General features: G+C 67.6%; 55 protein-coding genes, 2 tRNA genes and 1 pseudogene (1 of these 58 cut by a window edge). 43 read left to right on the forward strand and 15 right to left on the reverse strand.

What is annotated here, in order from left to right; genetic code table 11:
- Nucleotides 1-359, reverse strand: the beginning of a protein-coding gene (locus ABQE44_RS07175; protein ID WP_448429233.1) for an MFS transporter. The gene continues 808 nt to the left of window position 1, outside the view; the window shows 359 of its 1,167 coding nt (coding positions 1-359); the start codon lies at nt 357-359; the stop codon falls past the left edge of the window.
- 153 nt (nt 360-512) lie between these two features.
- Between ABQE44_RS07175 and ABQE44_RS07180 the strand changes: the two genes are divergently transcribed.
- From ABQE44_RS07180 to ABQE44_RS07195, 4 genes are all read left to right on the forward strand, one after another.
- Nucleotides 513-1,328, forward strand: a complete 816-nt coding sequence (locus ABQE44_RS07180) for a fumarylacetoacetate hydrolase family protein (protein ID WP_448390754.1) — start codon at nt 513-515, stop codon at nt 1,326-1,328.
- Nucleotides 1,325-2,785 (forward strand): glutamate--tRNA ligase, encoded by a 1,461-nt coding sequence (gene gltX / locus ABQE44_RS07185; protein ID WP_448390755.1) that lies wholly within the window; start codon nt 1,325-1,327, stop codon nt 2,783-2,785. Before ABQE44_RS07180 ends, gltX begins: the two co-directional genes overlap by 4 nt.
- 119 nt (nt 2,786-2,904) lie before the next feature.
- Nucleotides 2,905-2,979: transfer RNA gene (locus tag ABQE44_RS07190), tRNA-Gln, on the forward strand.
- 63 nt (nt 2,980-3,042) lie between these two features.
- A tRNA-Glu gene (locus ABQE44_RS07195) sits at nt 3,043-3,115 on the forward strand.
- 47 nt (nt 3,116-3,162) lie between these two features.
- Here ABQE44_RS07195 and ABQE44_RS07200 read toward each other — a convergent pair.
- Nucleotides 3,163-3,864: an IclR family transcriptional regulator gene (locus tag ABQE44_RS07200; protein WP_448390756.1), complete on the reverse strand. Its 702-nt coding sequence runs from the start codon at nt 3,862-3,864 to the stop codon at nt 3,163-3,165.
- Nucleotides 3,865-3,901: 37 nt separating this feature from the next.
- Here ABQE44_RS07200 and leuC point away from each other — a divergent pair, with 37 nt between their 5' ends.
- The 3 genes from leuC (at nt 3,902) to ABQE44_RS07215 (ending at nt 6,758) form a co-directional block, all read left to right on the forward strand.
- Nucleotides 3,902-5,347 (forward strand): 3-isopropylmalate dehydratase large subunit, encoded by a 1,446-nt coding sequence (leuC, locus tag ABQE44_RS07205; RefSeq protein WP_448390757.1) that lies wholly within the window; start codon nt 3,902-3,904, stop codon nt 5,345-5,347.
- Between the two features lie 11 nt (nt 5,348-5,358).
- The gene (gene leuD, locus ABQE44_RS07210; protein WP_448390758.1) at nt 5,359-5,952 is read left to right on the forward strand and encodes a 3-isopropylmalate dehydratase small subunit; all 594 of its coding nucleotides are present in this window, start codon (nt 5,359-5,361) and stop codon (nt 5,950-5,952) included.
- A 191-nt stretch (nt 5,953-6,143) separates the two neighbouring features.
- On the forward strand, nt 6,144-6,758 hold the full coding sequence (locus ABQE44_RS07215) for an HU family DNA-binding protein (protein ID WP_448390759.1): 615 nt from the start codon (nt 6,144-6,146) through the stop codon (nt 6,756-6,758).
- Nucleotides 6,759-6,812: 54 nt separating this feature from the next.
- Here the strand turns inward: ABQE44_RS07215 and mutT1 are convergent, their stop codons facing one another.
- Genes mutT1 through cofC form a run of 3 tightly spaced genes read right to left on the reverse strand, consistent with a single transcriptional unit; the run spans nt 6,813 to nt 10,681 of the window.
- Nucleotides 6,813-7,739, reverse strand: coding sequence for an 8-oxo-(d)GTP phosphatase MutT1 (mutT1, locus tag ABQE44_RS07220; protein ID WP_448390760.1), 927 nt, complete (start codon nt 7,737-7,739; stop codon nt 6,813-6,815).
- Between the two features lie 37 nt (nt 7,740-7,776).
- A complete protein-coding gene (locus ABQE44_RS07225) occupies nt 7,777-9,996 on the reverse strand; it encodes an RNA degradosome polyphosphate kinase (RefSeq protein ID WP_448428938.1) in 2,220 nt (739 codons plus the stop codon).
- 40 nt (nt 9,997-10,036) lie between these two features.
- Nucleotides 10,037-10,681 carry a 2-phospho-L-lactate guanylyltransferase gene (cofC, locus tag ABQE44_RS07230; protein ID WP_448390762.1) on the reverse strand — a complete coding sequence of 215 codons (645 nt, stop codon included), beginning with the start codon at nt 10,679-10,681 and terminating at the stop codon, nt 10,037-10,039.
- A 44-nt stretch (nt 10,682-10,725) separates the two neighbouring features.
- Between cofC and ABQE44_RS07235 the strand changes: the two genes are divergently transcribed.
- The 3 genes from ABQE44_RS07235 (at nt 10,726) to ABQE44_RS07245 (ending at nt 14,019) form a co-directional block, all read left to right on the forward strand.
- Nucleotides 10,726-11,724, forward strand: coding sequence for an NAD(P)H-dependent glycerol-3-phosphate dehydrogenase (locus ABQE44_RS07235; RefSeq protein ID WP_448390763.1), 999 nt, complete (start codon nt 10,726-10,728; stop codon nt 11,722-11,724).
- A 4-nt stretch (nt 11,725-11,728) separates the two neighbouring features.
- On the forward strand, nt 11,729-12,832 hold the full coding sequence (locus tag ABQE44_RS07240) for a cystathionine gamma-lyase (RefSeq protein WP_448428940.1): 1,104 nt from the start codon (nt 11,729-11,731) through the stop codon (nt 12,830-12,832).
- A gap of 62 nt (nt 12,833-12,894) precedes the next feature.
- Nucleotides 12,895-14,019 (forward strand): D-alanine--D-alanine ligase family protein, encoded by a 1,125-nt coding sequence (locus tag ABQE44_RS07245; RefSeq protein WP_448390765.1) that lies wholly within the window; start codon nt 12,895-12,897, stop codon nt 14,017-14,019.
- Here the strand turns inward: ABQE44_RS07245 and ABQE44_RS07250 are convergent.
- Nucleotides 14,016-14,555, reverse strand: a complete 540-nt coding sequence (locus ABQE44_RS07250) for a DUF3515 domain-containing protein (protein ID WP_448390766.1) — start codon at nt 14,553-14,555, stop codon at nt 14,016-14,018. The two genes, ABQE44_RS07245 and ABQE44_RS07250, sit on opposite strands and share 4 nt — an antisense overlap.
- A 70-nt stretch (nt 14,556-14,625) precedes the next feature.
- Here ABQE44_RS07250 and ABQE44_RS07255 point away from each other — a divergent pair, with 70 nt between their 5' ends.
- The 3 genes from ABQE44_RS07255 to ABQE44_RS07265 are packed head-to-tail and all read left to right on the forward strand — an operon-like array spanning nt 14,626 to nt 16,571.
- A complete protein-coding gene (locus ABQE44_RS07255) occupies nt 14,626-15,594 on the forward strand; it encodes a thiamine-phosphate kinase (RefSeq protein ID WP_448428942.1) in 969 nt (322 codons plus the stop codon).
- 6 nt (nt 15,595-15,600) lie between these two features.
- Entirely contained in the window at nt 15,601-15,891 is a 291-nt protein-coding gene (locus ABQE44_RS07260; protein WP_448390768.1) for a DUF1330 domain-containing protein, read from the forward strand.
- On the forward strand, nt 15,888-16,571 hold the full coding sequence (locus tag ABQE44_RS07265; protein WP_448428944.1) for a uracil-DNA glycosylase: 684 nt from the start codon (nt 15,888-15,890) through the stop codon (nt 16,569-16,571). The genes ABQE44_RS07260 and ABQE44_RS07265 overlap by 4 nt, the downstream gene beginning before the upstream one ends.
- Before the next feature lie 108 nt (nt 16,572-16,679).
- Here ABQE44_RS07265 and ABQE44_RS07270 read toward each other — a convergent pair whose 3' ends face one another.
- The 3 genes from ABQE44_RS07270 to rpmB form a co-directional block, all read right to left on the reverse strand.
- On the reverse strand, nt 16,680-17,009 hold the full coding sequence (locus ABQE44_RS07270; protein WP_448428946.1) for a hypothetical protein: 330 nt from the start codon (nt 17,007-17,009) through the stop codon (nt 16,680-16,682).
- Between the two features lie 180 nt (nt 17,010-17,189).
- Nucleotides 17,190-17,432, reverse strand: a complete 243-nt coding sequence (locus tag ABQE44_RS07275; RefSeq protein ID WP_448390771.1) for a hypothetical protein — start codon at nt 17,430-17,432, stop codon at nt 17,190-17,192.
- Between the two features lie 95 nt (nt 17,433-17,527).
- Nucleotides 17,528-17,719: a 50S ribosomal protein L28 gene (gene rpmB, locus ABQE44_RS07280; RefSeq protein ID WP_448390772.1), complete on the reverse strand. Its 192-nt coding sequence runs from the start codon at nt 17,717-17,719 to the stop codon at nt 17,528-17,530.
- A gap of 300 nt (nt 17,720-18,019) precedes the next feature.
- Here rpmB and ABQE44_RS07285 point away from each other — a divergent pair, with 300 nt between their 5' ends.
- The 4 genes and pseudogenes from ABQE44_RS07285 to ABQE44_RS07300 all read left to right on the forward strand — a co-directional run.
- Nucleotides 18,020-19,657: a fatty acid kinase ATP-binding subunit FakA gene (locus tag ABQE44_RS07285; protein WP_448428948.1), complete on the forward strand. Its 1,638-nt coding sequence runs from the start codon at nt 18,020-18,022 to the stop codon at nt 19,655-19,657.
- Nucleotides 19,658-19,659: 2 nt separating this feature from the next.
- The gene (gene recG, locus ABQE44_RS07290) at nt 19,660-21,909 is read left to right on the forward strand and encodes an ATP-dependent DNA helicase RecG (protein ID WP_448390774.1); all 2,250 of its coding nucleotides are present in this window, start codon (nt 19,660-19,662) and stop codon (nt 21,907-21,909) included.
- Nucleotides 21,906-22,613 (forward strand): HNH endonuclease family protein, encoded by a 708-nt coding sequence (locus ABQE44_RS07295; protein ID WP_448390775.1) that lies wholly within the window; start codon nt 21,906-21,908, stop codon nt 22,611-22,613. Before recG ends, ABQE44_RS07295 begins: the two co-directional genes overlap by 4 nt.
- 54 nt (nt 22,614-22,667) lie before the next feature.
- Nucleotides 22,668-22,778 (forward strand): annotated as a pseudogene (locus tag ABQE44_RS07300) (oxidoreductase); the annotation flags it as partial.
- Between the two features lie 237 nt (nt 22,779-23,015).
- On the opposite strand, the gene ABQE44_RS07305 reads toward ABQE44_RS07300, so the two are convergent.
- Nucleotides 23,016-23,846 carry an aldo/keto reductase gene (locus ABQE44_RS07305; RefSeq protein WP_448390776.1) on the reverse strand — a complete coding sequence of 277 codons (831 nt, stop codon included), beginning with the start codon at nt 23,844-23,846 and terminating at the stop codon, nt 23,016-23,018.
- Nucleotides 23,847-23,851: 5 nt separating this feature from the next.
- The gene (locus tag ABQE44_RS07310) at nt 23,852-24,691 is read right to left on the reverse strand and encodes an aldo/keto reductase (protein WP_448428950.1); all 840 of its coding nucleotides are present in this window, start codon (nt 24,689-24,691) and stop codon (nt 23,852-23,854) included.
- On the opposite strand from ABQE44_RS07310, the gene ABQE44_RS07315 reads away from it, so the two are divergent.
- From ABQE44_RS07315 to ABQE44_RS07400, 18 genes are all read left to right on the forward strand, one after another.
- Nucleotides 24,690-25,784 (forward strand): alpha/beta hydrolase, encoded by a 1,095-nt coding sequence (locus ABQE44_RS07315; RefSeq protein WP_448428952.1) that lies wholly within the window; start codon nt 24,690-24,692, stop codon nt 25,782-25,784. The two genes, ABQE44_RS07310 and ABQE44_RS07315, sit on opposite strands and share 2 nt — an antisense overlap.
- A gap of 34 nt (nt 25,785-25,818) precedes the next feature.
- The gene (locus tag ABQE44_RS07320; protein ID WP_448390779.1) at nt 25,819-26,598 is read left to right on the forward strand and encodes a DsbA family protein; all 780 of its coding nucleotides are present in this window, start codon (nt 25,819-25,821) and stop codon (nt 26,596-26,598) included.
- Complete coding sequence (locus ABQE44_RS07325) at nt 26,595-27,224, forward strand: vitamin K epoxide reductase family protein (protein ID WP_448390780.1); 630 nt, start codon at nt 26,595-26,597, stop codon at nt 27,222-27,224. Before ABQE44_RS07320 ends, ABQE44_RS07325 begins: the two co-directional genes overlap by 4 nt.
- A gap of 33 nt (nt 27,225-27,257) precedes the next feature.
- On the forward strand, nt 27,258-30,650 hold the full coding sequence (locus tag ABQE44_RS07330; protein ID WP_448428954.1) for a pyruvate carboxylase: 3,393 nt from the start codon (nt 27,258-27,260) through the stop codon (nt 30,648-30,650).
- Entirely contained in the window at nt 30,647-31,201 is a 555-nt protein-coding gene (gene rsmD / locus ABQE44_RS07335) for a 16S rRNA (guanine(966)-N(2))-methyltransferase RsmD (protein WP_448391362.1), read from the forward strand. The genes ABQE44_RS07330 and rsmD overlap by 4 nt, the downstream gene beginning before the upstream one ends.
- A gap of 22 nt (nt 31,202-31,223) precedes the next feature.
- On the forward strand, nt 31,224-31,700 hold the full coding sequence (gene coaD, locus ABQE44_RS07340) for a pantetheine-phosphate adenylyltransferase (protein WP_448390782.1): 477 nt from the start codon (nt 31,224-31,226) through the stop codon (nt 31,698-31,700).
- An 81-nt stretch (nt 31,701-31,781) separates the two neighbouring features.
- Nucleotides 31,782-32,348: a hemerythrin domain-containing protein gene (locus ABQE44_RS07345; protein ID WP_448390783.1), complete on the forward strand. Its 567-nt coding sequence runs from the start codon at nt 31,782-31,784 to the stop codon at nt 32,346-32,348.
- Nucleotides 32,349-32,562: 214 nt separating this feature from the next.
- Nucleotides 32,563-33,300, forward strand: coding sequence for a cell division protein SepIVA (gene sepIVA / locus ABQE44_RS07350; RefSeq protein ID WP_448390784.1), 738 nt, complete (start codon nt 32,563-32,565; stop codon nt 33,298-33,300).
- A 30-nt stretch (nt 33,301-33,330) separates the two neighbouring features.
- Nucleotides 33,331-33,918, forward strand: coding sequence for a YceD family protein (locus ABQE44_RS07355; protein WP_448428956.1), 588 nt, complete (start codon nt 33,331-33,333; stop codon nt 33,916-33,918).
- Nucleotides 33,911-34,615 carry a ribonuclease III gene (rnc, locus tag ABQE44_RS07360; RefSeq protein ID WP_448390786.1) on the forward strand — a complete coding sequence of 235 codons (705 nt, stop codon included), beginning with the start codon at nt 33,911-33,913 and terminating at the stop codon, nt 34,613-34,615. Before ABQE44_RS07355 ends, rnc begins: the two co-directional genes overlap by 8 nt.
- Nucleotides 34,608-35,465 (forward strand): DNA-formamidopyrimidine glycosylase, encoded by an 858-nt coding sequence (gene mutM / locus ABQE44_RS07365; RefSeq protein ID WP_448390788.1) that lies wholly within the window; start codon nt 34,608-34,610, stop codon nt 35,463-35,465. Before rnc ends, mutM begins: the two co-directional genes overlap by 8 nt.
- A gap of 59 nt (nt 35,466-35,524) precedes the next feature.
- Complete coding sequence (locus ABQE44_RS07370; protein ID WP_448390789.1) at nt 35,525-35,941, forward strand: OsmC family protein; 417 nt, start codon at nt 35,525-35,527, stop codon at nt 35,939-35,941.
- On the forward strand, nt 35,925-36,209 hold the full coding sequence (locus ABQE44_RS07375; protein ID WP_448408492.1) for an acylphosphatase: 285 nt from the start codon (nt 35,925-35,927) through the stop codon (nt 36,207-36,209). Before ABQE44_RS07370 ends, ABQE44_RS07375 begins: the two co-directional genes overlap by 17 nt.
- 26 nt (nt 36,210-36,235) lie before the next feature.
- Entirely contained in the window at nt 36,236-39,823 is a 3,588-nt protein-coding gene (smc, locus tag ABQE44_RS07380) for a chromosome segregation protein SMC (RefSeq protein WP_448428958.1), read from the forward strand.
- A 124-nt stretch (nt 39,824-39,947) separates the two neighbouring features.
- Entirely contained in the window at nt 39,948-41,303 is a 1,356-nt protein-coding gene (gene ftsY, locus ABQE44_RS07385) for a signal recognition particle-docking protein FtsY (RefSeq protein WP_448428961.1), read from the forward strand.
- Between the two features lie 164 nt (nt 41,304-41,467).
- The gene (locus ABQE44_RS07390) at nt 41,468-42,823 is read left to right on the forward strand and encodes an ammonium transporter (RefSeq protein ID WP_448390794.1); all 1,356 of its coding nucleotides are present in this window, start codon (nt 41,468-41,470) and stop codon (nt 42,821-42,823) included.
- Between the two features lie 33 nt (nt 42,824-42,856).
- Nucleotides 42,857-43,195, forward strand: coding sequence for a P-II family nitrogen regulator (locus ABQE44_RS07395; RefSeq protein WP_448390795.1), 339 nt, complete (start codon nt 42,857-42,859; stop codon nt 43,193-43,195).
- Between the two features lie 79 nt (nt 43,196-43,274).
- Nucleotides 43,275-45,740: a [protein-PII] uridylyltransferase gene (locus tag ABQE44_RS07400; protein ID WP_448428963.1), complete on the forward strand. Its 2,466-nt coding sequence runs from the start codon at nt 43,275-43,277 to the stop codon at nt 45,738-45,740.
- Nucleotides 45,741-45,753: 13 nt separating this feature from the next.
- On the opposite strand, the gene ABQE44_RS07405 is transcribed toward ABQE44_RS07400, so the two are convergent.
- Nucleotides 45,754-46,857 (reverse strand): agmatinase family protein, encoded by a 1,104-nt coding sequence (locus ABQE44_RS07405; protein WP_448390798.1) that lies wholly within the window; start codon nt 46,855-46,857, stop codon nt 45,754-45,756.
- Nucleotides 46,858-47,004: 147 nt separating this feature from the next.
- On the opposite strand from ABQE44_RS07405, the gene ffh reads away from it, so the two are divergent.
- Both ffh and ABQE44_RS07415 read left to right on the forward strand, forming a co-directional pair.
- Nucleotides 47,005-48,561 carry a signal recognition particle protein gene (ffh, locus tag ABQE44_RS07410; RefSeq protein WP_448428965.1) on the forward strand — a complete coding sequence of 519 codons (1,557 nt, stop codon included), beginning with the start codon at nt 47,005-47,007 and terminating at the stop codon, nt 48,559-48,561.
- Entirely contained in the window at nt 48,558-49,631 is a 1,074-nt protein-coding gene (locus ABQE44_RS07415; RefSeq protein WP_448428967.1) for a metal-dependent hydrolase family protein, read from the forward strand. The genes ffh and ABQE44_RS07415 overlap by 4 nt, the downstream gene beginning before the upstream one ends.
- A gap of 73 nt (nt 49,632-49,704) precedes the next feature.
- Here the strand turns inward: ABQE44_RS07415 and ABQE44_RS07420 are convergent, their stop codons facing one another.
- On the reverse strand, nt 49,705-50,541 hold the full coding sequence (locus ABQE44_RS07420; RefSeq protein ID WP_448428969.1) for a D-alanyl-D-alanine carboxypeptidase family protein: 837 nt from the start codon (nt 50,539-50,541) through the stop codon (nt 49,705-49,707).
- A gap of 80 nt (nt 50,542-50,621) precedes the next feature.
- The gene (locus tag ABQE44_RS07425) at nt 50,622-51,500 is read right to left on the reverse strand and encodes a D-alanyl-D-alanine carboxypeptidase family protein (protein WP_448428971.1); all 879 of its coding nucleotides are present in this window, start codon (nt 51,498-51,500) and stop codon (nt 50,622-50,624) included.
- Between the two features lie 32 nt (nt 51,501-51,532).
- Here ABQE44_RS07425 and ABQE44_RS07430 point away from each other — a divergent pair, with 32 nt between their 5' ends.
- From ABQE44_RS07430 to trmD, 6 genes are all read left to right on the forward strand, one after another.
- On the forward strand, nt 51,533-51,952 hold the full coding sequence (locus ABQE44_RS07430; protein ID WP_448429235.1) for a nuclear transport factor 2 family protein: 420 nt from the start codon (nt 51,533-51,535) through the stop codon (nt 51,950-51,952).
- 4 nt (nt 51,953-51,956) lie between these two features.
- Nucleotides 51,957-53,297: a magnesium transporter gene (gene mgtE, locus ABQE44_RS07435; protein ID WP_448428973.1), complete on the forward strand. Its 1,341-nt coding sequence runs from the start codon at nt 51,957-51,959 to the stop codon at nt 53,295-53,297.
- 160 nt (nt 53,298-53,457) lie between these two features.
- Nucleotides 53,458-54,030, forward strand: a complete 573-nt coding sequence (gene rpsP / locus ABQE44_RS07440) for a 30S ribosomal protein S16 (RefSeq protein ID WP_448428975.1) — start codon at nt 53,458-53,460, stop codon at nt 54,028-54,030.
- Nucleotides 54,031-54,038: 8 nt separating this feature from the next.
- Entirely contained in the window at nt 54,039-54,281 is a 243-nt protein-coding gene (locus ABQE44_RS07445; protein ID WP_003881089.1) for an RNA-binding protein, read from the forward strand.
- An 8-nt stretch (nt 54,282-54,289) separates the two neighbouring features.
- A complete protein-coding gene (gene rimM / locus ABQE44_RS07450) occupies nt 54,290-54,808 on the forward strand; it encodes a ribosome maturation factor RimM (RefSeq protein ID WP_448428977.1) in 519 nt (172 codons plus the stop codon).
- Nucleotides 54,808-55,485 carry a tRNA (guanosine(37)-N1)-methyltransferase TrmD gene (gene trmD, locus ABQE44_RS07455; RefSeq protein ID WP_448428979.1) on the forward strand — a complete coding sequence of 226 codons (678 nt, stop codon included), beginning with the start codon at nt 54,808-54,810 and terminating at the stop codon, nt 55,483-55,485. The genes rimM and trmD overlap by 1 nt, the downstream gene beginning before the upstream one ends.
- Here the strand turns inward: trmD and ABQE44_RS07460 are convergent.
- A complete protein-coding gene (locus ABQE44_RS07460) occupies nt 55,482-56,429 on the reverse strand; it encodes a serine hydrolase (protein WP_448428981.1) in 948 nt (315 codons plus the stop codon). The two genes, trmD and ABQE44_RS07460, sit on opposite strands and share 4 nt — an antisense overlap.
- Nucleotides 56,430-56,578: the final 149 nt, after the last annotated feature.

The following is a 56,578-nucleotide window of genomic DNA, read 5'->3' on the forward strand; positions in this document are numbered from 1 at the left end:
TCGGGAGGAAACCAACCGACCACCAACCGGCCGCTGGCCGAATTGCTGCTCGCCGCAGCCATACCGCCCAGAAACAGGAACCCGCCGACCGCCCACAGCGATTCCACCGACGCCGCGCCCACCGCCGCGGCGGCGATCAAGGCCGAACCCACTGCAAGTACGAAGCGTTCACCGATCCGGTCGACCACATAGCCCCACGCGATCAGCGTGACGACAAGGCCGAAGCCGGCCATCGACGACAGCAGACCCGCCGATGCGAGGTTCAGTCCCCGTTCGGCCTGTAGCGTCGGAATCAGAAACGCCACACCGTTGATGAACACGTTGGCGCTGGTGGTCGCCGCCAGCCCGATCGCCAACATCGACCAACGCAGCGCGGTGCTGGTCGATCCGTCGGTCACCGGGCCATCGTCGCACGATGGTCTCACATCGCTGAATTCACGTTTCAAAATATGAGACACCAGGCGCGGGGAGCGGCCGCATGCGCGACGAGCGCGGCCATTAGGCTAACCGTCATGCGCCTTGGCCGAATCGCGAGTCCCGACGGGGTGGCCTTCGTCAGCATCGACGGCCCCACCGATGATCCGACACAAGCGGTCGCCCGCGAGATCGCCGAACACCCGTTCGGGACGCCTAACTTCACCGGCAGGCAGTGGCCGCTCGCCGACGTGCGCCTGCTCGCCCCGATCCTCGCCAGCAAGGTGGTGTGCGTGGGGAAGAACTACGCCGCCCACATCGAGGAGATGGCCGCGCACGCGAGGAGCAACGAGGGCCACAGCGGAAGGTTCGACGATCCGGTCATCTTCATGAAACCCAACACCGCGATCATCGGGCCCAACGTGCCGATCCAGCTGCCGCCCGACGCCGACCCGGTGCACTTCGAAGGTGAGTTGGCTGTGGTCATCGGCCGCCCGTGCAAGGACGTGCCCGCAGCCCGCGCGGCAGACAGCATCCTCGGCTACACGATCGGCAACGACGTCTCCGCGCGCGACCAGCAGAAGAAGGACGGCCAGTGGACCCGCGCCAAGGGGCACGACACCTTCTGCCCGGTCGGACCGTGGATCGTCACCGATCTCGATGCCTCCGACGTCGAAATCCGTACCGAGGTCAACGGCCAGCTCAAACAGAACAGCAGAACGTCGTTGATGATTCATGACATCGGGGAGATCGTGGAATGGGTCTCGCGCGTGATGACGCTGCTGCCCGGTGACCTGTTGTTGACCGGTACCCCCGAGGGTGTCGGCCCCATCGAGGACGGCGATACCGTCAGCATCACTGTCGGCGGTATCGGAACACTGACTAACCCCGTTGTCCGCAAAGGAAAGTCATGACCGTACGAGTACGGTTCTGCCCATCACCGACCGGCACCCCACATGTCGGGCTGATCCGCACGGCGCTATTCAACTGGGCCTACGCGCGGCATATGGGCGGCACCTTCGTGTTCCGGGTGGAGGACACCGATGCCCAACGCGACAGCGAGGAGAGCTATCTGGCGTTGCTGGATGCGTTGAACTGGCTCGGGCTGAACTACGACGAGGGCCCGGAGATCGGCGGACCCTGCGGTCCTTACCGACAGTCCGAGCGTGGCGACATCTACCGCGACGTGCTGAGTCGACTGCGCGAAGCGGGGGAGGTCTATGAGGCCTTCTCCACCGCCGAAGAAGTCGAGGCGCGGCATGTGGCCGCGGGCCGAAACCCCAAACTGGGCTACGACAACTTCGACCGCGACCTCACCGACGCGCAGCGCGCGGCGTTTCGGGACGAGGGTCGTAGGCCGGTGCTGCGGTTGCGCATGCCCGACGAGGACATCACCTGGTGCGACATGGTTCGCGGTGAGACAACCTTCTCAGCCGGCAGCATGCCCGACTTCGCATTGACCCGTGCCAGCGGAGATCCGCTGTACACCTTGGTCAATCCCGTCGACGACGCGTTGATGAAGATCACCCATGTGCTGCGCGGAGAGGACCTGCTGCCGTCCACACCACGCCAGATCGCGCTGTACCGCGCACTGATCCGAATCGGCGTGGCCGAGCGTGTTCCCGAGTTCGCGCACCTGCCAAGCGTTCTGGGCGAGGGTAACAAAAAGCTTTCCAAGCGCGACCCGCAGTCCAACCTGTTCGTCCACCGCGAGCGCGGGTTCATCCCCGAGGGGCTGCTGAACTACCTGGCGTTGTTGGGCTGGGGAATCGCCGACGACCGTGACCTTTTCACACTCGACGAGATGGTGGCTGCCTTCGACGTGGTCGACGTGAACGCCAACCCCGCCCGTTTCGACCAGAAGAAGGCCGACGCGCTCAACGCCGAACACATCCGGATGCTTAGCGCCGAAGAGTTCGCCGCGCGCTTGGCTGCCTACTTCGCCGAGCACGGCTACACCACAGGGCTCGACGAGAAGCGCTTCGCCGAGGCCGCCGATCTGGTGCAGACCCGCATCGTGGTCCTCGGCGACGCGTGGAACCTGCTGAAATTCCTCAACGAGGACGAGTACCGGCTCGACGAGAAGGCCGCGGCCAAAGAGTTGAAGCCCGATGCGGTCCCGGTGCTCGACGCGGCGCTGGGCGCGCTCGAATCAATCGGCGAATGGAACACCGCGGCGATCGAAGCGGCGCTGAAGGCCGCGCTGTTGGAGAGTTTGGAGCTCAAACCACGCAAGGCGTTCGGTCCGGTGCGGGTGGCGGCCACCGGCGCGGCGGTCAGCCCGCCGCTGTTCGAATCGCTGGAACTGCTGGGCCGCGACCGCACCTTGCAACGGCTGCGCGGCGGGCGTGATCACGCCGCGGCGGCGTGAAAGGTGCCGGTAAATCTTTGGTAGTCTGCACGTCGGCCCGACACAACATGCGGCAACGGTTCACCCGCCGCGTGAATGGTCGGAATAATAGTCTGTGACCAGCGGTTATAGGCAGCCAGTGGGGTATGGTGTAATTGGCAACACAGCTGATTCTGGTTCAGCCATTCTAGGTTCGAGTCCTGGTACCCCAGCCAATCCACCGGGATTGGGCCGACATACCTCGCTGAGCTATGCTGGCCATCCGGACAGCAGTTCTGGCCCCCGTCGTCTAGCGGCCTAGGACGCCGCCCTCTCACGGCGGTAGCGTGGGTTCGAATCCCATCGGGGGTACAAACATCTCGTCGTCGGCGCTGTGCCGGCAGGTTCGGTGAGCGATTTCACAGCCGTCGGGTGAGCGCATCAGCCGCGGCCAGCAGGTCAGCGGCCCACCGCGGACCCGGCCGTCGGCCCATCCGATCGATCGGTCCCGAGACCGACACCGCCGCGACCACCGTGCCGCGACCATCGCGCACCGGAGCCGAGACACTGGCCACCCCTGGTTCGCGTTCCGCGACGCTCTGCGCCCAGCCCCGCTTGCGAACCTCGGCCAGCGCCCGATCGGTGAACTTGGCGGCCGGGAGCACGCTCTGCTGTGTCGCGAGGTCCGCGTAGGCCAGCAGCACCTTGGCCCCCGAGCCGGCCGTCATCGGCAGCCGGGTACCGACCGGCACCGTATCGCGAAGCCCGGCAGGGGGTTCCAGAGCCGCCACACAGATTCGCGCGGTGCCTTCGCGGCGGTAGAGCTGGACGCTCTCGCCGGTGATCTCGCGCAGCCGCGGTAGCACCACCGCACCCGCAGCCAACAGCGGATCGTTGACCTGCCCGGCCAACTCGGTCAGTCCAGGACCCAACCGCCACCGTCCGTCGCCGTTGCGCGCGAGTAATCGATGGGTCTCCAGACCGGCGGCAAGCCGGTGTGCGGTGGCGCGGGGCAGCCCGGTGCGCTCGCACAGTTCGGCAAGGCCACAGGGCGACTCGGCGACCGCATGCAGGACGCCCACCGCTTTGTCGAGCACGCCGATGCCGCTATCCTGTCTCATAAGAAGATACTAGCGTCCCAGATTGTGAGATAGTCAAATGTCTAACGCGAATAAGCCACGCGCTTTGGCGCAAAAAGTGTGGGACGGCCATGTGGTCGCCAAGGGCACGGGCGAGGGTGCGGCACGCGAACCCGACCTGATCTACATCGACCTTCATCTGGTGCACGAAGTCACCAGCCCGCAGGCGTTTGACGGGCTGCGGCTCAACGGGCGCACCGTGCGACGGCCCGATCTGACGATCGCGACCGAGGACCACAACGTGCCCACGATCGACATCGACAAGCCGATCGCCGATCCGGTGTCACGCATTCAGGTCGAGACCCTTCGGCGCAACTGTGAAGAGTTCGGTATCCGGTTGCATCCGATGGGCGACTCCGAACAGGGCATCGTGCACATCATCGGACCGCAACTCGGGTTGACCCAACCCGGCATGACGGTCGTCTGTGGTGACAGCCACACTTCGACCCACGGCGCATTCGGTGCGTTGGCGATGGGCATCGGCACCTCGGAAGTCGAGCATGTCCTTGCGACGCAGACGCTGCCGTTGCGCCCGTTCAAGACCATGGCGATCAACGTCGACGGTGAATTGCCGCCAGGGGTCAGCGCCAAGGACATCATCCTCGCGGTGATCGCGAAGATCGGAACCGGCGGCGGTCAGGGGCACGTCATCGAATACCGGGGCAGCACCATCGAATCGCTGTCGATGGAAGGCCGGATGACGATCTGCAACATGAGCATCGAGGCCGGCGCGCGGGCAGGCATGGTGGCGCCCGACGAGACGACGTTTGAATTCTTACGCGGTCGCCCGCACGCGCCGCAGGGCGCGCAGTGGGAGGAGGCGGTCGAGGCGTGGCGCCAACTGCGCACTGACGACGGCGCCGAATTCGACACCGAGGTGTACATCGACGCCGCGACTCTGAGTCCGTTCGTCACGTGGGGGACCAACCCCGGGCAGGGTGTGCCGCTGGCGGGATCGGTGCCCGATCCCGAACTGATGCTCGACGACGGTGCGCGTCAGGCAGCCGAAAAGGCGTTGGCTTACATGGACCTTCGGCCCGGGATGGCCATGCGGGAGATCGCCGTCGACACGGTCTTTGTCGGCTCGTGCACCAACGGACGGATCGAGGACCTGCGCGTGGTGGCCGACGTGCTGAGGGATCGCACCGTCGCCGATGGTGTCCGGATGCTCATCGTGCCGGGTTCGATGCGGGTGCGTATGCAAGCCGAATCCGAAGGCCTCGGCGACATCTTCACCGCCGCGGGCGCCGAGTGGCGCCAGGCCGGGTGCTCGATGTGTCTGGGGATGAACCCCGACCAGCTGTCACCGGGTCAGCGCTGCGCATCGACGTCCAACCGCAACTTTGAAGGTAGGCAAGGCAAAGGCGGCCGTACCCACCTGGTGTCGCCGGCCGTCGCCGCCGCCACCGCGGTGCGGGGCACGTTGTCTTCGCCCGCCGACCTGCCCGCAGCTACGACTCGATAAGGGGAGCCGTCATGGAAGCATTTCGCACTCACACCGGAATCGGGGTGCCGCTGCGCCGGTCCAACGTGGACACCGACCAGATCATCCCGGCGGTCTATCTGAAGCGGGTCACCCGAACGGGTTTCGAAGACGGGTTGTTCGCCGCCTGGCGCAACGATCCGTCTTTCGTGCTGAACCTGCCGCCGTTCGACAGGGGTTCGGTCTTGGTCGCCGGACCCGACTTCGGCACCGGTTCCTCACGCGAGCATGCGGTCTGGGCACTGATGGACTACGGCTTCCGTGTCGTGATCTCGTCCCGCTTCGCCGACATATTTCGGGGCAATGCGGGCAAGGCCGGCCTCTTGGCGGCCGAAATTTCTCAGGATGACGTCGAAGTCTTGTGGAAGCTGATCGAACAGCAGCCCGGACTGGAAATCACTGCGAATCTTCAAGATCGGAATATCGTCGCCGGAACGGTTATGGTGCCGTTCACGATTGACGATTACACCGCCTGGCGACTGCTCGAAGGACTCGACGATATAGGCCTTACGCTGCGAAAATGCGATGACATCGAATCGTATGAAGCACGCCGGCCGCACTGGAAACCGCACACTCTGCCGGCGTGACAGTTGGCCCCGGCGAGCCGAAATCGCCATTGTCGAAGCCGCTCCCTTAGCCCCCCGGCAGGAGGCTAAGGGGGGCAAGAAAGTTCGCCAGTTTCACTTGAAATTGCGCGTGGCTCTTGGAAATCAATAGGTAATGGGTTTACCGTGTCCACTAGTCGGTCCAAGGAGGGCCACTAGTTTCGGAGGTTTGCATGAATAAAGCGGAGCTCATCGACGTACTCACGGAGAAGCTGGGCACCGATCGTCGGCAGGCAACCGCTGCGGTGGAGAATGTCGTTGACACCATCGTGCGCGCGGTCCACAAGGGTGACAGCGTCACCATTACCGGCTTCGGCGTTTTCGAACAGCGTCGTCGTGCCGCCCGTGTCGCGCGTAACCCGCGCACAGGCGAGACCGTAAAGGTCAAGCCCACGTCGGTGCCGGCGTTCCGGCCCGGCGCGCAATTCAAGGCGGTTGTCTCTGGGGCGCAGCGCCTCCCGGCCGAAGGCCCGGCCGTGAAGCGCGGTGTGACAGGCGGTACGGCCCGCAAGGCCGCCAAGAAGACGGCGAAGAAGGCTGCCAAGAAGTCGCCGGCGAAGAAGGCCGCTACCAAGCGGACTGCTGCAAAGAAGACCGCGAAGAAGGCACCGGCCAAGAAGGCCGCGAAGAAGTCGCCGGCGAAGAAGGCCGCTACCAAGCGGACTGCTGCAAAGAAGACCGCGAAGAAGGCACCGGCCAAAAAGGCCGCTACCAAGCGGACTGCTGCCAAGAAGACCGCGAAGAAGGCACCGGCCAAGAAGGCCGCAGCCAAGCGCGGCCGCAAGTAAGTTCCTACGCACAGATACGCCGTGGGTCACTGCGACCCACGGCGTATCTACGTGCTACGACCTGGCCGCTAGCGGGCTTTCGAGATGGTCGGCAGCGATCAGTTTGCCGTCGAACATCGACATCACCCAGGTACTGCCTTTGCGGTTGCGCGACTTGTCCGGGCGCACGCCGTCGCGTTCGCACCACCATTCGATCAGCCCCGGAATCACCTTGCCCTGTGTGCAGATCGCCGGGACACCGTCGGCGGCGGCGATTTCCAGGATGCGGCGTCGCGTCGCCTTGTGGTCGTCTGAATATGCTTCCTCGGTCAACAACGGTTCGCGCTCGATGGTCGTCGCCAACTCCTCGGCCAGCGGCTCCAATGTCTGCACGCATCGCGCCCGATCGGCCGCGTAGAGGGTGTCGGCGCCGAACGCCGACAGCACACCAACCAGTGATTCGGCCTGGGCGCGGCCGCGCTTGTCCAGTGGGCGCTTTCGGTCGTCGCCCTTGTAGCGGGACTTGCTCCCCGCGGTGGCGTGCCGCACGATCAGCACCGTCTTGGTGTCGACCGGAAGCTTGATGAAGCGGCGCAGCACCTTTCGATCGTGCGGATACTCCAATTGTTTCATCGCCTCGGAAACGGGTAACCATTTCAGTTCGTCGACCTCGTCGGTCGGGCTGAAATTTCCGGCTACTGTGCGTGCCGCCCAGTAGCGGACCTTCTTGACGCCTCCTTCGACGGGATAGCTCACCGAGGCGAGCCGACGGCCCAGATGTGCGGTGTATCCGGTCTCCTCACGGACTTCACGCACTGCGGTAACCGGCTCGGTCTCGCCCGGGTCGAGCTTGCCCTTCGGTAGCGACCAATCGTCGTAGCGGGGTCGGTGAACGATCGCGACCTCCGGTGCGGCCGGGTCGCCGTTCGGGCGCCACAGCACCGCGCCCGCTGCGTATATTGGCTTATCGGCACCTGCGACGTCGGATGTCTCCTTCGGCACGTCAACTCCTGCAGCTCAATCGGGCCACCTGATCGCGTCACGGATGCCGGCGACTCTCCATCAACGACACCTGATGGTCGCGCACCGTCTCCCCGTGCTGTGGTGAGGCCGTCCATTTTCCGTCCATGTCCAGTTCCCAGCAGCGGGTGGCGGGGTCCAGCGCCGACTCGAAGATGTCGTGCAGTTGCGCCTTCAGACGCCGATCCTTCACGTGTGCCATCACTTCCACTCGCCGGTCGAGATTACGATGCATCATGTCAGCGCTGCCGATCCAGAACTCGTCGATGGCGTTGAAGTGAATAATCCGTGAGTGTTCGAGGAAACGGCCGAGTATCGAGCGCACCACGATGTTTTCGGAGTAGCCGACGGCTTGCGGCCGTAGCGCACAAATCCCGCGCACCACGACCTCCACGCGTACGCCCGCCTGCGACGCTCGGTAGAGCGCATCGATCACCTGCTCGTCGACCAACGCGTTGGCTTTCAGCCGGATCCGGCCCTCGCCGCCGTCCCGGGTGGCCGCTATTTCGCGTTCGATGCGTTCGATGATGCCCTTGCGCACGCCGTACGGGGCGACCAACAGGTTGCGGTAGGCGTCCTTGCGGGAGTAGCCCGTCAGCGAGTTGAACAGGTCGGTCAGATCCGCGCCGATGTCCGGTGCTGCGGTCAGAAGGCCGATGTCCTCATACAACCGGGCGGTCTTGCTGTTGTAGTTGCCGGTGCCGATGTGGCAGTAGCGCCGGATCGTGGAACCCTCGCGACGCACCACGAGCGCGGTCTTGCAATGGGTTTTCAGGCCGACGAGCCCGTACACCACGTGCACACCCGCTTGTTCCAGCGTGCGCGCCCACTTGATGTTGGCCTGTTCGTCGAAGCGCGCCTTGATCTCGACGAGCGCCACCACCTGCTTGCCCGCTTCGGCGGCGTCGATGAGCGAGTTGACGATCGGCGAGTCGCCCGAAGTGCGGTACAGCGTCTGCTTGATCGCCAAGACGTTGGGGTCGGCTGCGGCCTGCTCGATGAACCGTTGCACGGTCGTGGAGAACGAATCGTAGGGGTGGTGGACCAGCACATCACCGTCGCGCAGGGTCGAGAAGATGCTCTTGGGCGTCTCGCGTTCGCCGAACGCGGGCGGAGTGGCGGGTACGAACGGCCGGTCCTTGAGGGCCGGGCGGTCGAGCCGGTAAACCTGCCACAGCGCCGAGAGGTCCAAAAGGCCCGGCACCTCGATGACGTCCCCGGTGTCCACCTCGAGTTCACGCAACAGCAACTCGAGCATGCCCTCGGTCATGTCGTCGGAAACTTCCAAGCGCACCGGCGAACCGAAACGCCGCCGCGCCAATTCCCGCTCCAGCGCCTGCAGAAGATCCTCGTCGCGGTCTTCCTCCACCTCGAAATCGGCGTTGCGCGTGATGCGGAACGCGTGGTGCTCGACGATCTCCATGCCCGGAAACAGCACGGGAAGAAACGCCGCGATCAGTTCCTCCATCGGAAGAAACCGCGCGACATGGTCGGCGTCGTCGCGGGCCCCCAGTTCGACGAACCGGTCCACGTTGTCGGGCACCTTGATTCGGGCGAAATGCTGGCCGCCGTCGTCGGGGTGTTTGACAGTGATCGCCAGGTTCAGGCTCAAGCCGCTGACGAACGGAAACGGGTGGGCGGGGTCGACGGCCAACGGGGTCAGCACGGGGAACACCTGCTCGTGAAAGTAGGTGGACAACCGGGTCCGTTCGGACTCGTCGAGTTCGGACCATGTCACGATCACGATGCCTTCGTCGGCCAGTGCGGGGCGCACGGAGTCGAGGAATACGTGCGCATGTCTGTCGGCGATCTGTTGTGTGCGTTCACTGATCCGGCGCAGTTGCTCCCGCGGCGACAGGCCGTCTGCCGAACGTACCGACAGCCCCATCTCGTCGCGGCGTTTGAGACCCGCGACGCGCACCATGTAGAACTCGTCGAGGTTGGACGCGAAGATGGCCAGGAACTTGGCCCGCTCCAGCAACGGCAGCGACGTGTCGGCGGCCAGCGCGAGCACCCGCGCATTGAAATCCAGCCAACTCAATTCGCGGTTGAGGTAACGATCCTCTGGCAGCGCATCCTCGACTGCCGGCGATGTCGCCGCAGGCGGGGCTTTCGGCGCCGAATCCGCCGGGGACGGCCTCGCCTGCGGCGCCGAGCCCACGTCCGGCGCCGCCGTCGACGTGGCGGTGGACGTCGACGGGGCGTCGTCGGCGCGGATCTGGGTTTCGGCTTCCGTCATGCCTTGATGATCCCTTACCGCGGGTGGTCCTGCCACCGCCTCAGCGCGTTGAATCGATCGCTGCCGCGGTCGCCGCGCCGACGCCGAGACGGCGCGCCACCAGCAGATCATCGGGGGTGTCGATGTCACACCGCAGGCCCGGCCACGGTCCGGTCAACTCGATGGCACCCGAGTTGCGATGGCGTCGTGCAGAATCAGGACCGAATTGAGGCGTCAACGCCACACCGAAGGCCAGTAGTGCCGACGTGCCGGTGCCGTGCCGGTCGCCGACGAAACTGCGCCGGTATCGACGGCCGGCGGCGATCGCGTCGGCAAGCTCCTGCGGCTGCAATGCGGGCAGGTCACCTTGCAGCACAACGATATTGGGAGTCTCGTCGCGCACCTCGGCCTCAGCCACCGCGATGGCGTTGTTCAGCGGGTTGTGATGGCCCTCGGGGGTCGGGTCGGTGAGCACACGTGCGCCGAGTTCGCGCACGGCATCGGCGGCGTCGTCGTCGGGTGTCACAACGGTTATGCCACGCACGTCGGCGACCGCCGACGCGGCGGTGATGGTGTCGATCAGCATGGCCAGCACGACGTTTTCCCGGGTGCTCGCGGAGAACACCGGAGCCAGCCTGGTCTTGGCGGCGCCGAGTCGTTTGACGGCGATCACCAGTCCGATGTCGCTCTCGCATGACCCGCTCATACGCGTCATCCTGCCAGCAGAGTTCTGCGCGCTAGGGTGAAGGCGTGGTCAAGGCAGCGGTGATGGGTGCCGGTGCGTGGGGCACGGCGCTGGCCAAGGTGCTCGCCGACGCCGGCACCGAGGTGAGGTTGTGGGCCCGTCGTCGGCAGCTGGCCGACGAGATCAACACCACGCACCGCAACGCCACATACCTGGGAGATGTGGCGCTGCCACCGTCGATCCGCGCGACCAGCGATCCCGCCGATGCGCTTTTCGGCGCCTGCACGGTGCTGCTGGCGGTGCCGTCGCAGACCCTGCGCGCCAACCTCGAACAGTGGAAAGATGCGATCGGCGACGACGTGACGTTGGTCAGCCTGGCCAAGGGCATCGAGCTCGACACGCTGATGCGGATGAGCCAGGTAATCGTGCAAGTCACCGGCGCGGATTGGGAACGCGTCGCCGCCGTCAGCGGCCCGAACCTGGCAAGCGAGATCGCCCAGGAGCAACCCGCCGCCACCGTGGTGGCTTGTAGCGACTCCGGGCGCGCGGTCGCGCTGCAGCGTGCCATGTCCACCGGTTACCTCCGCCCGTACACCAACGCCGACGTGATCGGCGCCGAGGTTGGTGGCGCATGCAAGAACGTCATCGCGCTGGCGTGCGGGATGGCCGCCGGGGTGGGACTGGGGGAGAACACCGCGGCCGCCATCATCACCCGCGGACTCGCCGAAATCATGCGCCTGGGAATCGCGTTGGGCGCCAAGCCGGCGACGCTGGCCGGACTGGCCGGCATCGGTGACCTGGTTGCAACCTGCATGTCACCGCACTCACGCAACCGGTCCTTCGGCTACCGGCTTGGTCGCGGCGGCACGATGGAATCGGCGATGCTGGCCGCAGGCGGTCAGGTCGCCGAAGGTGTCGCATCATGCCAGTCGGTGCTGGCGCTGGCGCAGAGCTACGACGTGGAGATGCCGTTGACCGACGCCGTCGTTCGGGTATGCCACAAGGGGTTATCGGTCGACGAGGCGGTCGCGCTGCTGCTCGGTCGTAGCACGAAGCCGGAGTAGCGGGATGGACGCCCAGTACGGCGACTCCACCCGCAGCGTCAAAGCGGTGGGTACAGAACCCATTCCGGGCAGTCCGGTGATGCCCCCTCCGGTGCCCGCGGCCGCCTACCACCTCTCGCCCGACGAGACCGAGCCGGTGGATTTCTACGGCCGCAACTCCAACCCGACATGGCGTCGTCTCGAGGCAGCGCTCGCCGAACTCGAAGGTGCGGCAGCGGCGCTGACGTTCGGCTCCGGTATGGCCGCGATCACCTCCGCGCTGCGGGCGCTGGCCAAACCGGGCACGAAATTGCTCATCCCAGCCGACGGCTACTATCAGGTCCGCCGCTATGCCGCTGAATACCTTGTGCCACACGGTGTTACGGTAGTCGAAGCGGTGTGCGCCGACATGTGCGCGGCGGCCGCCGACGCCGACGTCGTCCTCGCGGAGACGCCGGTGAACCCCGGGCTCGACGTTGTCGACCTACACCGGTTGGCGATGCACTGCCGAAGCCGCGGCACCATCCTCGTCGTCGACAACACCACGGCGACGCCCCTGGGCCAGCAGCCGTTGTCGTTGGGCGCCGATCTCGTGGTCGCCAGCGCCACCAAGGGGTTGTCGGGCCACAGCGATCTGGTCGCCGGCTATGTGGCGGGCAGTCACCCCGAGTTGATGGAGGTTGTGGCGCGGGAGCGGCTGTTGGCCGGGCCGATCCTCGGGGCGTTCGACGCATGGCTGGTGTTGCGTGGCATCGGCAGCGCGGGGCTGCGGTTCGAACGGCAGTCGCAGAACGCCCAGGCGCTGGCGGTGATGTTGCGCAGCCACCCGGCGGTGCGTTCGGTGCGGTATCCGGGGCTGCCCGACGACCCGTCGCATCGGGTCGCCGCACAACAGATGAAGCGCTTCGGCGGACTCCTTGGTGTCGAACTCGAGAGCGCCGAAGCGGTGCACGCGCTGGTGGCGCGCAGCACGCTGTTGATCTCCTCGACCAGCTTCGGCGGAATCCACACCTCGGTCGACCGCCGCGCCCGCTGGGGTGACGCGGTCAGCGACGGGTTCGCGCGCATCTCGTTGGGCATCGAGGACATCGACGACCTGATCGCCGACGTCGAACAGGCGCTTGGCTGAAAACACCACGTCGCCGCGTCGACATCATCGCATTGGGCCTCGGGCGGTAGCCTCTCTAGGTTGTGACTGCCCACAGTGACTCCGGCTCGGAGCGCATCCGGGTCGCCGTTGTCTACGGCGGACGCAGCTCCGAGCACGCGATCTCATGCGTCTCTGCAGGCAGCATCCTGCGCCATCTGGATCCGGCGCGCTTCGATGTCACTGCGGTCGGCATCACGCCGCAGGGCGCATGGGTGCTCACCGACGCCCAACCCGACACCCTGGCGATCACCGACGGGCGGCTGCCCGAAGTGACCGAGGCGTCGGGCACCGAACTGGCTCTGGCCGCCGATCCCGGCCGTCGCGGCCAACTGCTGTCGCTGGAACGGGGCGCCGGTGAGCTGCTTGCCGCGGTGGACGTGGTGTTCCCCGTGCTGCACGGCCCCTACGGCGAGGACGGCACGATCCAGGGGCTGCTCGAGCTCGCCGGTGTGCCGTACGTCGGCGCCGGCGTGTTGGCCAGCGCGGCAGGTATGGACAAGGAGTTCACGAAGAAGCTGCTCACCGCGGCGGGCCTGCCGATCGGCGATCACGTGGTGCTGCGCCCGCGCGACGATACACTGGAGCTGGAGGCACGTGAACGGCTCGGTCTGCCCGTCTTCGTCAAACCGGCCCGGGGCGGCTCATCGATCGGCGTCAGCCGCGTCACCGCGTGGGATCGGCTGCCCGACGCGATCGCACAGGCCCGGCGCCACGACCCGAAAGTGATCGTCGAGGCCGCGATACCGGGACGCGAATTGGAATGCGGGGTGCTGGAATTCCCCGACGGCTGTGTCGAGGCGAGCGCGATCGGCGAGATCAGGGTGGTCGCCGCGCAGGGCCGCGAGGACGGATTCTACGACTTCGCGACCAAATATCTCGAAGAGGCCGCCGAACTCGACGTGCCCGCCAAGGTCGACGACGACACTGCGGATGCGTTGCGCAGCTTGGCTATTCGCACGTTTCACGCCATCGACTGCCAGGGGCTGGCCCGCGTCGACTTCTTTTTGACCGACGACGGCCCGGTGGTGAACGAGATCAACACCATGCCGGGCTTCACCACGATCTCGATGTATCCGCGGATGTGGGCTGCCAGCGGCGTGGACTATCCGACGTTGTTGGCCACCATGGTCGAAACGGCCGTTGCGCGCGGCACCGGCCTGCGTTAGCCCACCGGCGCTGGGTCAACGCGGGTGGTAGGCAAGGATTTAGCGATCGCTTCCGAGATCTCCTGAATCGGTGTCGGCCCGGAATCCTGCGGCAGGGTCAGCGCGATGTAGACGGGCCGGTCGACGGCATACCACGTGCTGCGCCCCGCCTCGGAGACCTGAAACCAGCTCACCGCATCGACGACCTGCAGCGGAGTGCCGACTATGAATTCGGCGGGCCGCTCTAGCCCACAGCGCAAGATGACCGCCTCACGGTCGGGGTCGGTGCGCCACGCCGCTGATCCGGGCGGTGCGGGTTCGGCCAGGCGGGCACGGTCGAAATCGCCCAGCTTGTCCGGCAGCGCGTCGACGAGCGCGTCGCACTCGGGGCTCTGCGCCTCGGGTGCGGGCACCGCCACGATCCCCACCACCTGTTGTTCGGCGGGGGTCTCGCGCAGCGCCGCGACCGCCAGGATCGCGACGACGGCACCCACCGCCACCACCACCGCCGCGATCAGCAGCGCCCGCGGCGGACCGTCTCGCTCCTCGGAGTCCACAGTCCAACTCTATGGCCGCATAGACTCCACGCCGCAGGGACCGGTGCAGCACGGGTTCCGGGGAGGTGACATGGCGACAGACGATCCCGCCGAGACCCTCGCGAGCCAGGGCGAGTTCGAGGTGATCTCGCGGTTGGTGGCCGATCGCGAACAACCCCCGGCGGTGGCACTCGGCCCCGGCGACGACGCGGCGGTGCTGTATACCCCCGACGGAAAGACGGTGGTGTCCACCGACATGCTGGTGGCCCAGCGGCACTTCCGGCTCGACTGGTCCACCCCGTATGACGTCGGGCGCAAGGCGATCGCCCAAAACGCCGCCGACATCGAGGCGATGGGGGCACGCGCCACAGCGTTCGTCGTCGCGTTCGGCGCACCGTCGGACACCGCAACGGCCCAGGCGCTCGAACTCGCCGACGGTATGTGGCACGAGGCGCTGCTGCTGGGTGGCGGCATCGTCGGGGGTGATCTGGTGAGCGCCCCACAATGGGTGATCTCGGTGACCGCGCTCGGCGACCTCGACGGCCGTGGACCGGTGCTGCGCAGCGGCGCCCAAGTGGGTGACACCGTGGCCGTGACTGGGACGCTGGGGCATTCGGCAGCCGGATATACGTTGTGGCACAACTCGATTAATGCGTTTGACGGGCTACGACGACGTCACCTGGTTCCCGAACCGCCGTATGGGCAGGGGCGGGTCGCCGCCGACGCCGGCGCTACCGCGATGACCGATGTGTCCGACGGGTTGCTGGCCGACCTCGGGCATATCGCCTCAGCCTCGGGTGTGGTCGTGGAGGTGTCAACGGACATGTTGAGGGGCGATCGCGAGGCCGTCGATGCCGCGGCGGCGGCGGTCGGCGCCGACCCGTGGGCGTGGGTGCTCGGCGGCGGTGAGGACCACGCGCTGGTCGCGGCGTTCGTGGATGCGGTGCCCGAGGGATGGCGGGTGATCGGGCGGGTGCTCGCCGGCGCGCCGCGGGTGCTGGTCGATGGCGCCGAATGGCAGGGCGATCCCGGCTGGCAGTCGTTTGACTCGTTAAGGTGACGGATCGTGACGGTGTACGCGATCGCGCAACTGAAGTTCACGGACCGTCGCGCCTATGACCGCTACCAGGCGCGCTTCATGGAGGTCTTTTCACGGTATGCCGGGACGCTGCTTGCCGCCGACGAAACTCCTCAGCTCGTGGAAGGCCAGTCGGATCGAGACAAGGTGGTGCTGATGTCGTTTCCCGACGAAGCGTCGTTTCATCGGTGGGCGCAATCACCTGAGTACCAAGAGATCTCCAAGGACCGCCAAGCCGGGGCGGATGCCGTGGTGCAGTTGATCAAGGGGCTGACGTGACGGCGCGACCGCTGGGCGAACTCGTCGAGGAAGGCTGGGCCAACGCGCTGGAACCGGTGGCGCCGCAGGTCGCCCAGATGGGGGAGTTTCTGCGTGCCGAGCTGGCTGCGGGTAACGGGTACTTGCCTGCCGGTCAGAATGTGTTGCGGGCCTTCACCTTTCCGTTCGATCAGGTCAGGGTGCTGATCGTGGGGCAGGATCCGTATCCCACGCCAGGCCACGCGGTCGGGCTGAGCTTCTCGGTGGCCGCCGACGTGCGTCCGCTGCCGCGAAGCCTGGAGAACATCTTCACCGAATACGGCAAGGACCTCGGTCATCCGCCGCCGGCCAACGGCGATCTCACGCCGTGGGCCGAGCGCGGGGTGATGCTGCTCAACCGGGTGCTCACCGTGCGGCCCGGCAGCCCGGCGTCACATAGCGGTAAGGGCTGGGAAGCGGTGACCGAATGTGCGATCAAGGCACTGGTCGCCCGCAAGCAGCCGCTGGTGGCGGTGCTGTGGGGGCGCGACGCGTCCACCTTGAAACCGATGCTCGAGGGCAACGACTGTGTGTCGATCGAGTCGCCGCACCCATCACCGCTGTCGGCCTCACGGGGCTTCTTCGGCTCGCGCCCGTTCAGCCGGGCCAACGAGCTGCTGGAGAAGATGGGCGCCGACCCGGTCGACTGGCGCCTCACCTAGGCCGTTAACCCGCCGAGCCGCCCGCACCTTCCGCCGAGATCGACGTTGCGGCGCGTTTCACTCGCACTTTGCCGCGCGTTTGTCCCTCTGGGCGCGACAAGTGCGCTTCTACGTGCCGGGGATCGGCGGCGGCGACGGAATCGGTGGCGGTGACGGGATCGGTGGCGGCGAGGGGATGTCGGGCCCCGGAATCTCGACGGTGGCGTCGGGCGGCGGACCTGCGGTGGTCTCGGCCGGCAGTTCGGGCGATGGCGTCGTCGGCGCCGGCGTCTCGACCGTCGTTTCGACCGTTGTTTCGACCGACGTCGTAGTCGTCGTCGTGGTGGTGGTCTCGGAATCGGCGGCGTCGTCGCCACCGCAGGCCGTCACCAACGACGCCACCGCAATTCCGGAGGCCAGCGCGAACAGTTTCGGTTTAGATGCTCCGCGTGAGGTCATGAAGCCACCACTTACCCGAGACGGCAGGCGTTCAAACGCCTGGCCGGGGTGACTGTCACGTCGGGAACATCGATTCGCGCGCCGGACCACCGTCGCGCCGAGATCGACGTTCTGGCGCTCTTCACTCGCACTTTCCCGCCCGTTTGTCCCTTTCGGCGCAAAGGAGGGCGCAAAAGCGGGTCAGTTCTGGGGGGTCATCGTCACTTCGGGAACATCGATATCCGGTGAGGGAATCTCGATGGTGTTGTCGCCCTCGCCTTCGCCCTCGGTGGTTTGGGGCGCCTCAGTGGTCGTCTCGGTCGTGGTGGTGGTCGTGGTTTCGGTGTCGGCGGTCTGGCTGTCGCCGCATGCCGCTAACAGCCATCCAGCGGCAAGGGCTCCGCTGATGGTGACCAGTACAGGACGAGCGTATCCAGCGTGCATTTGTGACCGTTCCTTCCGACCGGGCCGGGTGCCCGATCTCCCGGTCAGCCTTTCCCGCCCGCGGCGATGCTAAACGTCGCCGTCACCGGGCAGCGTCAGGCGCGCGCGACCTTGCCGGCCTTGATGCACGACGTGCACGCGTTGATGCGCTTCTTGTTCCCGCCGGGAACGGCGGCGTGCACGGTCTGCACGTTCGGATTCCACCGACGGCTGGACCGGCGATGGGAGTGCGACACCGACTTGCCGAAGCCGGGGCCCTTCCCGCAGATATCGCAGACGGCAGCCATATGTAGAACTCCTCGGATCAGTACTTGGGGGTCCGGACTTCGTCCGCCGCGCGTCGCGACGGGGCCGACCCAACAACCTGATCAGGATACCGGCAGCTGCATTGATCACCAAAATAGGCGCTGTAAAGCTGTCGGCGCCCTCGAACGCGAGCTTGTGCGCGACGTCCGCGTGAAATCTCGCAGACAAGCTCACATCGGGCGCAAAGGGCGACCCGAACAGTGTGTCGGCGCCGTCAGCCGGAGTCGTTAGGCTGACGCCCACGGCGGCATCGGAGCGGCGATATCTGGCGGGAGGTGGGCATGTCGGGTCGACGGCTGGACGCCTCTGCGCTGCGGGGTTGGGCGCACACCGCCGTCGGCGACCTCATCACCCACACCGACGAGATCAACCGGCTCAACGTGTTCCCCGTCGCTGACGCCGACACCGGCACGAACATGCTGTTCACCATGCGTTCGGCGTGGGCGCAGGCCGACGCCCTGCCCGACACCGATGACATCGCGCAGGTGGCAGCGGCGCTGGCCCGCGGCGCGCTGCACGGCGGCCGCGGCAACTCCGGGGTCATCCTGTCCCAGATCCTGCGCGGGCTCGCCGACGTCAGCGCCGAAGCAGCCGCGCAGCGGCGTGCGGTGCTGGTCGAGGTCGACGGCGCCCTGCTGGCCTCGGCGCTTCGCCGGGCGGTCACGCTGGTGGTCGCCTCGATCGGCCAACCTGTACCCGGCACCATCTTCACCGTGCTGAGAGAGGCGGCCAACGCCGCCGAGCAGGCGGTTGCCCACGGCTCCGAGCTGGCCGACGTGCTGCTGGCCGCCGGTGATGCCGCGGCCGTCGCCCTGGACAAGACACCCGGGCAGCTCGCCGTATTGGCCGAGGCCGGCGTGGTCGACGCCGGTGGGCGGGGCCTGCTGGTGCTGCTGGACGCGATGAGCGCCACCGTGACAGAACACGCGCCCAGCAGGCCCGAGTACGTGCCGACGCCACCGCACGCCCATGACGCCGTCGCCGCCGACACCACTGCACCGCCGCAGTTCGAGGTGATGTACCTGCTCACCGGCTGCGACGCCGGCGGGGTGGAGAAGCTGCGCGGCGAACTGGACCGGCTCGGCGATTCGGTGGCCATAGCCGCCGCCGGCGCCGGCGGGCAGTACTCGGTGCACGCGCACGTCGACGACGCCGGAGCCGCCGTCGAGGCAGGGCTGTCCGTGGGAACACCGAACCGCATCCAGATCACGTCGCTCACCGGCACCAGCGGTGCCCGCCCGTCGGGCGGATGGGCGCGGGAGCGGGCCGTCCTTGCAGTCGTCGACGGGGTAGGGGCGCAAGAACTGTTCGCGGGCGAAGGCGCACACGTGCTGCGGGTGCTACCGGATACCCCGGTCAGCGCCAAGCATCTGCTGCACGCGCTGGTCGACGCGGGCGCAGCCCAGGCCATGGTGTTGCCCAATGGCTACGTCGCCGCCGAGGAACTGGTCGCGGGGTGTACCGCAGCGATCGGCTGGGGGATCGACGTGGTGCCGGTGCCTGCGGCGTCGATGGTGCAGGGGCTGGCCGCGCTGGCCGTTCACGACGCCGAGCGCCAAGCCGTCGACGACGGCTACACAATGGCCCGCGCCGCGGCGGGCGCCCGGCACGGTTCGGTGCGGGTGGCCACCGAGGCGGCGCTGACCTGGGCAGGAACGTGCAAACCGGGGGACGGGTTGGGGATCTCGGGCGACGAGGTGCTGATCGTCGACGACGACGTGGCCGCCGCGGGTGCCGGGTTGATCGACCTGCTGCTGGCCGCGGGCGGCGAACTGGTCACCGTGCTCACCGGCGCCGGCGCCGACGGCAGCGTCGCCGCGGCGCTGCAGGAGCATGTGCACCGCCAACACCTCGGCATCGAGCTCGTCACCTACCACACCGACCACCAAGGCGATGCGCTGCTGATCGGGGTGGAGTAGCGGTGGCCTCCCTCGGCGATCGACTCGTCTACATCGTCGGCAAGAAGGCCGCAGAACCGCTGGAGGAACACTTCGGCATCCGCACCGTCGACGACCTGTTGCGGCACTATCCGCGCAAGTACAGCGACGGCATGACGGTCCTGGAAGAGGGCGAGGAACTCGAAGAAGGCGAACACGTCACGTTCGTCGACACCATCACCGACACAAAAGTCGGTGAGATGAAGCCGCAATACGACAAGAAGTCCAAGAAGGTGCGCAAACGCAAATGGCTGCGGGTAACCCTTGGCGATCGGCGCTCGCCAGTCACCGCGACGTTCTTCAACGCGGACTGGATGCTCGACGACCTGGTCGTCGGCACCCGGCTGATGTTGTCGGGAGAAGTCAAGTACTTCCGGCGCACACTGCAACTGACGCACCCCGCCTTTCTGGTGTTGGAATCGCCGAAGGGCAAGACGTTCGGCACCAAGTCGCTCAAGACCATCGCCTCGGCGTCGCGAGCAACCGGTGAGGACGTGTTGTCGGCGTTCGAACGGGAGTTCTTCCCGATCTATCCCGCCAACAAGAAGATGCAGAGTTGGGACATCTACGCGTGTGTGCGCCAGGTGCTCGACGTGCTCGATCCCATCGAGGAGCCGCTACCGAAAAGGCTTCTGCAGCAGCATGATCTGATCACCGAAGACCAGGCGCTTCGCGCCATCCACGTCGCCGAGAACAAGGTCGAACGCGAACGGGCCCAGCGCAGGCTCACCTACGACGAAGCGATAGGCCTGCAATGGGCGCTGGTGAAGCGGCGGTACAGCGATGTGAGCGAGTCCGGTCCGGTCGCCCCGCTGCGCGACGACGGCCTGGTGGCGGCGTTGCGCGGACGGCTGCCGTTCGAATTGACCGACGGTCAGACCGAAGTGCTCGACGTCATCGCTGCCGAGCTGGCGGCCAGCAGGCCGATGAACCGCATGCTGCAAGGCGAGGTGGGTTCGGGTAAGACGATCGTCAGCGTGCTGGCGATGTTGCAGATGGTCGACGCGGGCTACCAGTGCGCGCTGCTGGCGCCGACGGAAGTTCTTGCCGCCCAACATGACCGATCGGTGCGCGACGTGCTCGGACCCCTCGCAATGGCGGGCCAGCTCGGTGGCGCGGACGGTGCGACCCGGGTGGCACTGTTGACCGGGTCGATGTCGGCTGCGCAGAAGCGTGCGGTGCGTGACGAGGTCGCCAGCGGTGAGGCGGGCATCGTCATCGGTACCCATGCGCTGTTGCAGGACGCCGTCGAATTTCACCGGCTGGGCATGGTCGTCGTCGACGAACAACACCGGTTCGGCGTGGAGCAGCGAGATCGCCTGCGCAGCAAAGCCCCCGACGGAGTGACGCCGCATCTGTTGGTGATGACCGCCACGCCGATCCCGCGCACCGTCGCCCTGACCCATTACGGGGACCTGGAGACCTCGACATTGCGCGAACTGCCCCGCGGCAGGCAACCGATCGCCACCAACACCATCTTCATCGCCAAGCACCGGTCCTGGCTGGACCGGGCCTGGCAGCGCATCACCGAAGAGGTCCGCGCGGGCCGACAGGCCTATGTGGTCGCCTCGCGCATCGACGCCGACGACAAACCCAAGGGCGCGGAGGATCCCGAGCGGCAGAGGGTGCCGCCGCCGGTCACCGTCGTCGACCTGTTCGAGGGGTTGCGCCAAGGCCCGCTTTCGGGGCTGCGGCTCGGGCTGATGCACGGTCGACTGCCCGTCGACGAAAAAGACGCGGTGATGGGCGCGTTCCGGGCCGGTGAAATCGACGTGCTGGTGTGCACCACGGTCATCGAGGTCGGCGTCGACGTGCCCAACGCGACGGTGATGCTGGTGATGGACGCCGACCGGTTCGGCATCAGCCAGCTGCACCAGTTGCGGGGCCGGATCGGCCGCGGTGAGCACCCCAGCCTGTGCCTGCTGGCCACCAACCTTGCCGAGGACTCCAAGGCCGGCGCGCGCCTGAAGGCCGTCGCCTCCACGCTGGACGGCTTCGAACTCGCCGACCTCGACCTGAAGGAGCGCCATGAGGGAGATGTGCTGGGGCACACTCAATCCGGGCGGGCGATCACGCTGAGATTCCTGTCGCTGGTGGAGCACCTGGAGATCATCCTGGCCGCCAGGAAGTTCTGTGAAGAGATGTATCAGAACAACCCGACCGATGCCGGGCTGGCCATGCTGGCCGCACCGTTCACCGACACCGACCGCGTCGAGTACCTCGAGAAGTCATGAACCGCAAGCGCTTTCTGTGGCTGGCCGCGTTCGTCGCACTCTCCGTGCTCGTCGCGGTGCAGACCACCGCGTCGACCGGACAGCACGCCCCGGTTGCCTCCGACGCGGAGATACCAACCGTCGCACCGGGCGTCGACGTGCTGGCCGGTGTTCCGGTGATACCGCAGCGAATACGCACCCACGACTATCGGCGGGCGGCGTTCGGTGACAGCTGGACCGACGACACCACCGCCCCCGGCGGCCACAACGGCTGTGACACCCGCAACGACATCCTCGAGCGCGACCTCGCCGACAAAACCTACGTGCCGATCACGCGATGCCCCACCGCCGTTGCCACCGGCACGCTGCAGGATCCCTACACCAATGCCGTCGTGGCGTTCACCCGCGGCGCGGGCGTCGGGGCGTCGGTGCAGATCGATCACCTCGTGCCGCTGGCGCTAGCGTGGGATCTCGGTGCGCGCGACTGGCCAGGCCACATGCGGGTCCGGTTCGCCAACGACCCGGCCAACCTGCTCGCCGTCGCGGGGGATGCCAACCAGGACAAGGGCGATCAGGAACCCGCCGACTGGATGCCACCGAACACCGCGTTTCACTGTCAGTACGCCATGCAGTTCATCGATGTGCTGCGCGGATATGAGTTGCCGATCGACGCGTCGTCGGCGACGGTGCTGCGCGACGCAGCGGCGACGTGCCCGGCCGGCTAGCGCCACCTCGCCAGGCCTTGGCCGAAAACATTACGGGTGTAGACATATCGGCTCATGGGTTTCCTGTCCGGCAAGGTCGCCATCGTCACCGGCATCAGCCGAGGTGTTGGCGTTGGCATCGCACACGAACTGCCGAGGGAAGGCGCGACCGCCGCTCGCGCGGCCAATCTGATCGAGGCCGTGTGCCGCGCACCCAGCGGCATCCTGGCCGCACACGACCTACGTCAACGCTCGACACCGTGGCCGCACAAGCGCCCGGGATCGGCGACGAAGAACGTCGCGCGTACGCCGTGGATGCGTCGCCCACCTCGCCGAGATGGCTGAGCGCATCACCCAGGTCGGTCACCCCTTCAGCCCTGACCTCGACGCCGCGCTCGCACGGCGTCTCGGCAGCAGAGGAAGCTACTCGCCCTGATAGGTGTCGGGGTTCGGGCGGAAACGGGTGCCGTCGTCGAGCCCGTTGAGCGCGGCCATCTGCTCGTCGGTGAGCTCGAAGTCGAACACCTCGATATTCGATTTGATCCGCTCCGGCGACGAGGACCTGGCCACCACGGCGTTGCCCAGCTGCAGGTTCCAGCGCAGCAGCACCTGCGCGGGCGTCTTACCTTGCTCCTGGGCCACGGAGGTGACCGACGCGTTGTCCAGAAGCCGCCCCACGCCCAGCGGGCTGTAGGCCTGGGTGACGATGCCGTAGCCGGCGTTGACCGTGCGCAGCTCGGCCTGGTTCAGCAGCGGGTGCAGTTCGATCTGGTTGACCGCCGGGGTGAAGAACGACAGGTCGATGATGTCCGAAAGGTGTTCGGCGTGAAAGTTGGCCACCCCGATCGACTTGGTCTCGCCGTCCTCCTTGCGCTTCATCAGCCCGCCCCAGCTGTCGACGAACTTGCCGTGCTCGCCGGCGGGCCAGTGGATCAGGTACAGGTCGACGTAATCCATCGCGAGCCGTTGCAGGCTTGCCTTGAGCGCGTCCTGTGACGATTGGAAACCCAGATCGGATGCGGCCAGCTTGGTGGTGATGAAGACTTCCTCGCGCGGCACCCCCGAGGCTTTGACGGCGCGGCCGACCGCTTCCTCGTTGCCGTACGCGGCGGCGGTGTCGATCAACCGGTACCCCGACTCGAGCGCGGTGCGAACCGCTTGTTCGGTCTCGGTGTCGGACAACTCACCGACACCTAAGCCGATCACCGGCATCGCGTTGTCGTCGTTGAGCGCGACGGTCGGAATCGCGGTCATGTCACCTACCCTGTGAAGTTGAATGTACGGGGGTCGGGACCCAGGCGCGTGTCGTCGCCGAGCGAAGAGATGGACGCCATGTCCTGCTCGCTCAGCTCGAAATCGAACACGTCGAAGTTGCTCACAATTCTCTCTGGGGTCACCGATTTCGGGATGACTATATTGCCGAGTTGGATATGCCACCTAATCAGTACCTGCGCGGGCGTTTTCGAATGTGCCTCGGCGACGGCCGTCACGGTCGGATCGGTCAGCAGTGAACCCTGGCCAAGGGGACTCCACGCCTCGGTGGCAATGCCCAGCTGAGCGTGCATTTCGCGCAGCTCATGCTGTTGCAGACGCGGATGCAACTCGATCTGGTTGACCGCGGGCACGATGCCCGTGTCGTCGATCAGCCTGCGCAGATGCTCGGGGGCGAAGTTGCTGACGCCGATCGAGCGGATGCGGCCCTGGTTGCGCAGCGCGGCGAACGCCTTGAAGGTCTCGACGTATGCGTCGTTGGCCGGCACCGGCCAGTGGATCAGGTACAGATCGAGGTAGTCCAAACCGAGCCGGCCCATGCTGGCGTCGAACGCCCTGAGCGTGCTGTCGTAGCCCTGGTCGGCGTTCCACAGTTTGGTGGTCACGTAGACGTCCGCACGGGCCAGCCCGGATTTCGAGATCGCCTGGCCCACCTCGCGCTCGTTGCCATACGCTGCGGCGGTGTCGATGTGTCGATAACCGGCCTCCAACGCCGTCGCCGCCGCACGCTCGGTGTCTTCGGGCGGGGTCTGCCAAACGCCGAGCCCGACCTGGGGAATCGAGTTGTCGTCGTTCAGCCTGATCGAGGGAAACGAGGGAGTTGCCATGGTTCAAAGTCTGCCAGGTGAGGTTTCGTGGAGCCCGAGCCGTAAGGACGCCATCGTCAACGCCGCGGCGGGCCTGACCCTGCGTGCCCTGCCCCGAATCCCCGACCCGGTCAAGCGCGCACTGCTGGGCGGGCGCGCGGTCACCATCGACGGCAACACGCTGGACACGACGCTGCAGCTGATGCTCGCCGGGCAGCAGGCGGCAGGCATCGACGGCCTGGCGGGCAGCAATGACGTCACCGCCGCCCGCCAGCAGCTCGAAGCCCTATCGGCCAGTTTCAAACAGAACATCCCGGTGGCCGCAGTGACCAATCTCTCGATACCGGGCCCGGCCGGACCCATCGCGGCGCGCCATTACCGGCCCGACGCCGGCCACGCTCCGTTGCTGGTCTTCTACCACGGCGGCGGTCAGGTGATCGGCAGCATCGAGACCCACGACGACCTGTGCCGTCTGCTCTGCCGCGACGGCGGCGTGCACGTGCTGTCGGTGGACTACCGGCTGGCCCCGGAGCACAAGGCGCCCGCGGGCACCGACGACGCCTACGCCGCCTTCGTATGGACGCTCGACCACGCCGGCGAACTCGGCGCAGATCCGCGGCGGGTCGCGGTCGGCGGCGACAGCGCCGGCGCCAACCAGGCCGCGTTGGTGTCCCTGCGCGCCCGCACCGACGGGGCGCGGTTGCCTACGCTGCAGCTGCTGTTCTATCCGGTTACCGACTACAGCGCCCAGACCCGATCCAAGACGCTGTTCGCCGAGGGTTTCTTCCTGACCCAACACGACCTGGACTGGTTCAGCGGGCACTACCTCGACGGCGCGGCCGTAGCGCCGACGGATCCGCGGGTGTCGCCGCTGCTGACCGACGACCTGTCCGGTCTGCCGCCCGCCCTGGTGCTGACCGCCGGCTTCGACCCGCTGCGCGATGAGGGCAGGCAATACGCGCAGGCCATGCGTGCTGCCGGCGTCGCGGTCGACTACCGCGAGTTCGGGTCGCTGGTCCACGCCTTCGCGAACTTCTTCCCCTTGGGCGGGGACAGCGCCACCGCGATGGCCGAGAGCATCTCGGCGATGCGCGCGCACCTGGCCCGCGCCTGAACGACGGCAGAAACGTCGCCGGTACGCTTACCCCGTGGCCTCCAAACCCAAGAAGAATTCCCGCTACGACCTCAAGGCGGCGGACCGCAAGCGCAACCTGGCGATTCAGATCGGGTTGACCGCGGTCGTGGTCGTGTTCGCCGTCGGGTTGGTGCTCTACATCGTCATGTCGGCCGAGGAGAAGCCCAGGGACGGCGACGCTCAGGCGATCCGGGTGACCTCCAGCGACCTGATCACCGAGGAAGGCAGCTCGGAGCCCAAAGCGGTGGTCTCGCTCTACGAGGACTTCCTGTGCCCCGCGTGCGCGAACTTCGAGCAAATGTTCGGTCCCACGCTGAACAAGCTGATCGACAGCGGCGCCATCGCCGCTGACTACTACATGATCTCCATCCTGGACCGCCAGGGTGACGGCTATTCGACCCGCGCGGCCAACGCGGCCTACTGCGTGGCCGACGAGTCGACCGACGCGTTCCGGCGCTTCCACGCCGCGCTGTACGCCCAGCAGCCCCCCGAGGGCGTCGGCCCGTTCCCCGACAACGCCCGGCTCATCGAAGTGGCGCGGCAGGCCGGCGCGGCAGGCGGTGTCCCCGAGTGCATCAACAGCGGCCGCTACAACGACATGGTGAAGGGCATGGCCTCGGCCACCGGCGTGCGGTCCACACCGACCGTGCGCATCAACGGCGAGGACTACAAGCCCACGACGCCCGATGCGCTGATCGCCAAGATCGAGGAGATCGTCGGCAACGTGCCTGCGCTGGACGCCGGTGCGCCGCCGCCCGCACCTGATCCCACCCCCGCAGTACCGGCGCCGTGACCGTCACCGCGCCCGGCACCGACGCACCGAGCGAACCCGCGGACACACCGTCGGGCCCGCAGGTGCGGCGGCCGAGCGCGGTCTGGCTGTTGGTCGCCGGGCTCGCCGGTCTGGCGGCGTCGTTCACGCTGACCGCCGAGAAGATCCAGACGCTGATCGACCCGGACTACGTGCCGAGCTGCAGCATCAACCCGGTGCTGTCGTGCGGTTCGGTGATGATCACCCCGCAGGCGTCGCTGTTGGGCTTCCCCAACCCGCTGATCGGCATCGCCGCGTTCACCGTCGTCGTGGTGACCGGGGTGCTCGCGCTGGCCCGCGTGGAGCTGCCCCGCTGGTACTGGGCGGGCCTGGCGGCGGGCACGCTGATCGGTGCGGTGTTCGTGCACTGGTTGATCTTTCAGAGCCTGTACCGCATCGGCGCGCTGTGCCCGTACTGCATGGTGGTGTGGGCGGTGACCATACCGCTGCTGGTGGTGGTCGGCGCCATCGCCGTGCAACCCGGACGCGGCGGGGCCGTCGCCCGCGGTCTGTACACCTGGCGTTGGTCGCTGGTGACGTTGTGGTTCACCGCGCTTATTCTGCTGATCCTCGTGCGGTTCTGGAGTTACTGGTCCACGCTCGTCTAGTCCCCACTGAATCCGACCGGGTTAAGGTAGCGCGTGATCTCTAAAGTCCTGGTGGCCAATCGCGGTGAGATCGCGATTCGGGCGTTTCGTGCGGCCTACGAGTTGGGGATCGCCACGGTTGCGGTGTATCCGTATGAGGATCGTAATTCGTTGCACCGGCTCAAGGCTGATGAGTCGTATCAGATCGGTGAGACCGGCCATCCGGTGCGGGCGTATCTGTCAGTCGACGAAATCGTCCGTGTCGCACAGGGCGCCGGTGCGGACGCGGTTTATCCGGGGTACGGCTTTTTGTCGGAGAACCCCGAGTTGGCCGCCGCGTGCGCACAAGCCGGGATCACGTTCGTCGGTCCGAGCGCCGAGGTGCTGGAGCTGACGGGCAACAAGTCCCGCGCGATCGGCGCGGCCCGCGACGCCGGCCTGCCGGTGCTGGACTCCTCGGCGCCGTCGGCGTCGGCCGAGGAGCTTTTGGTCGCCGCGGAGGCCATGGAGTTCCCGCTGTTCGTCAAGGCGGTGTCGGGCGGCGGGGGACGGGGCATGCGCTATGTCGCCGACCGCGACGCGCTGCCCGAGGCGATCGATGCGGCCGGCCGTGAAGCCGAGTCCGCGTTCGGCGACCCGACGCTGTATTTAGAGCAGGCGGTGGTGAACCCGCGCCACATCGAGGTGCAGATCCTGGCCGACACCCACGGCAACGTGATCCACCTGTTCGAACGTGACTGCAGCGTGCAGCGCCGCCACCAGAAGGTCATCGAGCTGGCCCCGGCCCCCAACATTTCCGACGACCTGCGCGCGCGGATGTGCGCTGATGCCGTCGCGTTCGCCCGTCACATCAACTACAGCTACGCGGGCACCGTGGAGTTCCTGCTCGATGAGCGCGGCCACTACGTGTTCATCGAATGCAATCCGCGTATCCAGGTCGAACACACCGTGACCGAGGAGATCACCGACGTCGACCTGGTCGGCTCCCAACTGCGCATCGCCGACGGCCAGACGCTCGACGAGCTCGGGCTGAGCCAGGACTCGGTGCGGGTACGGGGCGCGGCCATGCAGTGCCGGATCACCACCGAGGATCCGGCCAACGGCTTTCGGCCCGACACGGGCCGCATCACCGCCTACCGGTCTCCGGGCGGTGCGGGGATCCGGTTGGACGGCGGTTCGCATCTGGGCGCGGAGATCAGCGCGCACTTCGACTCGATGCTGGTCAAGCTGACCTGTCGCGGCCACGATCTGTCGGCGGCGATCGCGCGGGCGCGACGGGCGTTGGCGGAGTTCCGGATTCGCGGTGTGTCGACGAACATCCCGTTTTTGATGGCGGTGGTCAACGACGCGGACTTCCGCGCCGGGCGCATCAACACGTCGTTCATCGATGAGCGCCCGTATCTGCTGACCGCCCTGACCCCGGCCGACCGCGGCACCAAGATCCTCAACTACCTCGCCGATGTCACCGTCAACCAACCGCACGGGGCGCGCAGCGCCGCGGTGTATCCGCGCGACAAGCTGCCGCACACCGACCTGCGCGCCGCACCGCCCGACGGGTCCAAACAACTGTTGGAGCAGCTGGGCCCCGACGGTTTCGCGCGGTGGCTGCGCGATTCGGCGGCGTTGGGTGTCACCGACACCACGTTCCGCGACGCCCATCAGTCCTTGCTGGCCACCAGGGTTCGCAGCACCGGACTTTTGGAGGTGGCGCCGTACGTGGCGCGCACGACGCCGCAGCTGTTGTCGGTGGAATGCTGGGGCGGGGCGACTTACGATGTGGCGCTTCGGTTCCTGAAAGAAGATCCGTGGGAGCGGCTGGCCGCGCTGCGGGAGGCCATTCCCAACATCTGCCTGCAGATGCTGCTGCGCGGACGCAACACGGTCGGCTACACGCCGTATCCGGGATCGGTCACCGATGGGTTCGTCGCGGAGGCGACGGCCGTGGGTATCGACATCTACCGGATCTTCGATGCGCTCAACAACGTCGAGTCGATGCGCCCGGCCATCGACGCGGTCCGCGAAACCGACACGGCGATCGCCGAAGTCGCGATGAGCTACACCGGGGATCTGTCCGACCCCGGCGAAAACCTCTACACCCTGGACTATTACCTCAAGCTGGCCGAGCAGATCGTCGACGCGGGCGCGCACGTGCTGGCCATCAAGGACATGGCCGGGTTGTTGCGCCCGCACGCCGCGCACACCTTGGTCTCCGCGTTGCGGTCCCGGTTCGACCTGCCGGTGCACGTGCACACCCACGACACGCCGGGCGGGCAGTTGGCGACCTATCTGGCCGCGTGGCAGGCGGGCGCCAACGCGGTCGACGGGGCGTCGGCGCCGTTGGCGGGCACTACCAGCCAGCCCGCGTTGAGCTCGATCGTGGCCGCGGCCGCGCACACCGAACACGACACCGGGCTGTCTCTTGCGGCGGTGTGCGACCTCGAACCGTACTGGGAGGCGCTACGGAAGGTCTACGCGCCCTTCGATGTTGCGGCGTCGGGTCCCTTCACGTCGACGGGGCGGGTCTATCACCACGAGATCCCCGGCGGTCAGTTGTCGAACCTGCGTCAACAGGCCATCGCGCTGGGCTTCGGTGACCGGTTCGAGGAGATCGAGGCCAATTACGCTGCGGCCGATAAGATCCTGGGTCGGCTGGTGAAAGTGACCCCGTCGAGCAAGGTGGTAGGCGACCTGGCGCTGGCCCTGTTGGGTGCGGGGATCACCGCTGACGAGTTCGCCGAGGACCCTTCGCGGTTGGACATCCCCGACTCGGTGATCGGTTTCTTTCGCGGGGAACTCGGCGACCCGCCCGGCGGGTGGCCCGAACCGCTGCGCACCAAGGCGCTTGCCGACCGGGCGCCGGCCAAACCCCAAGCTGAGCTCAGCGCCCACGATGAGGCCGCGCTGGGCCAGCCGGGACCCAACCGGCAGGCGACGTTGAACCGGCTACTTTTCCCCGGCCCGACAAAGGAATTCGAGGAGCACCGGGAACTCTACGGTGACACCTCGAGCCTGTCGGCCAACCAGTTCTTCTACGGGCTGCGCTCCGGCGAGGAACACCGGGTCAAGCTCGAACGCGGCGTCGAACTGCTGATCGGGCTCGAGGCGGTCTCCGAGGCCGACGAACGCGGCATGCGCACCGTGATGTGCATCATCAACGGCCAGTTGCGCCCCGTCGTCGTGCGCGACCGCAGCATCGCCAGCGACGTCCCCGTCGCCGAGAAGGCCGACCGGTCCAACCCCGATCACGTCGCGGCCCCGTTCGCCGGTGTGGTCAACGTCAACATCGCCGTCGACGACGAAGTGCAAGCCGGCCAAACCATCGCCACGATCGAGGCGATGAAAATGGAAGCCGCGATCACCGCACCCAAGGCCGGCAAGATCAGCAGGATCGCGGTGTCGACCACCGCACAAGTCGAAGGCGGCGACCTGCTGGTGGTGGTCAGCTGACCCGCATCATCGCCGGAACACTCGGTGGACGCCGAATCACGGTGCCGCGCACCGGGACCCGACCGACTACCGACCGGGTGCGCGAGTCGTTGTTCAACGTGCTGGCTGCGCGGGTCGACCTGGCCGGCGCGTCGGTGCTCGACCTGTACGCGGGCTCGGGCGCGCTCGGACTGGAGGCGCTGTCGCGGGGTGCAGCCACCGCGCTGTTCGTGGAGTCCGATCCGCGCGCGGCCGCCGTCATCGCCAAAAACGTCGCCGCGCTTGGCGTGACGGGTGCCACGGTGCGCCGCGGCACCGTCGTCTCGGTGCTGACGGCGGGTGCGCAGCGACCGGTGGACCTGGTCCTGGCCGACCCGCCCTACGGCGTCGACGCCGCCGAAATGCGGCGCATACTGGACGCTTTGAGCCGGCACGGATGGAGCGCGTCCGGCACCGTCGTCGCCGTCGAACGCCCAACGGCGACGCCAGCGCTGGACTGGCCGGACGGTTGGGCGCCGTGGGAACCGCGGCGCTACGGCGATACCCGCGTGGAGTTGGGGGAGCGGCGCTGACCCCCTGATAGCGTCATCACCCATGAGTGGCGTGGTATGCCCGGGCTCCTTCGACCCGGTGACCCTCGGCCATGTCGACGTCTTCGAACGCGCGGCGGCCCAGTTCGACGAAGTCATCATCGCGGTGTTGGTGAACCCCAACAAGAAGGGCATGTTCGATCTCGACGAGCGCCTCGCGATGCTCGAGGAATCCACCGCACACCTGCCCAACGTGCGCGCCGAGGCCGGTGAGGGCCTGGTGGTCGACTTCGTCACGAACCACGGGCTGAGCGCCATCGTCAAGGGACTGCGCTCCAGCACCGACTTCGAATACGAGTTGCAGATGGCGCAGATGAACAAACACGTCGCCGGCGTCGACACGTTCTTCCTCGCCAGCGCGCCGCGCTACTCGTTCGTGTCGTCGTCGCTGGCCAAGGAGGTCGCATCGCTGGGCGGCGACGTGACCGAGCTGCTGCCCGAACCGGTCAACCGGCGGCTGCAGGCAAAGCTCAAGGATTAGCTCGCTCACATCACGGGTAATCGCTGGTAGGCGCACAGCCCCTCGTGCCCCGCCCAACCCATTGAGTATGGAGTTCTTGCCATGGTGCAGACGTTCGTTCAGTCGACCGATGATGTTGTGAACTTTTTGACCGATCAGCACAACCTGATCAAGGACCTGTTCGAAGAGGTGCTCAGCGCTTCCGACGACAAAGCCCGCGAGACCGCCTTCGTCGAATTGCGCCAACTGCTCGCGGTGCATGAAACCGCCGAGGAGATGGTGGTGCATCCGCGCGCGCGCCGTGAGATCGCCGACGGTGAGGCGATCGTCGACGCCCGCCTCCAAGAGGAGCACGACGCCAAGGAAGAGTTGACGGCGCTGGAGCAGATGGACATCGGGTCCACGGAGTTCATCGACGCGCTCAAGCGGTTCCGTGAGGACATCCTGCACCACGCCCAGGCTGAGGAGCGCGAGGAGTTCAGCAAGCTGCAACGCGAACTCGACGCCGACGACCTCGAGCGGATGGTCAAGGCGGTGCAGGCCGCGCAGGCCATCGCGCCGACCCGCCCGCACGCCGGTGTGGAGTCGGCCACCGCCAACTTCGCCGTGGGCCCGTTCGCGTCGATGCTCGACCGCGCCCGGGACATCATCTCCGGCGTCCTGCGGTAGTCCGGCTGCTGGTGGCGCCGCAGCACCGCACGTCCGCGGTGGGCTTTCCGATTGACATAATGTAGGAGTGAGCAATTTCACACGGGAGTTGCAGCCTGGGGAAGCGGCGACACAGCAAGACGCCCGAAATGCGACACACCGGCGTCGGTAGCTGAGTCACAGGCGTAACACCAGGCACACTGGTAACTGTCAACTACGCCTGGAGGGTGTTGCCGTGTACCGAGTTTTTGAAGCGCTCGACGAGTTGGGCGCGATTGTCGAAGAAGCCCGCGGTGTGCCGATGACGGCCGGCTGCGTGGTGCCCCGCGGTGATGTCCTCGAGTTGATCGACGACATCAAGGATGCGATCCCCGGCGAACTCGACGACGCCCAAGACGTGCTGGACGCGCGCGACGGGTTGCTGCGCGAGGCCAAGGAGCATTCCGACTCGATGGTCGCGACCGCGTCCGCCGAGGCCGACTCCATGATCAACCACTCCCGCGCCGAGGCCGACCGGCTGCTCGCCGACGCCAAGGCCCAGGCCGACCGAATGGTCGCCGAGGCCCGTCAGCACAGCGAACGTATGGTCACCGAGGCCCGCGACGAGGCCAGCCGGGTCGCGGCGACCGCCAAGCGGGAGTACGAGGCCAGCACGGGGCGGGCCAAGACCGAGGCCGACCGCCTGATCGAGAACGGCAACCTCGCCTACGAGAAGGCCGTGCAGGAAGGCATCAAGGAACAGCAGCGGCTGGTGTCGCAGACCGAGATCGTGCAGACCGCGACGGCCGAGGCGACCCGCCTCATCGACTCGGCGCACGCCGAGGCCGACCGGCTGCGCGGCGAGTGTGACATCTACGTCGACAGCAAACTCGCCGAGTTCGAGGACTTCCTCAACGGCACGCTGCGCTCGGTGGGACGGGGCCGCCACCAGCTGCGCACCGCCGCCGGGACGCACGACTACGCAGCCCGTTAGCGCTGGGCGGGGTCGCCGTAGGATTGAACTATGGCGACGCATGCGAACGCGGCGGCGCACCAAGGGTCGCGAACGCCGCTTGTCATCGATATTTCCCGGCTCGGCAGGCGGCCCGGCTCCATGTTGACGGTTTCCGAGACGGTTTCTGCCCCATCGCGCATCGGGCTGGACCTGATCGGAATCGCCGAAGGTGCACCGCTGGAACTGGACCTTCGGATCGAATCCGTCTCGGAGGGGGCGTTGGTGACCGGCACGGTGGCCGCGGAGACCTCGGGCGAATGCGCGCGCTGCCTGACCGGTGTCACCGGCCACGTGGAGATCGAGCTCACCGAGCTGTTCGCGTATCCGGACAGCGCGACCGACGAGACCACCGACGCCGACGAGGTCGCGCGGGTCTCCCACGAGGGAGGGGCCGACACCATCGACCTGGAGCAGCCGATCATCGACGCGGTGGGCCTGGAGCTGCCGTTCGTGCCGCTGTGCGAACCGGACTGTCCGGGCCTGTGCCCGGAGTGCGGTGTGGCGCTGGCGACCGCAGAGCCCGGACACCACCACGAGCAGATCGATCCACGGTGGGCCAAGCTGGCAGGCATGTTCGACGAGGGCGTCGGTGACTGACCGCGAGCCGCTGCTGGCGGCGCTCGGCGTGAAGCTGCCCGACGACCTGCTCACCATGGCGTTGACGCACCGCAGTTACTCATACGAGCACGGCGGGCTGCCCACCAACGAGCGCCTGGAGTTTCTCGGCGACGCGGTGCTGGGGCTGACCATCACCGAAGAGCTCTACCACCGCCACCCCGATCGCACCGAGGGCGATCTGGCCAAGCTACGGGCCAGCATCGTCAACACCCAGGCGCTGGCCGACGTCGGGCGCAACCTCTCCGGCGCCGGGCTGGGCAGCTATCTGCTGCTGGGTAAGGGCGAGGAGAACTCCGGCGGCGCGGACAAAGCCAGCATCCTGGCCGACGGTATCGAATCCTTGCTTGGCGCAATCTATATCGAGCACGGCATCGACATCGCCCGCGAGGTGATCCTGCGGCTGTTCGGTGAATTGCTCGACACCGCACCGACGTTGGGTGCCGGCCTGGACTGGAAGAGCAGCCTGCAGGAGCTGACCGCGGCGCGGGGGATGGGTGCGCCCTCGTACGTGGTGACCTCGACGGGACCAGACCACGACAAGGAATTCACCGCGACGGTGATCGTCACCGAGATCGAGTACGGAAAAGGTGTGGGCCGCACCAAGAAGGAGGCCGAACTCAAGGCGGCCTCGGCGGCGTGGAACACGCTGTCCGCGGCATCTGATGTAGATGCCTGAGCTTCCCGAAGTCGAGGTCGTTCGACGGGGATTGCACGCGCACGTGGTCGACAAGACCGTCACCGCGGTGCGGGTGCACCATCCGCGCGCGGTGCGTCGGCACGAGGCGGGTCCTGCCGATTTGACCGCGCGGCTGCTGGGGTCGCGCATCGTCGGCACGGGACGCCGCGGCAAGTACATGTGGCTGACGCTGGACGACGGCTCAGCGCTGGTGGTGCACCTGGGCATGAGTGGGCAGATGCTGCTGGGCGCGGTGCCCAACGAGCGACATCTACGGATCGCGGCGCTGCTCGACGACGGCACCGCGCTGAGCTTTGTCGATCAGCGCACCTTCGGTGGGTGGCTGCTCACCGACATGGTCACCGTCGACGGCAGCGATGTGCCGCTGCCCGTCGCTCACCTCGCCCGTGACCCCCTGGACCCGAGATTCAACCGCGACGGTGTCGTTACGGTGTTGCGGCGCAAGCACTCCGAGATCAAGCGTCAGCTGCTGGACCAGACGGTGGTGTCGGGTATCGGCAACATCTACGCCGACGAGGCGCTGTGGCGGGCCCGGATCAACGGCGCCCGGTTGGCCTCAGCGCTGACCCGCCGTCAGCTCGGCGAGGTGCTCGATGCGGCGGCCGAGGTGATGGCCGAGGCGCTGTATCAGGGCGGTACGTCGTTTGACTCGCTGTATGTCAACGTCAACGGCGAGTCCGGCTACTTCGAGCGCTCGCTGGACGCCTACGGCCGCGAGGGTGAACCGTGTCGGCGCTGCGGCGCGGTGATGCGGCGGGAGAAGTTCATGAACCGCTCGTCGTTCTACTGTCCGAGATGCCAGCCGCGCCCGCGGGTGCGCCGCGCGTAACCGCGAGATGCACGTTAGCGATATCTCTACTCGCACTTTCCCGCGCTAACGTGCATCTCGTGACGGAACTTTGGGTGGAGCGCACCGGCGTGCGCCAATACGTCGGGCGCAGCTCACGCGGCGCGCAGGTGCTCGTCGGCAACGAGGACGTCGACGGCGTCTTTACTCCGGGCGAGCTGATGAAGATCGCGCTGGCGGCCTGCAGCGGGATGGCCAGCGACTCGCCGCTACGGCGCCGGCTCGGCGACGACTATCCGGCCACGATCCGGGTGTTCGGCGCCGCCGACCGCGACCAGGAGCGGTACCCGCTGTTGGAAGAATGCATGGAACTGGACTTGTCCGGGCTCTCCGAGGACGAGCGGACCCGCGTGCTCACGGTCGTCGAACGCGCCATCGACCAGGTCTGCACGGTCGGCCGCACGCTCAAAGCCGGGACTAAAGTGACGTTTGAGGTAAATGATGCAGGAGTTAGCTGAGGTACGCCTGACGGCATGGGTGCACGGGCACGTCCAAGGTGTCGGCTTCCGGTGGTGGACCAGATCGCGCGCGCTGGAGTTGGGGCTGACCGGCTACGCCTCCAACCGGCCCGACGGCCGCGTCCAGGTGGTCGCCCAAGGCCCGCGCGACGCCTGCGAAAAGCTCCTTGAACTGCTGCGAAGCGGTAACACACCCGGCCGCGTGGACAATGTGGTCGCCGAGTTCTCCGAAGTTCGCGACTCACTTGTCGGCTTCATCGAGCGATAGCCCGCGCGGCGGTAGGGTTGCACGTCGTGCACCTCAAGAGTCTGACGCTGAAGGGCTTCAAGTCCTTTGCTTCGCCCACGACTCTGCGTTTCGAACCGGGCATCACCTGTGTGGTCGGCCCCAACGGGTCGGGCAAGTCCAACGTGGTCGACGCGCTCACCTGGGTGATGGGCGAACAGGGCGCCAAGACGTTGCGTGGCGGCAAGATGGAAGACGTCATCTTCGCGGGCACGTCCTCACGGCCACCGCTGGGCCGCGCCGAGGTGACCGTGACGATCGACAACTCCGACAACTCGCTGCCGATCGAGTACTCCGAGGTGTCGATCACCCGGCGGATGTTCCGCGACGGCGGAAGCGAATACGAAATCAACGGCAGCAGTTGCCGTTTGATGGATGTGCAGGAGCTGCTGTCGGATTCGGGCATCGGTCGCGAAATGCACGTCATCGTCGGCCAGGGCAAGCTCTCCGAGATCCTCGAATCGCGGCCGGAGGACCGGCGCGCGTTCATCGAGGAGGCCGCCGGTGTGCTCAAGCACCGCAAGCGCAAGGAGAAGGCGGTCCGCAAGCTCGACGCGATGTCGGCCAACCTGGACCGGTTGACCGATCTGACCACCGAACTGCGCAGACAGCTCAAACCGCTCGGCAGGCAAGCGGAAATGGCCCGGCGCGCCCAGACGATCCAGGCCGATCTGCGCGACGCTCGCCTGCGGCTGGCCGCCGACGACCTCGTCACCCGCCGCACCGAGTTCGACAACACCAACCAGGCCGAGACGACGCTGCGGCGCGAGCACGACGAGTTGAGCACCCGGCTCGAGGCCAAGACCGTCGAACTGGCCAACCACGAGTCGGCCGTCAACAGCCTGTCCGAGCGGGCCGACGCCGCACAGCAGACGTGGTTTTCGTTGTCGGCGCTGGCCGAGCGGGTCAGCGCGACGGTGCGCATCGCCAACGAGCGTGCGCAGTACCTCGACACCGAGCCCGACGGGTCCACCGGCCCCGACCCCGACGAACTGGACGCCCAGGCCGACCAGGTCGCCGCCGAGGAACGCCACCTGCTCAAGGAGCTCGAGGAGGCCCGGGCCACGCTCGAGGCGGCCCGCAGCGAACTCGCCGAGCGCGAAGAGGTGGCCGCCGAGGCCGAACAGGCGCACATGGCGGCCGCGCGCGCCGAGGCCGACCGTCGCGAGGGGGTGGCCCGGCTGGCCGGCCAGGTCGACACGATGCGCACCCGTGTGGAGTCGATCGACGAAACCGTGGCCCGGCTGAGCGCAGGAATCGACGAGGCGGCGGCGCGCGCCCAGCAGACGCAGGCCGAGTTCGAGACCGTGCAGGGCCGCGTCGGCGAACTCGACGCCGGCGAGGTGGGGCTGGACGAACACCACGACCGCACCGTGACCGCGCTGCGGCTCGCCGACGAACGGGTCACCGAACTGCAGGCCGCCGAGCGCGGCGCCGAACGCCAGGTCGCGTCGCTGCTGGCGCGCATCGAGGCGCTCTCGGTGGGTCTGGACCGCAAGGACGGGGCTGCTTGGCTGCAGGAAAACCGAAGCGGCGCAGGGCTGCTCGGGACAGTCGCGAACCTGCTCAAGGTGCGCGACGGTTATCAGGCGGCGGTGGCCGCCGCGCTGGGCGCCGCTGCGGACGCCGTGGCCGCTGAAGACGCCGGGGCGGCCCGTTCGGCCGTCGCCGCACTCAAGGAGTCGGACGCCGGGCGCGCGGCGATCGTGCTCAGCGATTGGGGTGCCCACACCCCGCCGCAGCGCGGGCAGCTGCCCGACGGCGTCGTGTGGGCGGTCGAGCTCGTCGAGGCGCCGCCGCGGCTTCAGGGCGCGGTCACCGCGATGCTGGCCGACGTCGCCGTGGTGGCCGATCTATCCGCGGCGCTCGATGTGGTCGGCTCCCGGCCGGAGCTGCGGGCAGTCACCACCGACGGCGACCTCGTCGGCGCCGGCTGGATCAGCGGCGGCTCCGATCGCAAGCCCAGTACGCTGGAGATCGCCTCGGAGGTGGACAAGGCCCGCGCTGAACTGGCCGCGGCCGAGAAGCAGGCAGGTGAGCTGTCGGCGGCGTTGGCCGGTGCGCTGGCCGAACAAGCGGCGCGCCGCGACGCCAGCGAGCAGGCGCTGGCCGCGCTCAACGAGTCCGACGCGGCGATCTCGGCGATCTACGAGCAGCTGGGCCGCCTCGGGCAGGACGCCCGCAGCGCCGACGACGAGTGGCAGCGGCTGATCAAGCAGCGCGACGAGCTGGAAGCCAACCGGTCGCGCACCGTCGAGGAACTCGTCGGGCTCGAGCAGCGACTGCACAACGCGCAGCAGGAGCCGACGTTTGAATCCGAACCGGTGAACCGCCAGGAGACCATGGCCGCCGCCGAAGCTGCTCGCGCCGTCGAGGTTGAGGCGCGGCTCACGGTGCGGACGGCCGAAGAACGCGCCAACGCCGTTCGGGGCAAGGCGGATTCGCTGCGACGCGCTGCGGCCGCGGAGCGGGAGGCGCGGGTGCGCGCGCAGCGGGCCCGGGAAGCGCGCGCCCACGCCGCCAAGGTGGCCGCGGCTGTCGCAGAATCGGCACGCCTTGTCGCACAACGGCTCGGCGCGGTGGTGGCGGTGGCCTCGCGCGCCCGCGACGCGGTCGCCGAGGAACGTCAGCACCGCTCGGCCGCATTGACCAAGACCCGTGACGACGTCAACGAACTCACCGCCAAGATCAACGGCCTCACTGACGCACTGCACCGTGACGAGGTCGCCAAAGCCCAAGCGGCACTGCGGATCGAACAACTCGAAGAACACATCCTCGAACAGTTCGGGATGGCCACCGCCGACCTCATCGCCGAGTACGGGCCCGATGTGCCGTTGCCGCCGTCGGAGCTGGAGATGGCCGAGTACGAGCAGGCCCGCGAACGCGGGGAGCAGGTCACCGCACCGGCGCCGATGCCGTTCGACCGGCCCACCCAGGAGCGGCGCGCCAAGAAGGCCGAACGTGAGCTGGGCGAGTTGGGCCGGGTCAACCCGTTGGCGTTGGAGGAGTTCGCGGCGCTCGAGGAGCGCTACAACTTCCTGTCCACCCAACTCGAGGATGTCAAGGCGGCGCGCAAGGACCTGCTCGACGTCATCGAGGACGTCGACGACCGGATCCTTCAGGTGTTCACCGAGGCTTACACCGACGTGGAACGCGAGTTCCAGCAAGTGTTTTCGGCGTTGTTCCCCGGTGGCGAGGGCCGGCTGCTGCTCACCAACCCCGACGACATGCTCACCACCGGCATCGAGGTCGAGGCGCGCCCGCCGGGCAAGAAGATCAAGCGGCTGTCGCTGCTGTCGGGCGGGGAGAAGTCGTTGACCGCCGTGGCGATGCTGGTCGCGATCTTCCGGGCCCGGCCGTCACCGTTCTATGTGATGGACGAGGTGGAGGCGGCGCTCGACGACGTGAACCTGCGCCGGCTGCTCGGGCTGTTCGAGCAGCTTCGGGCGCAGTCGCAGCTCATCGTGATCACCCACCAGAAGCCGACGATGGAGGTCGCCGACGCGCTGTACGGCGTCACCATGCGCGACGACGGCATCACCCAGGTGATCAGCCAGCGGATGCGCGGCCAGGAGCTGGTGGCCGCGACGAACTGACACACGAACCCGTCGTCGAGACGGACGTTTTGGTGGATTCCGCTCGCACCTTTCGACCAAAGCGTGCGTCTCGGCGCAACCAGGGGGCGGGCGGCACCCGCATCCGCCCTGAGACAATGGCGGCGTGACAGAAGGTTTGTGGATCGCGATCGCGGTCATCGTTGTTCTGCTGGTCGCCGCGCTGGTCGTTGGATTGGTGCGCTACCGGCGGCGACGGATCAGCTTGTCGTCCGCAGACACCGCCCCGCCGCTGGACCGCTCGGGCGGCTACACCGCGTCATCGGGGTTCACGTTCTCCACCGGTTCGGCAACTGCTGAGCCCGTCGAACGGATCGACACCACCGGGCTGCCCGCCGTCGGCGACGACGCCACCATTCCGCGGGATGCGCCGAAACGCTCGATCGCCGACGTGCCACTGCCCGAGCCCGAGCCCGAGGCTCCGGTTGAGGAGCCTGCGCCGCCCGTCGAGGAGCCCGTCGAAGAGCCCGCGCCGGCCATTGAAGAGCCTGAAGTGGCCGTCGAGGAGCCCGCGCCGGCCGCCCCAGTTGTCGAGGAGATCGCCCCGCCGGAAGGCCGCCTGGAGCGGCTGCGCGGACGGCTGGCCAAATCGCAGAACACGCTGGGCCGCAGCATGCTCGGCCTGCTCGGCGGCGGCGACCTCGACGAGGATTCCTGGGAGGAGGTCGAGGACACGCTGCTGATCGCCGACCTCGGCCCCACCGTCACCGAGTCGGTCATCACCGCTTTGCGTTCGCGGATGGCCGCGGCTCGCATCCGCACCGAAGACGATGCCCGCGCCGTGCTGCGCGAGGTGCTCATCGAACAACTTCAGCCCGACCTCGACCGTTCGATCAAGGCGCTGCCGCACGCCGACAAACCGTCGGTGCTGCTGGTCGTCGGGGTCAACGGCACCGGAAAGACCACGACGGTCGGCAAGCTCGCCCGCGTTCTGGTCGCCGACGGACGCCGCGTTGTGCTCGGCGCGGCCGACACCTTCCGTGCCGCGGCGGCCGACCAGCTGCAGTCGTGGGCGTCGCGGGTGGGTGCGCAGGTGGTCCGCGGTGCCGAGGGCGCCGACCCCGCGTCGGTGGCGTTTGACGCCGTCGACGCCGGCATCGAGTCGGGCGCCGACGTCGTCGTCATCGACACCGCCGGACGGCTGCACACCAAGACCGGCCTGATGGACGAGCTCGGCAAGGTCAAACGTGTGGTGAGCCGCCGCACCCAGGTCGACGAGGTACTGCTGGTTCTCGACGCCACGATCGGTCAGAACGGGCTGCCGCAGGCGCGGGTGTTCGCCGAGGTCGTCGACATCACCGGGGTGGCGCTGACCAAGCTCGACGGCACCGCCAAGGGTGGCATCGTCTTCCGCGTCCAGCAGGAACTCGGTGTTCCGGTCAAGCTCGTCGGCCTGGGCGAAGGCCCCGACGACCTCGCGCCGTTCGAGCCCGCGGCGTTCGTCGACGCGCTCTTGGGCTGACGGCGCACCTGCCGGTGCCCGCCGGCGAAACATGAGCGTAACGATGTCCGCGGATGCGTTCACATCAACGAAACGCACACGCATCACCGGTGAAACGCCGGGCGCAGAGTCTCTTCGGGAGGCCCGATCTCTATCGGCCCACGTCCCAAGGAGGTTCACACAAAGTGCTTCTAGCCTTACCAGACGACGCGTTCGCGCCTTTCGGGCCCGGCGGGCTGAGTTCCGGCGATACCGCATGGGTGCTCACCGCTGCCGCGCTGGTGTTGTTCATGACACCGGGCCTGGCGTTTTTCTACGGCGGCCTATCCCGGCAGAAGTCCGTTCTCAACATGATGATGATGTCGTTCGGTTCCATCGGCGTCGTCAGCGTCATCTATGTGCTGTGGGGCTACTCGATGTCGTTCGCCTCGGCGCACACGGGTCAAAGTGACATCCTGGGCGTCTTCGACAACCCGTTTGCATTGTTCGGGTTGAGCCCCCTGCTCCAGACCCAAGAACTGGGCGCCGACACCCTTTATGTGGTCGGTGGGTTCGGCAGCGTGCCTGCGATCGTGTGGGCGGGTTTCCAGCTCACGTTCGCCGTGATCACCGTCGCCCTGATCAGCGGCGCGGTGGCCGAGCGGATGAAGTTCGAAACGTGGCTGGTGTTCGGCGCGATCTGGGTCACGCTGGTGTACTTCCCGCTGGCGCACATGGTTTGGGGTGGAGGACTGTTGTCGGGTACTGAAAACAGCATTGCCTCATGGCTATTCGGCTACGACGCGGATGCGGGTGCGGCCAACGTGGCGCCGATCGACTTCGCCGGCGGCACCGTGGTGCACATCAACGCCGGGATGGCTGCCCTGGTGTTGGCCCTGCTGCTGGGCAAACGACGGGGCTTCGGCAAGATGGCCTACCGCCCGCACAACATCCCATTCGTGATGCTCGGCGCCGCGATCCTGTGGTTCGGGTGGTTCGGCTTCAACGTGGGCTCAGAGGGTGCGGCCGACATGATCGCCGGCCAGGTCTGGGTGAACACCACGGCCGCAACAGCCGCCGCGATGCTCGGCTGGTTGCTGGTCGAACGTATCCGCGACGGCAAGCTGACGAGCGTGGGCGCGGCCTCCGGCATTGTCGCGGGACTCGTGGCGGTCACCCCGGCCTGCGGTGCACTGTCGCCGATCGGAGCGCTCATCCTCGGTGTGTTCGCCGGTGCGTTGTCGTCGCTGGCGGTCAGCCTGAAGTACAAGCTGGGTTACGACGATTCGCTCGACGTCGTCGGCGTGCACCTCGTCGCCGGCCTGTGGGGCACCATCGGCATCGGCCTGCTGGCCACCGAAACCGGCCTGTTCTACGGCGGCGGTATCCAACAGTTGGTGGTGCAGGCGGTAATCGCACTGGCCGCAGTGGTGTTCACTGGCATCATGACGGCGATCATCGCGTTCATCGTCAAGCCCATGGGGTGGCGGGTGAGTGCGGAGAACGAGGAAACTGGTATCGATGAGACCGAACACGCTGAAACGGCTTACGAGCTCGCCTGAGCGGCGACAATTTCATTGGAAGGGAACACCTACATGAGGCTGATTACGGCGATCGTCAAGCCGTTCACGCTCGAAGACGTCAAGACCGGGCTCGAGCAGACGGGCATTCTCGGGATGACCGTCAGCGAGGTTCAGGGGTATGGACGCCAGAAGGGTCACACCGAGGTGTACCGCGGCGCCGAATACTCCGTCGATTTCGTGCCGAAGGTGCGCGTCGAGGTCGTGGTCGAGGACTCGGCGGTGGACAAGGTGGTCGATGTCATCGTGCAGGCCGCACGCACCGGAAAGATCGGCGACGGGAAGGTGTGGGTCAGCCCCGTGGACACCGTGGTGCGGGTGCGCACCGGTGAGCGGGGGGCCGACGCCCTTTGAGCCGCATCTGAACTCACGAGGTCGTCGTCCGGCCACACACCGTAGGCATCGATTTGGTTGAGGCCGGAGAAGGACACCGATGACAGCGCAGACACCCGATCCCGCTCTCGGCGAGCCCACATGGGCGGCGCCGGGGGCGGGATCGGCTCGTCCGGCCACCGACCTCGTCGCCGCGTGCAAGCAGCTGCTCTCGGGTCCGACGCGCCAACTGGATTCGACCGCGCTGCGGGATGCGCTGCTGGAGCTGCACGAATTCTGGCTCAACGCAAAGGCAACCGAAATCGGGGTCACGCCATCCAGTGGCTTCGCCATCGTCGCGACCGGCGGGCTCGGACGCGGTGAGCTGGTGCCCTACTCCGACCTCGACCTGATGCTGCTGCACGACGACATGCCAGCCGACATCGTCGGAAAGGTCGCAGAGCTGTTGTGGTATCCGTTCTGGGACGCCAACATTCGTATCGACCACAGCGTGCGCACCGTCCGTGAGGCGTTGCGGGTCGCCGACACGGACATCTCGGCGGGTCTGGCGATGCTGGAAGCCCGCCACATCGCCGGGAATTCGGAGTTGGCGTCGGCGCTGGTCAGCGGCGCGCGCCGGCAGTGGCGCACCGGAATCGCCTCGCGGTTCGACGAACTCGTCGAACATACCCAGGCGCGATGGCAGCGCAGCGGTGAGATCGCGCACCGCGCTGAACCCGATCTCAAATGCGGCCGCGGCGGGTTACGCGACGTGCAACTGCTCAACGCGCTGGCCATCGCGCAATTGGCCGACGGCTACCCCAACCGGTCGTCGGCCTCACCGAGCGCGACGCTGGGCGAGGCGCACCTGGCGTTGCTCAACGTGCGCACCGAACTTCACCGGGCCGCAGGCCGTGGACGCCAGGTGCTGCTGGCCCAGCACGCCGACGAGATCGGCGCCGCGTTGCAGATCGGGGACCGGTTCGATTTGGCGCGGATGCTGTCCGACGCCGCACGCACCATCAGCTTCTATGTGGAGACCGGGCTGCGCACCGCAGCCAACGCGCTGCCGCGCCGTGGTCTCGCGGCGTTCCGCAGGCCTGCGCGTCGTCCCCTCGACGAAGGCGTCATCGAGTTCGCCGGCGAGGTGATCCTGGCCCGCGACGCCCGTCCGCAGCGCGACCCCGGCCTGGTGCTGCGGGTGGCGGCCGCCTCGGCCACCACCGGCCTGCCGATGGCGGCGTCCACGCTGGGGCGGCTGGCCGAGACGGCGCCTGAACTGCGCGCGCCCTGGCCGCGCCAGGCGCTCAAAGACCTGCTGGTGATCCTGGGCGCAGGGTCGGCCACCGTGACGACCATCGAGGCGCTGGACCGCACCGGCCTGTGGGGCCGGCTGTTCCCGGAGTGGGGTGCGGTGCGCGACCTTCCGCCGCGCGACGTCGTGCACATCTGGACCGTCGACCGACATCTGGTCGAAACCGTCTCGCGCGCAAGCGCGTTCACCACCCGGGTGTCGCGTCCGGACCTGCTGGTCCTCGGTGCGCTGTGCCACGACATCGGCAAAGGCCGCGGCGGCGACCACAGCGTCATCGGCGCAGAGCTGGCCGTGCAGATCGGCACCCGGCTGGGTTTGCGGCCCTCAGACGTCGAAACGCTGTCGAAGATGGTGCGCTACCACCTGCTGCTCGCGCATACCGCGACCCGACGCGATCTGGCCGATCCCAGGGTCATCGCCTCGGTGGTCGACGCGCTCGACGGTGACCCGGTGCTGCTGGAACTGTTGCACGTGCTCGCCGAGGCGGACTCGCAGGCCACCGGACCGGGCGTGTGGGGTGATTGGAAAGCCGCCCTGATCGGCGACCTGGTGCGGCGCTGCCGGCTGGTGATGGCCGGCCAGCCGCTGCCGCAACCCGATCCCATTGATCCGCACCATGTTTCGTTAGCAGCCGACGCCGGTGTGCACGTCGAGCTGGTGGCCGGCGACAGCCCGCACGTCTACCAGGTCACGATGATCGCGCCCGACCGGCGCGGGCTGTTGTCGAAGGCGGCCGGTGTGCTGGCGCTCAACTCGCTGCGCGTGCATTCCGCGTCGGTCAACGGCCTTTCCGGTTCGGCGATCAACACCTTCGTCGTATCCCCGCATTTCGGCTCGCCGCCGTCCGCGGAGTTGCTGCGACAGCAGCTCGTCCTCGCGCTCGACGGAGACCTCGACGTGCTGGGGTCGCTGGACCGCCGCGAAAGCGACGCCGCGCAACACGGGACCGCCAGGGCCGGGCAGGCGACGGCCGCCGTGCCCATCAACCACGTCACCGCACCACCGCGGATCCTGTGGTCTGACGGCGCCGCGCCGGGGGAGCAGGTGGTCCAGGTCCGCAGCATCGACCGCACCGGCCTGCTGGCGAGGCTGACGGCCGTGTTCGAACGCGACGGTGTCGACATCGCCTGGGCCAAGGTCACCACGCTGGGGTCGTCGGTGGTCGATGTGTTCGGCGTCACCGGCGACGTCGCCGCCCGCGCCGACATCGAACGCGAGCTGTATGCGGTGCTACCCGCCCCGCCCGTCAAAGCGGTGCCCGAGGCCGGCTGAGCCCGCCGATGCACTAGTTCGGCGGTGGACCGGCGACGTCGGGGTGCAGGTAGGCCGGTCCCGGCAGCCCGAGGCGACGCATCGCCAGCCCGGTCAGCGCCTCGAAGATGGCTCGTCGCGCGTTCATGGTCGTGGTGTAGCCCGGGTCGAGGTGTGGGGCGACCTCGACGACCTCCATTCCCACCACCGGCGTTTCATGACAGATCCGCCGGATGGCAGGTAGCAGTTCGCGGTTGGTCAGACCGGGTGGCTCCGGGGTTCCGGTGCCGGGCGCGAACGCGGGATCCAACACGTCGATGTCCAGCGACAGGTACAGGTATTCCGGTCCGTCCAACGCTTCGCTGATCGCCTGTTCGAGCACGGTGTCGAAGCCACGCCGGTCGATCTCGGCCATGAAGTGTGTGCGAAGCCCGTTTTCCCGCATCCACGCGAACAACGCGTCATCGGGTGCGACGGCGCTGCGCAGCCCGATCTGGATGAAGTTGCGTCCCGGGATGTGCTCGTCGTCGATCAACCGCCGAATGGGCGTGCCGTGCGACGCCAGGTGGCCGACGAGGTCGTTGGCGCAGTCGGGATGGGCGTCGAAGTGCACGACGCCGACCTTGCCCGGCCCGTACACGTCGGCCAGGGCCGCGGCGTTGGGCCACAGGATCGAGTGGTCCCCGCCGAGCACGATCGGGACCGCGTTCACTTCGGCGATCTCGCGGACCAGTGAGCGGACCGGCTCCATCGAGTTCTCGATGCTCAACGGGTCCACTGCCGCATCCCCGTAGTCGACGACCGTGAGCACCTCGAACGGGTGCACCCGGGTGCTGTCGTTGACGAGCATCCCCGGCGTGTGGGCCAGCACCCGCTCGTCGGCGCGGATCCCACGCGGCCCGAACGCCGCACCGCGATGGCCCATCGACATGTCAACGGGTGCGCCGAGCACCGCCACGTCGACGGCTCCGGCGCGCAGATCGTCCTGGTTGAGGCACAGCGGCAAACCGAACAGGGTGGCGATGCCGGCGTAGGCGGGAGCGAACTGGTAGCGCTGCAGGTTGATCGGACCCGGCTCGCGGTGCGGATCCCTCGAGCGGTCTACGGGCGCCCGCCAAACCTCTCCCGACAGATCCATGCCAGCCTCCCCATGTAGTTGCCGGTCCGTGCGCCAGCAGAACCTACGCGACAACCGCCGCGAAGTCTCGTATTCGGCGTCGGCAGCGAGTCGAACCGATGAGGCGCGCTCCGATGGTGTCGGCGGATGCCAAGTAGTCTTGGCCTCGTGTTTGAATCGCTGTCCGACCGATTGACCGGCGCCCTGACGGGGCTGCGCGGCAAGGGCCGGCTGACCGACGCCGATATCGACGCGACGGCCCGCGAGATCCGGCTGGCGTTGCTGGAAGCCGACGTGTCGCTGCCCGTCGTGCGCAACTTCGTGACCCGCATCAAGGAGCGCGCCAAGGGTGCGGAGGTGTCCGCCGCGCTCAACCCTGCTCAGCAGGTCGTCAAGATCGTCAACGAGGAACTGATCGCGATCCTCGGCGGCGAGACGCGTCAGCTCGCGTTCGCCAAGACCCCGCCGACCGTCATCATGCTCGCCGGTCTGCAAGGCTCCGGTAAGACGACGCTGGCCGGCAAGCTTGCGAAATGGTTGAAGGACCAAGGTCATACCCCACTCCTGGTGGCATGTGACCTGCAGCGTCCCGGCGCGGTCAACCAGCTGCAGATCGTCGGCGAACGCGCCGGCGTGCAGGTGTTCGCGCCGCACCCCGGCGTGGGGCCCGACGGCCAGGAGAACGCCGCGCCCGGCGATCCGGTCGCCGTCGCCGCGGCCGGGCTGGAGGAAGCCAAGACCAAGCTCTACGACGTCGTGATCGTCGACACCGCGGGCCGCCTTGGCATCGACGATGAGCTGATGAGCCAGGCCGCGGCGATCCGCGAGGCCGTCGACCCCGACGAAGTGATCTTCGTGCTCGACGCGATGATCGGCCAGGACGCCGTCACCACCGCCGAGGCGTTCCGTGCGGGGGTCGGCTTCACCGGGGTGGTGCTGACCAAGCTCGACGGCGACGCTCGCGGCGGCGCCGCGCTTTCGGTGCGCGAGATCACCGGCGTACCGATCCTGTTCGCCTCCGCCGGGGAGAAGCTCGAGGACTTCGACGTCTTCCACCCCGACCGGATGGCCAGCCGCATCCTGGGCATGGGCGATGTGCTCACCCTGATCGAGCAGGCCGAACAGGTCTTCGACGCGCAGAAGGCCGAGGAGGCCGCGCACAAGATCGGCAGTGGCGAGTTGACGCTCGAGGACTTCCTCGAGCAGATGCTGGCCATCCGCAAGATGGGCCCGATCGGCAACCTGCTGGGGATGCTGCCCGGGGCTGGTCAGATGAAGGACGCGCTGGCCGCCGTCGACGACAGGCAACTGGACCGGCTGCAGGCCATCATCCGCGGCATGACGCCCGAGGAGCGCGCGGACCCGAAGATCATCAATGGGTCGCGCCGGCTGCGCATCGCCAACGGATCCGGCGTGACCGTCGGCGAGGTCAACCAGCTCGTCGAGCGCTTCTTCGAGGCCCGCAAGATGATGTCGCAGATGGCCGGGCAGATGGGTATGCCGTTCGGCCGCAAGAACTCTCGCAAGGGCGGCAAGAAGGGCAAGAAGGGCAAGAAGGGCGGTAGGGGGCCGACGCCACCGAAGACGCGCAACCCGCTGGGCGCCGGGATGCCGGGGCTGCCCGCGGGCTTCCCGGACCTGTCGGAGATGCCCAAGGGGCTCGACGAGTTACCGCCCGGGCTCGCCGACATCGACGTGTCGAAGCTGAAGTTCCCGAAGAATTGACCCGTCTGCATGTGCGCGGGCGGGGGCTGCCCGACGACGAACCGGTCGAGTGGTGGGTCATCAACGGTGTGCTGAGCGCCGAGCCGGTCGCCGACGCCACGACGGTGTTTGACGGCGGCTGGATCCTGCCCGGCCTGGTCGACGCGCACTGCCACGTCGGCCTCGGTGACCACGGCGCGCTGGACAATCTCGACGACTGCGTCGCGCAGGCCGAGCTCGAACGTGACGTCGGCGCGCTGCTGTTGCGGGACTGCGGTTCGCCCATCGACACCCGGGCCCTTGCCGACCACGACGATCTGCCGGAGATCATCCGCGCGGGCCGCCACCTCGCTAGGCCCAAGCGCTATCAGCGCGGGTTCGCGATCGAACTCGACGACGAGTGGGCACTGCCCGACGCGGTGGCCGAACAGGCCAGGGTCGGCGACGGCTGGGTCAAGCTCGTCGGCGACTGGATCGACCGCGACGTCGGCGACCTGGCGCCGTTGTGGTCCGACGACGTGCTCACGGCCGCCATCGACGCCGCCCACGCCCACGGCGCCCGCGTCACCGCGCACGTGTTCAGCGAGGACGCGCTGCCGGGGTTGATAAAGGCCGGCATCGACTGCATCGAGCACGGCACCGGTCTGACCGACGACACCATCGAGTTGATGGTCGAACACGGCACCGCGCTGGTGCCGACGCTGATCAACGTCGAGAACTTTCCCGGCATCGCCGCGGCCGCCGCCAAATATCCCGCCTATGCCCAGCACATGCGCGACCTCTACGAGCGGTGTTCGGCGCGGATCGGCGCGGCCCGCGAGGCGGGAGTGCCGATCTATGCGGGCACCGATGCGGGCAGCATGGTCGCCCACGGCCGCATCGCCGACGAGATCGACGCGCTCACAGGTATCGGGATGAGCCCGACGCAGGCGCTGGGCGCGGCGTGCTGGGACGCCCGCGAATGGCTGGGCCGGCCGGGCCTGCAACACGGGGCGCCGGCGGACCTGGTGTGCTTTCGCGAGGATCCACGCACCGGCGCGGCGGTCGTCAACCACCCCGATCTGGTGGTTCTGCGCGGCGTCACTTTCTAGCGCGAGCGTGCGAGTTTGAGGGCGACACGCCGCGCTATGACGCGAGTTTGCGCACGCTCGCACCCAGGCCGGCTCACCGGTACTGGCTGAAGCCCCAGTCCAGCAGCTTGATCGCCTGCCCGTACAAGTCGCCGCTGCCGTACAGCTGCGCCACCACCAGCCGGTGGCCATTGCGTTGCGCCGCACCGACATACGTCTTGCGGGCGAGGTTGGTGTAGCCGGTCTTGCCAACCAGCGTGCCGGGATAGCGCTTCAGCAGTTCGTTCTGGTTGGTGATGGTCTTGGGCCCGTTGTCGGTGGGAAACAGCGACGACGGCTGGCGCACGATGGCCGCGAACGCCGGATACCGCAGCGCCGCGCGGTAGATGATGGCCAGATCATTGGCGGTGGTCACCGATTCCATCCCGGGCCCGTCCAGACCCGACGGCGAGGAGGCGCGCGTGCTTCGCGCGCCCAGCGCCGCGGCTTTGGCGTTCATCCGCGTGACCGCGGCACGGTAGCCGCCCAGCCCGTCGGCCAGCGTGTTGGCCGCGTCGTTGCCTGACACCAGCATCAACCCGTCGAGCAGTTGACGCACGGTGTACGGTCGGCCGGCTTTGACCCCGGCGCAGGAACATTCCACGTCGGCGGCGGCCTGGCTGGCCCGGATCACCGCGTTGAGCGGAAGGTGGTCGAGCACCACCATCGCCAGCAGCGCCTTGATGGTGCTGGCCGGCGGATGCGGCGCATATGGGTTGCGCGAGGCCAGGATTCGGCCGTTATCGAGGTCGGCGAGCACCCACGCCTGCGCGGGCCCGTCTGGAAGTGTGACGGCGCCCGACGGTTCGACGCCGGGCTGCGCGGGTACCGGGGTTGCGATGACCACGGCTGCCGACAGCGTTATGGCCAACGCGGCCAGCAGCTTTCGCATGGGCGCCGAGCGTATTCACCGCGGTCGCCGACGCGGTCTCGAAAGTGTTGCGATTCGGCAACTTCCGGTGTGTGAGCTGGTTACAGGTAGCCGATGCTCTTGTTCGGGTCCAGTGCGAAACCCCAGTCGAACAGGTTTGCGGCCTGGTCCCAGTAGGTCGGCTGCCCGGGTTTGTCCATGCCGAACATCAACGCCACGACCAGCCGGCGGCCGTCACGTTCGGCGGCGCCGACGAACGTCTTGCGGGCGATGTCGGTGAAGCCGGTCTTGCCGCCGATGGTGCCGGGATAGCGCTCGAGCAGCTCGTCCTGGTTGACCAGCACGCGGTCGCCGTTCTTGGTCGGGAACACAGCGGTCGGCTGCCGGGTGATCTGGGCGAACACCGGGTTGGCCATCGCGGCGCGGAAGATCACCGCCAAATCGTGCGGTGAGGACCACATGGCGATGCCGGGACCGTCCAGACCCGACGGTGACCCGGCGTTGGTGCCGTAGGCGCCGAGCAACGCGGCCTTGGCGTTCATCTTCGTCAACGCGACGTCATGGCCGCCGAGCATGGTGGCCAACGTGTTGGCCGCGTCGTTGCCCGACACCAACAGCAGCGCTTCGAGAAGCTGACGGGCGGTGTAGACCATGCCGGGCGTCACACCCACGCAGTTGCATTCGACCTTGGTGTCGGCCTCGTTGGCGACGATGGTGGCGTCCAGCGGCAGCTCGTCGAGCACGGTCAGCGCCAACAGCACCTTGATGGTGCTGGCGGGGGCGTACTGGCCGTACTCGTCGCGGGCGGCGAGCACGGCGCCAGTGTCCATGTCGGCGATGAGCCAGGCCTGCGCTGGGCCTTCCGGGATGGGCACCGAACCCGCGGGTTGCTCGACGCCGAGCGGCGCGGCAATCACCGTCGCGGACTGTCCGAGGAGCAGACACAGGGCGGCCGTTAAGCCGATCAACAGCCTTCGCATGGGCAGGCAGCTTAGTCGTGTTGAATCGACCCATGTTGAGCCTGGAAGAGATTTCGGATCGGTTGGAGATCCAGCAGCTGCTGATCGACTACTCGACGGCCATCGACCAACGCCGGTTCGACGACCTCGATCGGGTGTTCACCTCCGATGCCTACATCGACTACCGGGCGATGGGCGGCATCGACGGCCACTATCCGCAAGTCAAAGCGTGGCTGGCCGACGTGCTGCCGAACTTCCCGGCGTATGCCCACATGTTGGGCAACTTCGACGTCCGCATCGCCGGTGACACCGCGTCGTCGCGGACCATCTGCTTCAACCCGATGGTGATGGGCGGGGAGCAGGGCCAGATCCTGTTCTGCGGCCTGTGGTATGACGACGAGTTCGTCCGCACCTCGCAGGGCTGGCGGATGAGCCGGCGGGTCGAGACCAAGTGCTTCGACAAGCTGGTGTGACCCGATGAGCGATGAACGGGTCCGGACCATCGAGCGGGCGCTGGGCCTCACCGACCTGGCGGAGCTGACGGCGGCGGTGCGCGCGTTGACGCCGTCGGAGGCCGTCGAAGTGCTCGAGCGCCACGACAGCACCGATCGCGCCGTGCTGTACCGGCTGCTCGCCAAGGATCAGGCGCTGCGGGTGTTCGAAGCGTTGGATCCGAGCCTGCAGAGCGACCTGGTGCGCGCCCTGCAGGACGACGACGATGTCGCGGCCCTGTTCGCCGGTTTGGAACCCGATGACCGGGTCGAGCTGCTCGATGAGCTGCCCGCATCGGTCGCACGGCGGCTGATGCGGGGGCTCCCCGCGCCCGAACGCGATATGACAGCCGGCATCCTCGGCTATCCGCCGGGGTCGATCGGCAGGCGGATGAGCCCGGAGTTCGTCGCGCTGCGCACGGATCTGACTGCCGAGCAAGCGCTCTCGGCGGTCCGCCGGCGCCTGGCCGACGCCGAGACCGTGTACACGCTGCCCGTGACCGACGACCAGCGCGCCGTCGTGGGCATCGTCAGCCTGCGCGACCTGATGAGCGCAGCGCCCGACACGCCGATCCGCGACATCATGCAGCAGGCGTACTTCGCGCGGGCCACCGACAGTGCCGAGGAAGCGGCGCGACGGTGCGCTGATCTCAAGCTGCTCGCGCTCCCGGTGGTCGACAAGGAGTCGCGGCTGGTCGGCATCCTCACCGTGGACGACGCGCTGCGCGTTCTGGAATCCGCCGAGACCGAGGACCAAGCCCGTATCGGCGGCACCGAACCATTGCGGCGCCCCTACCTGGCCAGCCCGGTCAGCGCGCTGGTGCGTGCCCGCGTGGTCTGGCTGCTGGTGCTGGCGATCGGCGCCACGCTCACCGTGCAGGTGCTGGAGGTCTTCGAAACCACCCTGAGCCAGGTGGTGGCGCTGGCCCTGTTCGTACCGTTGCTGATCGGCACCGGTGGCAACACCGGAAACCAAGCGGCCACCACGGTGACGCGGGCGCTGGCGCTCGGCGACGTCGGGCCCCGCGACTTCACCAAGGTGCTGGTCCGCGAGTTCAAGGTCGGGTTCTCGCTCGGGCTGCTGCTCGGCGCGGTGGCGTTTCTGCTGACCACCGCGGTCTATGACCGCCAGCTGGGCACGGTGATCGGCCTGACCCTGCTGGCGGTGTGCACGATGGCCGCCACGGTCGGCGGCGCGATGCCGTTGCTGGCCCGTGCCGTCCGCGCTGATCCGGCGGTGTTCTCAAATCCGTTCATCACCACGTTCGTCGACGCCACCGGGCTGCTGATGTACTTCCTGATCGCCAGGGCAGTTCTGGGCATCTGATCGATTTCCGCTGGATCGCCCGGTTCTGGCACAATAGGCGGCTGTCTGCCCACGGCCACGGCCGTGCGGCGGTCACACACGTAAGGCAAAACCGGACCCGGGCATCCCGCCCAGGTTGCTGAATTGTCAGCGTGGCAATCACAGGAGAAGTCGCTTAACCATGGCTGTCAAGATCAAGCTCACCCGGCTTGGCAAGATCCGCAATCCCCAGTACCGCATCTCCGTCGCCGACGCGCGCACCCGGCGCGACGGCCGCGCGATCGAGGTCATCGGCCGGTACCACCCGAAGGAAGACCCCAGCCTCATCGAGATCGACTCGGAGCGGGCCCAGTACTGGCTCAGCGTCGGCGCCCAGCCCACCGAACCGGTGCTGGCGCTGCTGAAGATCACCGGCGACTGGCAGAGGTTCAAGGGTCTGCCCGGCGCCGAGGGCTCGCTGAAGGTCAAGGAGCCCAAGCCCAGCAAGCTGGACCTGTTCAACGCTGCGCTGGCCGAGGCCGAGGGCGGCCCCAGCACTGAGGCCACCCAGCCCAAGAAGAAGAAGGCGCCCGCCGCCAAGAAGGCCGCGGACAAGGCGAGCGAGGAGTCGGCCAAGAAGGCGGTCGAAGCCGAGGCCACCGCCGATCCGTCCGGTGCCAAGGACGCATCTGAGGCGGCAGCTGAAGGCGCCGACGCCACCACGGCCGGCGCCGCGGAGAACGCCGCAGGCGAGTCCGCGCCGGCCGAGAGCTGAGCGCGGCCGTGAGCTCAGTCGTCGTCGACGCCGTCGAGCATCTGGTGCGCGGAATCGTGGATAACCCCGACGATGTCCGCGTCGACATGGTCACCAGCCGGCGCGGCCGCACCGTCGAGGTTCATGTCCACCCCGATGACCTCGGCAAGGTGATCGGCCGCGGGGGCCGCACCGCGACCGCGCTGCGCACGCTGGTTGCCGGGATCGGCGGTCGGGGCATCCGCGTCGACGTGGTGGACACCGACCAGTAGACGCTTCCATGGACCTGGTTGTCGGGCGGGTCGCCAAGGCGCACGGCGTCGCGGGCGAGCTCGTCGTCGAGGTCCGCACCGACGATCCCGACGAGCGGTTCGTTCCCGGTGCGTCGCTGCGCGGCCGGTCCGCCAAAGGCGGATCCGAACAGCGCTACGAAATCGAATCGGTGCGTCCGCACGGCAATCGGCTGCTGGTGCGCCTCGTCGGGGTGAGCGACCGCAACGGCGCAGACGCATTGCGGGGCACCCTTTTCCTGGTGAACGCAGCCGAACTGCCGCCCATCGATGACCCCGATGAGTTCTACGACCATCAACTCGAAGGGTTGGCTGTCCGCACCGCCGACGGCGCGCACGTCGGGGCGGTCGCCGAGGTGCTACACACCGCCGCAGGCGAACTGCTCGCGGTACGCGACGGCGACCGGGAGGTACTGGTGCCGTTCGTGAGCGCGATCGTGAGGTCGGTTTCGCTGGCCGACGGTGTGGTCGAGATCGACCCGCCCGAGGGCCTGCTGGAGCTGGGCTGATGCGCATAGACGTGGTGACCATATTTCCCGACTATCTCGACCCGCTGCGACAATCGTTGCCCGGCAAGGCGATCGAGGCCGGCATCGTGGAGTTCGCGGTGCACGATTTGCGGCGCTGGACCCACGACGTGCACCGGTCCGTCGACGACACGCCCTACGGCGGTGGTCCCGGCATGGTGATGAAGGCTCCGGTCTGGGGTGATGCGCTCGACGAAATCTGTTCGCCAGAAACGCTTCTGGTGGTGCCGACCCCGGCAGGTCGGCTGTTCACCCAGCGGGATGCGCAACGTTGGAGCGCCGAGAAGCACCTGGTGTTCGCTTGCGGGCGCTACGAGGGCATCGACCAGCGCGTCGTAAAGGATGCAGCGCGCCGGATGCGGGTGGAGGAAGTGTCGGTCGGTGACTACGTTCTACCCGGCGGTGAATCGGCGGCGCTGGTGATGATCGAAAGCGTCGTGCGCCTGCTGCCCGAGGTTCTGGGCAATCCCGCGTCACACCAAGAAGATTCGCATTCCGACGGCTTGCTGGAGGGGCCCAGCTACACCCGGCCACCGACCTGGCGCGGCCTCGACGTGCCCGAGGTTCTGCTGTCGGGGGATCACGCCAAGATCGCGGCCTGGCGCCGCGAGCAGAGCCTGCAGCGCACGCGGGAGCGGCGCCCGGACCTGCTCGACTAGTTGATCCGGCCGCCGGGGAACATCGTCTTGACGGCCTCGGTGATGGTGTTGCGCGCGGTCGCGTCGTCGGTGGGGTGCATCGAGCCGATCGCCATCACGTAACGTCGGTCCGACCCGATCACGCCCGTCGACAGGTGCACCCAGTTCCCGGCGTCCCAGCAGCAGAACCAGCCCTGTTTGACCGCGACGGGTTCGGCGTAGAGCCCGTCGGGGATGCCGAACCGCTGCGGATACACGCCGCCGGGTACGGTGCCGTCCGGTGCGGTCGGGGTGTGCTCCGCCAGGGCGGACAGGATGATGTCGGCCTGCTCGGACGGCAACCCGCCGGCGCCGGAAAGCAACATGTCGTAGTAGCGGACCAGGTCGGGCGTCGTGCTCAAGGTGTTGTACCAGCGCCCGTTGTAGGGCGCGGTGGTGGCGTTCAGGCCGTAGCGGTCCTTGATCCGGGCGATGACGTCACTGCCGCCGCTGCGGTTCCAGAAGACCTCGGCCGCGCTGTCGTCGGACGCCCGCAACATGACGTCGAGGGACTCGCGGTCCTCGGGGGACAGTTGCGTCTTGCCCTCGGCCACCTGCAACAGCAGGTCGTCGGCGATGAACACCTTGACCACCGATGCGATCGGCATCGCCATGGCGTTGCCGTTGGAGACCACCTGACCGGTGTTGCGATCGAGCACGGTGACCGTGATGTCTGCGCCGGCCGCGGCAGCGGCCGCGGTGGCCTGCTGGGTCCGCTCTTGCAGCCCCTCGAACGACGCGGGGAGTTCGCCGGGCGGGGCTTCCGGGAGCGGAGCCATACGGCCCTGCGGCGCGATGACGACAACGGGAGCTTCGGCGGGCGGGGGAGGCGTGCCATACACCTTGGCCTCGCATCCCGAACACCCGAGCACCGCAACGCTGGCCGCCGCTAGCGCCGTGACCAGGTTTGACGGCAACCGTCGCATTGCCCTCCTTCGCGGCTCGCCCGCACCATCGGCACCCATCTGAGCGCCATACCCGCTGTCAGGCAGCCTAACCGCGACGGCGCCCAACTGCTCGGCCGACATCGCCGCGTCCCGGCGACCTGGCCACGGCATTCACCGGATTTCAGAGA

It is taken from the genome of Mycolicibacterium sp. XJ2546, from assembly GCF_053483195.1.

Excerpts from the sequence above, each read along its gene's own strand:
- leuC (WP_448390757.1), top strand. The coding sequence starts at position 3,902 with ATGTCTAACGCGAATAAGCCACGCGCTTTGGCGCAAAAAGTGTGGGAC.
- ABQE44_RS07430 (WP_448429235.1), top strand. The coding sequence starts at position 51,533 with ATGTTGAGCCTGGAAGAGATTTCGGATCGGTTGGAGATCCAGCAGCTG.
- gltX (WP_448390755.1), top strand. The coding sequence starts at position 1,325 with ATGACCGTACGAGTACGGTTCTGCCCATCACCGACCGGCACCCCACAT.
- leuD (WP_448390758.1), top strand. The coding sequence starts at position 5,359 with ATGGAAGCATTTCGCACTCACACCGGAATCGGGGTGCCGCTGCGCCGG.
- ABQE44_RS07425 (WP_448428971.1), bottom strand. The coding sequence starts at position 51,500 with ATGCGAAGGCTGTTGATCGGCTTAACGGCCGCCCTGTGTCTGCTCCTC.
- cofC (WP_448390762.1), bottom strand. The coding sequence starts at position 10,681 with ATGAGCGGGTCATGCGAGAGCGACATCGGACTGGTGATCGCCGTCAAA.
- ABQE44_RS07345 (WP_448390783.1), top strand. The coding sequence starts at position 31,782 with ATGGTGCAGACGTTCGTTCAGTCGACCGATGATGTTGTGAACTTTTTG.
- ABQE44_RS07310 (WP_448428950.1), bottom strand. The coding sequence starts at position 24,691 with ATGGCAACTCCCTCGTTTCCCTCGATCAGGCTGAACGACGACAACTCG.
- ABQE44_RS07295 (WP_448390775.1), top strand. The coding sequence starts at position 21,906 with ATGAACCGCAAGCGCTTTCTGTGGCTGGCCGCGTTCGTCGCACTCTCC.
- ABQE44_RS07400 (WP_448428963.1), top strand. The coding sequence starts at position 43,275 with ATGACAGCGCAGACACCCGATCCCGCTCTCGGCGAGCCCACATGGGCG.
- ABQE44_RS07275 (WP_448390771.1), bottom strand. The coding sequence starts at position 17,432 with ATGCACGCTGGATACGCTCGTCCTGTACTGGTCACCATCAGCGGAGCC.
- trmD (WP_448428979.1), top strand. The coding sequence starts at position 54,808 with ATGCGCATAGACGTGGTGACCATATTTCCCGACTATCTCGACCCGCTG.
- ABQE44_RS07395 (WP_448390795.1), top strand. The coding sequence starts at position 42,857 with ATGAGGCTGATTACGGCGATCGTCAAGCCGTTCACGCTCGAAGACGTC.
- ABQE44_RS07315 (WP_448428952.1), top strand. The coding sequence starts at position 24,690 with ATGGTTCAAAGTCTGCCAGGTGAGGTTTCGTGGAGCCCGAGCCGTAAG.
- mutM (WP_448390788.1), top strand. The coding sequence starts at position 34,608 with ATGCCTGAGCTTCCCGAAGTCGAGGTCGTTCGACGGGGATTGCACGCG.
- rpmB (WP_448390772.1), bottom strand. The coding sequence starts at position 17,719 with ATGGCTGCCGTCTGCGATATCTGCGGGAAGGGCCCCGGCTTCGGCAAG.
- ABQE44_RS07215 (WP_448390759.1), top strand. The coding sequence starts at position 6,144 with ATGAATAAAGCGGAGCTCATCGACGTACTCACGGAGAAGCTGGGCACC.
- ABQE44_RS07180 (WP_448390754.1), top strand. The coding sequence starts at position 513 with ATGCGCCTTGGCCGAATCGCGAGTCCCGACGGGGTGGCCTTCGTCAGC.
- ABQE44_RS07270 (WP_448428946.1), bottom strand. The coding sequence starts at position 17,009 with ATGACCTCACGCGGAGCATCTAAACCGAAACTGTTCGCGCTGGCCTCC.
- rpsP (WP_448428975.1), top strand. The coding sequence starts at position 53,458 with ATGGCTGTCAAGATCAAGCTCACCCGGCTTGGCAAGATCCGCAATCCC.
- ABQE44_RS07305 (WP_448390776.1), bottom strand. The coding sequence starts at position 23,846 with ATGACCGCGATTCCGACCGTCGCGCTCAACGACGACAACGCGATGCCG.
- ABQE44_RS07255 (WP_448428942.1), top strand. The coding sequence starts at position 14,626 with ATGGCGACAGACGATCCCGCCGAGACCCTCGCGAGCCAGGGCGAGTTC.
- ABQE44_RS07420 (WP_448428969.1), bottom strand. The coding sequence starts at position 50,541 with ATGCGAAAGCTGCTGGCCGCGTTGGCCATAACGCTGTCGGCAGCCGTG.
- ABQE44_RS07460 (WP_448428981.1), bottom strand. The coding sequence starts at position 56,429 with ATGCGACGGTTGCCGTCAAACCTGGTCACGGCGCTAGCGGCGGCCAGC.
- ABQE44_RS07200 (WP_448390756.1), bottom strand. The coding sequence starts at position 3,864 with ATGAGACAGGATAGCGGCATCGGCGTGCTCGACAAAGCGGTGGGCGTC.
- mgtE (WP_448428973.1), top strand. The coding sequence starts at position 51,957 with ATGAGCGATGAACGGGTCCGGACCATCGAGCGGGCGCTGGGCCTCACC.
- rimM (WP_448428977.1), top strand. The coding sequence starts at position 54,290 with ATGGACCTGGTTGTCGGGCGGGTCGCCAAGGCGCACGGCGTCGCGGGC.
- ABQE44_RS07355 (WP_448428956.1), top strand. The coding sequence starts at position 33,331 with ATGGCGACGCATGCGAACGCGGCGGCGCACCAAGGGTCGCGAACGCCG.
- coaD (WP_448390782.1), top strand. The coding sequence starts at position 31,224 with ATGAGTGGCGTGGTATGCCCGGGCTCCTTCGACCCGGTGACCCTCGGC.
- ABQE44_RS07285 (WP_448428948.1), top strand. The coding sequence starts at position 18,020 with ATGTCGGGTCGACGGCTGGACGCCTCTGCGCTGCGGGGTTGGGCGCAC.
- ABQE44_RS07405 (WP_448390798.1), bottom strand. The coding sequence starts at position 46,857 with ATGGATCTGTCGGGAGAGGTTTGGCGGGCGCCCGTAGACCGCTCGAGG.
- ABQE44_RS07375 (WP_448408492.1), top strand. The coding sequence starts at position 35,925 with ATGCAGGAGTTAGCTGAGGTACGCCTGACGGCATGGGTGCACGGGCAC.
- ABQE44_RS07225 (WP_448428938.1), bottom strand. The coding sequence starts at position 9,996 with ATGACGGAAGCCGAAACCCAGATCCGCGCCGACGACGCCCCGTCGACG.
- ABQE44_RS07240 (WP_448428940.1), top strand. The coding sequence starts at position 11,729 with ATGGACGCCCAGTACGGCGACTCCACCCGCAGCGTCAAAGCGGTGGGT.